The 57671-nt window shown below is 73.8% G+C and carries 40 protein-coding genes and 2 pseudogenes (1 of these 42 cut by a window edge); 24 read left to right on the forward strand and 18 right to left on the reverse strand.

Translation table 11 applies throughout. The annotated features are described in order from the left end of the window. The 3 genes in view from narJ to DDQ41_RS29520 are tightly spaced (at most 1 nt apart) and all read right to left on the reverse strand, a layout consistent with a single transcriptional unit that may run on beyond the window. Positions 1-86, reverse strand: the beginning of a protein-coding gene (gene narJ / locus DDQ41_RS29510) for a nitrate reductase molybdenum cofactor assembly chaperone (RefSeq protein WP_109297204.1). It extends 736 nt beyond the left edge of the window; the window shows 86 of its 822 coding nt (coding positions 1-86); the start codon lies at positions 84-86; its stop codon lies beyond the left edge, outside the window. Next, positions 83-1609 carry a nitrate reductase subunit beta gene (gene narH / locus DDQ41_RS29515; protein ID WP_162602766.1) on the reverse strand — a complete coding sequence of 509 codons (1527 nt, stop codon included), beginning with the start codon at positions 1607-1609 and terminating at the stop codon, positions 83-85. The genes narJ and narH overlap by 4 nt, the downstream gene beginning before the upstream one ends. Before the next feature lies 1 nt (position 1610). Next, on the reverse strand, positions 1611-5381 hold the full coding sequence (locus tag DDQ41_RS29520) for a nitrate reductase subunit alpha (protein WP_109297206.1): 3771 nt from the start codon (positions 5379-5381) through the stop codon (positions 1611-1613). A gap of 528 nt (positions 5382-5909) precedes the next feature. Here DDQ41_RS29520 and DDQ41_RS29525 point away from each other — a divergent pair. After that, complete coding sequence (locus DDQ41_RS29525) at positions 5910-7196, forward strand: MFS transporter (protein WP_109297207.1); 1287 nt, start codon at positions 5910-5912, stop codon at positions 7194-7196. Positions 7197-7462: 266 nt separating this feature from the next. Then, a complete protein-coding gene (locus DDQ41_RS29530; RefSeq protein WP_262508613.1) occupies positions 7463-8521 on the forward strand; it encodes a universal stress protein in 1059 nt (352 codons plus the stop codon). Between the two features lie 7 nt (positions 8522-8528). On the opposite strand, the gene ppk2 is transcribed toward DDQ41_RS29530, so the two are convergent. The 3 genes from ppk2 to DDQ41_RS29545 form a co-directional block, all read right to left on the reverse strand. Beyond that, positions 8529-9332, reverse strand: a complete 804-nt coding sequence (gene ppk2 / locus DDQ41_RS29535; RefSeq protein WP_109297208.1) for a polyphosphate kinase 2 — start codon at positions 9330-9332, stop codon at positions 8529-8531. 46 nt (positions 9333-9378) lie between these two features. Then, positions 9379-9627, reverse strand: a complete 249-nt coding sequence (locus tag DDQ41_RS32080) for a hypothetical protein (protein WP_217364453.1) — start codon at positions 9625-9627, stop codon at positions 9379-9381. A 716-nt stretch (positions 9628-10343) separates the two neighbouring features. Next, the gene (locus DDQ41_RS29545; RefSeq protein WP_109297209.1) at positions 10344-10814 is read right to left on the reverse strand and encodes a Crp/Fnr family transcriptional regulator; all 471 of its coding nucleotides are present in this window, start codon (positions 10812-10814) and stop codon (positions 10344-10346) included. 296 nt (positions 10815-11110) lie between these two features. Between DDQ41_RS29545 and DDQ41_RS29550 the strand changes: the two genes are divergently transcribed. Beyond that, the gene (locus DDQ41_RS29550; RefSeq protein WP_109297210.1) at positions 11111-13492 is read left to right on the forward strand and encodes a phosphoketolase family protein; all 2382 of its coding nucleotides are present in this window, start codon (positions 11111-11113) and stop codon (positions 13490-13492) included. Between the two features lie 440 nt (positions 13493-13932). Here the strand turns inward: DDQ41_RS29550 and DDQ41_RS29555 are convergent, their stop codons facing one another. After that, positions 13933-14658: a CBS domain-containing protein gene (locus DDQ41_RS29555; RefSeq protein WP_172607794.1), complete on the reverse strand. Its 726-nt coding sequence runs from the start codon at positions 14656-14658 to the stop codon at positions 13933-13935. A gap of 487 nt (positions 14659-15145) precedes the next feature. Between DDQ41_RS29555 and DDQ41_RS29560 the strand changes: the two genes are divergently transcribed. From DDQ41_RS29560 to DDQ41_RS29570, 3 genes are all read left to right on the forward strand, one after another. Continuing rightward, positions 15146-16033, forward strand: coding sequence for a universal stress protein (locus DDQ41_RS29560; RefSeq protein WP_109297211.1), 888 nt, complete (start codon positions 15146-15148; stop codon positions 16031-16033). A gap of 286 nt (positions 16034-16319) precedes the next feature. Continuing rightward, the gene (locus tag DDQ41_RS29565) at positions 16320-17192 is read left to right on the forward strand and encodes a universal stress protein (protein ID WP_109297212.1); all 873 of its coding nucleotides are present in this window, start codon (positions 16320-16322) and stop codon (positions 17190-17192) included. Between the two features lie 639 nt (positions 17193-17831). Continuing rightward, the gene (locus DDQ41_RS29570; protein ID WP_109297213.1) at positions 17832-18524 is read left to right on the forward strand and encodes a response regulator; all 693 of its coding nucleotides are present in this window, start codon (positions 17832-17834) and stop codon (positions 18522-18524) included. Positions 18525-18770: 246 nt separating this feature from the next. On the opposite strand, the gene DDQ41_RS29575 is transcribed toward DDQ41_RS29570, so the two are convergent. From DDQ41_RS29575 to DDQ41_RS29595, 5 genes are all read right to left on the reverse strand, one after another. Continuing rightward, positions 18771-19193, reverse strand: coding sequence for a pyridoxamine 5'-phosphate oxidase family protein (locus tag DDQ41_RS29575; protein ID WP_109297214.1), 423 nt, complete (start codon positions 19191-19193; stop codon positions 18771-18773). Positions 19194-19384: 191 nt separating this feature from the next. After that, a complete protein-coding gene (locus tag DDQ41_RS29580) occupies positions 19385-21124 on the reverse strand; it encodes a sensor histidine kinase (protein ID WP_109297215.1) in 1740 nt (579 codons plus the stop codon). Positions 21125-21678: 554 nt separating this feature from the next. After that, complete coding sequence (locus tag DDQ41_RS29585; RefSeq protein ID WP_109297216.1) at positions 21679-23751, reverse strand: iron ABC transporter permease; 2073 nt, start codon at positions 23749-23751, stop codon at positions 21679-21681. Positions 23752-23756: 5 nt separating this feature from the next. After that, positions 23757-24737: an iron-siderophore ABC transporter substrate-binding protein gene (locus DDQ41_RS29590; RefSeq protein WP_109297217.1), complete on the reverse strand. Its 981-nt coding sequence runs from the start codon at positions 24735-24737 to the stop codon at positions 23757-23759. Further along, entirely contained in the window at positions 24734-25591 is an 858-nt protein-coding gene (locus DDQ41_RS29595) for an ABC transporter ATP-binding protein (protein WP_109297218.1), read from the reverse strand. Before DDQ41_RS29595 ends, DDQ41_RS29590 begins: the two co-directional genes overlap by 4 nt. Positions 25592-26556: 965 nt before the next feature. Between DDQ41_RS29595 and ctaD the strand changes: the two genes are divergently transcribed. From ctaD to DDQ41_RS29610, 3 genes are all read left to right on the forward strand, one after another. Next, on the forward strand, positions 26557-28305 hold the full coding sequence (gene ctaD / locus DDQ41_RS29600; protein ID WP_109297219.1) for an aa3-type cytochrome oxidase subunit I: 1749 nt from the start codon (positions 26557-26559) through the stop codon (positions 28303-28305). Continuing rightward, complete coding sequence (locus DDQ41_RS29605; protein WP_109297220.1) at positions 28302-28670, forward strand: hypothetical protein; 369 nt, start codon at positions 28302-28304, stop codon at positions 28668-28670. The genes ctaD and DDQ41_RS29605 overlap by 4 nt, the downstream gene beginning before the upstream one ends. Positions 28671-28749: 79 nt before the next feature. Next, complete coding sequence (locus DDQ41_RS29610; RefSeq protein WP_167450292.1) at positions 28750-29085, forward strand: STAS domain-containing protein; 336 nt, start codon at positions 28750-28752, stop codon at positions 29083-29085. A 346-nt stretch (positions 29086-29431) separates the two neighbouring features. On the opposite strand, the gene DDQ41_RS29620 is transcribed toward DDQ41_RS29610, so the two are convergent. Both DDQ41_RS29620 and DDQ41_RS29625 read right to left on the reverse strand, forming a co-directional pair. After that, the gene (locus tag DDQ41_RS29620; RefSeq protein ID WP_245991427.1) at positions 29432-29893 is read right to left on the reverse strand and encodes a hypothetical protein; all 462 of its coding nucleotides are present in this window, start codon (positions 29891-29893) and stop codon (positions 29432-29434) included. A 97-nt stretch (positions 29894-29990) separates the two neighbouring features. Continuing rightward, the gene (locus DDQ41_RS29625) at positions 29991-30353 is read right to left on the reverse strand and encodes a hypothetical protein (RefSeq protein ID WP_262508614.1); all 363 of its coding nucleotides are present in this window, start codon (positions 30351-30353) and stop codon (positions 29991-29993) included. A 382-nt stretch (positions 30354-30735) separates the two neighbouring features. Here DDQ41_RS29625 and DDQ41_RS29630 point away from each other — a divergent pair, with 382 nt between their 5' ends. After that, entirely contained in the window at positions 30736-31011 is a 276-nt protein-coding gene (locus tag DDQ41_RS29630) for a WhiB family transcriptional regulator (protein WP_109297223.1), read from the forward strand. A gap of 457 nt (positions 31012-31468) precedes the next feature. Here the strand turns inward: DDQ41_RS29630 and DDQ41_RS29635 are convergent, their stop codons facing one another. Beyond that, positions 31469-32164: a DUF1275 family protein gene (locus DDQ41_RS29635; RefSeq protein WP_109297224.1), complete on the reverse strand. Its 696-nt coding sequence runs from the start codon at positions 32162-32164 to the stop codon at positions 31469-31471. Positions 32165-32749: 585 nt separating this feature from the next. Between DDQ41_RS29635 and DDQ41_RS29640 the strand changes: the two genes are divergently transcribed. From DDQ41_RS29640 to DDQ41_RS29695, 11 genes and pseudogenes are all read left to right on the forward strand, one after another. Beyond that, positions 32750-33055 (forward strand): hypothetical protein, encoded by a 306-nt coding sequence (locus tag DDQ41_RS29640; RefSeq protein WP_109297225.1) that lies wholly within the window; start codon positions 32750-32752, stop codon positions 33053-33055. A 14-nt stretch (positions 33056-33069) separates the two neighbouring features. After that, positions 33070-34002, forward strand: a pseudogene (locus tag DDQ41_RS33275) (AfsR/SARP family transcriptional regulator); the annotation flags it as partial. 1637 nt (positions 34003-35639) lie between these two features. Beyond that, the gene (locus tag DDQ41_RS29650; RefSeq protein ID WP_109297226.1) at positions 35640-38117 is read left to right on the forward strand and encodes a TOMM precursor leader peptide-binding protein; all 2478 of its coding nucleotides are present in this window, start codon (positions 35640-35642) and stop codon (positions 38115-38117) included. A 403-nt stretch (positions 38118-38520) separates the two neighbouring features. Next, entirely contained in the window at positions 38521-40542 is a 2022-nt protein-coding gene (locus DDQ41_RS29655) for a TOMM precursor leader peptide-binding protein (RefSeq protein WP_394342199.1), read from the forward strand. Between the two features lie 57 nt (positions 40543-40599). Then, positions 40600-42198 (forward strand): SagB family peptide dehydrogenase, encoded by a 1599-nt coding sequence (locus DDQ41_RS29660; protein ID WP_109297227.1) that lies wholly within the window; start codon positions 40600-40602, stop codon positions 42196-42198. A gap of 39 nt (positions 42199-42237) precedes the next feature. Then, entirely contained in the window at positions 42238-45120 is a 2883-nt protein-coding gene (locus tag DDQ41_RS29665; RefSeq protein ID WP_394342168.1) for a lantibiotic dehydratase, read from the forward strand. A gap of 281 nt (positions 45121-45401) precedes the next feature. Then, positions 45402-46505 (forward strand): lantibiotic dehydratase C-terminal domain-containing protein, encoded by a 1104-nt coding sequence (locus DDQ41_RS29675; protein WP_394342200.1) that lies wholly within the window; start codon positions 45402-45404, stop codon positions 46503-46505. Next, on the forward strand, positions 46502-47716 hold the full coding sequence (locus DDQ41_RS29680) for a zinc metalloprotease (protein ID WP_109297229.1): 1215 nt from the start codon (positions 46502-46504) through the stop codon (positions 47714-47716). Before DDQ41_RS29675 ends, DDQ41_RS29680 begins: the two co-directional genes overlap by 4 nt. Positions 47717-47757: 41 nt before the next feature. Then, positions 47758-48696 carry an ABC transporter ATP-binding protein gene (locus tag DDQ41_RS29685; protein ID WP_109297230.1) on the forward strand — a complete coding sequence of 313 codons (939 nt, stop codon included), beginning with the start codon at positions 47758-47760 and terminating at the stop codon, positions 48694-48696. A gap of 474 nt (positions 48697-49170) precedes the next feature. Then, the gene (locus DDQ41_RS29690; protein ID WP_109297231.1) at positions 49171-49923 is read left to right on the forward strand and encodes an ABC transporter permease; all 753 of its coding nucleotides are present in this window, start codon (positions 49171-49173) and stop codon (positions 49921-49923) included. After that, positions 49920-51965 (forward strand): TOMM precursor leader peptide-binding protein, encoded by a 2046-nt coding sequence (locus DDQ41_RS29695; protein WP_109297232.1) that lies wholly within the window; start codon positions 49920-49922, stop codon positions 51963-51965. Before DDQ41_RS29690 ends, DDQ41_RS29695 begins: the two co-directional genes overlap by 4 nt. Positions 51966-52373: 408 nt before the next feature. Here the strand turns inward: DDQ41_RS29695 and DDQ41_RS29700 are convergent, their stop codons facing one another. Next, complete coding sequence (locus DDQ41_RS29700) at positions 52374-52550, reverse strand: thiazolylpeptide-type bacteriocin (RefSeq protein ID WP_017948544.1); 177 nt, start codon at positions 52548-52550, stop codon at positions 52374-52376. Positions 52551-52772: 222 nt separating this feature from the next. Here DDQ41_RS29700 and DDQ41_RS29705 point away from each other — a divergent pair, with 222 nt between their 5' ends. After that, positions 52773-54002, forward strand: a complete 1230-nt coding sequence (locus tag DDQ41_RS29705; RefSeq protein WP_109297233.1) for an amidohydrolase — start codon at positions 52773-52775, stop codon at positions 54000-54002. Then, a complete protein-coding gene (locus DDQ41_RS29710) occupies positions 53999-54256 on the forward strand; it encodes a hypothetical protein (RefSeq protein ID WP_109297234.1) in 258 nt (85 codons plus the stop codon). The genes DDQ41_RS29705 and DDQ41_RS29710 overlap by 4 nt, the downstream gene beginning before the upstream one ends. A 287-nt stretch (positions 54257-54543) precedes the next feature. Here DDQ41_RS29710 and DDQ41_RS29715 read toward each other — a convergent pair whose 3' ends face one another. After that, the gene (locus DDQ41_RS29715) at positions 54544-55530 is read right to left on the reverse strand and encodes a LuxR C-terminal-related transcriptional regulator (RefSeq protein WP_109297235.1); all 987 of its coding nucleotides are present in this window, start codon (positions 55528-55530) and stop codon (positions 54544-54546) included. A 545-nt stretch (positions 55531-56075) separates the two neighbouring features. Between DDQ41_RS29715 and DDQ41_RS29720 the strand changes: the two are divergent. Next, positions 56076-56566: pseudogene (locus DDQ41_RS29720) on the forward strand (flavodoxin family protein); the annotation flags it as partial. A gap of 334 nt (positions 56567-56900) precedes the next feature. On the opposite strand, the gene DDQ41_RS29725 reads toward DDQ41_RS29720, so the two are convergent. After that, positions 56901-57659, reverse strand: coding sequence for a DUF4142 domain-containing protein (locus tag DDQ41_RS29725; RefSeq protein ID WP_262508618.1), 759 nt, complete (start codon positions 57657-57659; stop codon positions 56901-56903). Positions 57660-57671: the final 12 nt, after the last annotated feature.

The following is a 57671-nucleotide window of genomic DNA, read 5'->3' on the forward strand; positions in this document are numbered from 1 at the left end:
GCTGCCCGGACGCGGGTGCGGATGAGGGCGGGAATCGACGGGGGTCCTTCCGGGTGTTCGGTACCGGGGGCGGGCGGCGGGTTCACGGACGTCCTCCGGCAGTGGTGTCGCGGCGCAGGGTGGGGATGCCGAGCATGACCTGGCGGGGCTCGGCCTCGCCGGACGCCCCGACGGGGCAGCGGCCCTCCAGGGCGGTCAGTGCGGCGGCGTCCTCCTTGTGGGCGGCTGGGACGACGTAGCGGTCGGCGTACTTGGCGACGGCGAGCAGCCGGTGCAGGTCCTCCGCCTCGCGTGCGGTGAGGCCGACGGCCTTCAGTACCGCCTCGTCGCCCGGCTCACCCAGGGTGCGTTCGCGCATGTACGAGCGGAGCGCGGTGAGCTTCATCAGCACACCGGCGACCACATCGGTGTCCCCGGCGGTGAACAGCTCCGCCAGGTACTCCAGCGGGATGCGCAGCCGGGTGACGGCGGCGAACACGTGGTCGGGGTCGTCCTGGTCGCCCCCGGCCGCGTCGACGGCGTCCAGCACGGGCGACAGGGGCGGTACGTACCAGACCATCGGCAGGGTGCGGTACTCCGGGTGGAGCGGCAGCGCCACCCGGTAGCGGGAGACCAGGTCGTGCACGGGGGAGCGGCGGGCGGCGTCGAGCCAGTCCTCGGGTATGCCCGACTCCCGTGCCGCAGCCAGGACTTCGGGGTCGCGGGGGTCCAGGAAGACGCCGCGCTGGGCGTCGAGGAGGTCCTTCTCGTCGGGGGTGGCCGCGGCCGCGCCCACGCGATCCGCGTCGTACAGCAGCAGGCCGAGGTACCGCAGGCGTCCGACGCAGGTCTCGGAGCAGACGGTGGGCTGGCCCGCCTCGACGCGGGGGAAGCAGAAGGTGCACTTCTCGGCCTTGCCGGTGGCGTGGTTGACGTACACCTTCTTGTACGGGCACGCGGTGACGCACATGCGCCAGCCGCGGCAGCGGTCCTGGTCGACCAGGACGATGCCGTCCTCGACCCGCTTGTACATCGCACCGGACGGGCAGGCAGAGACGCAGGCGGGGTTGAGGCAGTGCTCGCACAGGCGGGGCAGGTGGAAGAGGAAGGTCTGCTCGAACTCGAACCTGACCTTCCGGGCCCACTCTCCGGTGAGGTTGGGGTCGCCTCCGGCGTGCTCGGGTGCGCCGCCGAGGCCGTCCTCCCAGTTGGCGCCCCAGGTGATGGCGGTGGGTTTGCCGGTGAGGACGGAGCGGGGACGCGCGACGGGGATGTCCCTGCCGGCGGGGGCGCCCACGAGGTTGTCGTAGTCGTAGGTGACCGGCTCGTAGTAGTCCTCGATGGACGGCAGGTCGGGGTTGGAGAACAGGGACAGCAGGCGCTTGACCCGGCCACCCGAGCGCAGGACGAGGCGCCCGCGTTTGTCGAGCATCCAGCCGCCCTTCCACCGCTCCTGGTCCTCGTAGCGGCGCGGGTAGCCGACGCCGGGTTTGGTCTCGACGTTGTTGAACCAGGCGTACTCGACACCGGTGCGGTTGGTCCACGTCTGCTTGCAGGTGACCGAGCAGGTATGGCAGCCGATGCACTTGTCGAGGTTCATCACCATCGCGACCTGGGCCATGACGCGCATGTCAGTACTCCACATCCTGGCTGCGGCGGCGGATGACGGTGACCTCGTCGCGCTGGTTGCCGGTCGGGCCGTAGTAGTTGAAGGCGTAGGTGAACTGGGCGTAGCCGCCCGCGAGATGGGTGGGCTTGAGCAGCAGCCTCGTCAGGGAGTTGTGGATGCCGCCGCGCCTGCCGCTGACCTCGGTCCTGGGGACGTTCACGTTGCGGTCCTGGGCGTGGTACATGTACACCGTGCCCTCGGGCATGCGGTGCGTGACCACGGCACGGGCGGCGACGACGCCGTTGCGGTTGTAGGCCTCGATCCACTCGTTGTCCTTGACGCCGATCCTCCCGGCGTCGGCGGTGGACATCCAGATCGTGGGTCCGCCGCGGGACAGGTCGAGCATGTACTTGTTGTCCTGGTAGTTGGAGTGGATGGACCACTTCGAGTGCGGGGTCAGATAGCGGACGGTGACCTCGGCCCGGCCGGGGTCGCCCAGGTGCTCGTCACCGAAGTGCCGGGACGTGTTCAACGGGGGCCGGTAGACGGGCAGTTGTTCACCGAGTTCGGCCATCCAGTCGTGCTGGACGAAGAAGTGCTGGCGGCCGGTCAGGGTGTGCCACGGCTTCCTGTGCTCGGTGTTGATCACGAACGGGGAGTAGCGCCGTCCGCCGGTCTCCGAGCCCGACCACTCGTACGACGTCATCACGGAGCGGGGCTGGGTGCGGGTGTCGGCGAACGTGATCCGCTCGGCCTCGCGCTCGGAGGCCAGCTCGACCAGCCCCCGGCTGCCGGTCCTCCGCTGGAGCTCCCGGAAGCCCTCGGTGGCCAGACGCCCGTTGGTGGTGCCGGACAGCGCGAGGATCGCCTCGCACATGTGGGACGCGGTGGCGAGCGAGGGCCGCCCGGCGGCCACACCGTCCCGGACGGTGCCGTTGCGGCGACGGAGGTCGTCGATCTCCTGGTCCGGGTGGACGGTGACGCCCTTGGTGGTGGTGCCCAGCGTGTCCAGCAGCGGACCGACGGCCCGCATCTTCTGCCCGATCACGGCGTAGTCCCGTTCGACCACGGCCAGCTTCGGCATGGTGCGTCCGGGGACCGGTTCGCACTCGCCCGCCTTCCAGTCCCGTACGACCCCGCCGGGCTGGGCGAGTTCGTCCGGGGTGTCGTGCAGAAGCGGCACCGCGAGGACGTCGGTGCGGGTGCCGAGGTGCTCGGCGGCCAGCTCGCTGAACCGGTCGGCGATGGTCAGGAAGGCGTCGTAGTCGGTGCGGGCCTGCCAGGGCGGGGCGATGGCCGGGGTGAAGGCGTGTACGAAGGGGTGCATGTCCGTGCTGGACAGGTCGTCCTTCTCGTACCAGGTCGCGGCCGGAAGCACGACGTCGGCCAGCAGGCCGGTGGAGGTCATCCGGAAGTCCATGCAGACCAGCAGGTCCAGTTTGCCCTCGGGAGCCTCCTTCCGCCACACCACGTCCTTCGGCCGGTGCTCGGGCGGGGTCTCCTCGGAGCGGACCGCCGCGTCGGTGCCCAGCAGATGGCGCAGGAGGTACTCGTTTCCCTTGCCGGAGGAGCCCAGCAGGTTCGCCCGCCACACGGTCAGTACACGCGGGAAGTTGGCCGGGTCGTCGGGGTCCTCGGCGGCGAACCGCAGCCGCCCCGACTTGAGCGAGTCGACGATGTGCTCGGCCACCGGCCGGCCCGCACGCGCCGCCTCGTCCGCCAGATCGAGCGGGTTGCGGTTGAAGCCGGGATGGCCGGGCGTCCAGCCCAGCCGTACGGCCTGCGCCAGGCAGTCGGCGAACCCCTTGCCGTCGAACCGCCCCTTGCCGAGCGGTGAAGCCAGCTCATCGGGCCCGAACGCCTCGTAGCGCCACTGGTCGGAGTTCAGATACCAGTACGAGGTTCCCGCCATGTGCCGGGTGGGCCGCTGCCAGTCGAAGGCGAACGACAGGTGCTGCTGTCCGGTGACCGGGCGGACCTTCTCCTGCCCGACGTAGTGCGCCCAGCCGCCCCCGTTGACGCCCTGGCAGCCGGTCATCGTCAGCAGTGCCAGGAACGCGCGGTAGATGGTGTCGGAGTGGAACCAGTGATTCGTACCGGCGCCCAGCGCGATCATCGACCGGCCGTTGGTGCGCTCGGCGTTGCGGGCGAACTCCCGCGCGATACGGGCCGCCTGCCCGGCAGGCACGGAGGTGATCGTCTCCTGCCAGGCCGGCGTGCACGGCTCGGACGCGTCCTCGTACGACGAAGGCCAGCTGCCGGGAAGACCGGGCCGCCGTACCCCGTACTGCGCGAGCATGAGGTCGAAGACGGTGGTGACGAGCCGTCCGCCGATCCGGCGCACGGGCACGCCGCGCATCAGGACCGAGCCGCCCTCCGTGGCGCCCTCGTCGAACCGGGGCAGCGCGATCTCGACGGTGGCCTCCGCCCGCTCCAGCAGGCTCAACTCGGGTACGACATCGCCCAGTTCAAGGTTCCAGCGGCCTTGCCCGGTATCCCCCCACCGGAAGCCGAGCGAGCCGCCGGGGACCACCGGCTCGCCGGTGGTCCGGTCCAGAAGGACGGTCTTGAACGCAGCGTTCTCCTCGGCCTCCTCGCCCTTCCCGTTCTCCTCGGCCTTCCCGTTCTCCTCGTTCTCTTCGGCCTTCTCGGCCTTCTCGTCGGCGCCGAGGTCGGCTGCGGTCAGGAACCCGTCGGGGACGAGACCGCGGTCGTGCTCGCGCAGGGTGACCAGGAACGGGGCGTCGGTGAACTTGCGCAGGTAGTCCTGGAAGTACGGCACTTCGCGGTCGACCAGGAACTCGCGCAGAATCACGTGTCCCATCGCCATGGCCAGCGCGCCATCCGTGCCCGGGTGCGGTGCCAGCCACTCGTCGGCGTGCTTGACGTTGTCGGCGTAGTCGGGGCTGACCGCGACGACCTTGGTGCCGTTGTAGCGGGTCTCGGTCAGGAAGTGCGCGTCCGGCGTGCGGGTGACGGGGATGTTGGAGCCCCACATGATCAGATAGCCGGCGTTCCACCAGTCGGCGGCTTCCGGGACGTCGGTCTGGTCGCCGAAGACCTGCGGCGAGGCGATCGGCAGGTCGGCGTACCAGTCGTAGAACGACAGCAGGGTGCCGCCGATCAGCGAGTGGAAGCGGGCACCGGCCGCGAAGGACGCCATCGACATCGCCGGAATCGGGGAGAAGCCGGCGACACGATCAGGGCCGTACGCCTTGATGGTGTGCACCTGGGCGGCGGCGATCAGCTCGCTGACCTCGTCCCAGTCCGCGCGCACCAGACCGCCCTTGCCGCGCGCCCGCTTGTAGGCGCGGGCCTTCGCCGGGTCGGAGGTGATCTCGGCCCACGCGGACACCGGGTCGCCGAGCCGCTCGCGGGCCTCGCGCCACAGCTCCAGCAGCGCGCCGCGCACATAGGGGTAGCGGACCCGGCTCGGCGAGTAGGTGTACCAGGAGAACGAGGCGCCACGGGGGCAGCCGCGCGGTTCGTACTCGGGGCAGTCCGCGCCGATCGACGGGTAGTCGGTGGCCTGGTGTTCCCAGGTGATGATGCCGTCCTTGACGTACACCATCCATGAGCAGGACCCGGTGCAGTTGACGCCGTGGGTGGAGCGCACCACCTTGTCGTGCGCCCAGCGGTCCCGGTAGAAACCCTCCCACCTGCCGTCGACCGCGCCGAACACGGCGCGTCCGTCGGCCGACACCTCGCTGCGCGTGAGCAGCCTGCGGGCCGCCAGCGGCCAGCCGCCACCGGCGCGCGACTCCCGCTGCCCTGCGTTCTGATCGTTCTCCATGGCCAGGACGCTAAGCGGCGCACGGCTTCGGGCACCTGGGGCCTGCGGTCCCCGGCGGATGGCCCACCGGGCCCGTGTTTCCGGCGGCAGCAGGGACCAACGGCCCCGCCACCGGGGCCGGTCGGCCGGGGAGGCGGGCGTGCCGGGCCTTGCATGCTGGCTGCGATCGATCCGCAGACGCTCAGCCGCCTGTACGACCGCATCATGTGTCCGCTGTGGCGACCCTCCCCCGTCCCGTCCGCCGCAGGCGCAGCGGGTACGGCGCCTGTCGTCCGGTTCGGTCGTGCGTCCGGCCGCTCACCGCGGCCGGACGCGGCACTCCTCACACGGCACCCCTCACACGGCCGTGTTCGACCGTCCGGGGCAACCGAGGCCCGTCGGGCCCCGGCCAGGGACCGACGGCCCATGCCGCCTGCGAGAGCGGATACGGACAGTGGTCACGGGACGCCGCCGGGCGGGCAAGGGGCCAGCCGTGCGCAGGCGATCCGGTGGCTCCGTACCACCATGCAGACGAAAGGGACGGACAACATGGTCCAGCCGTTCAGGTCGGAGAGTGACAGCTCACCGTCGGGTGCTCCGGTGGCCCGCCAGGCGTGGCTGATGCTGGCTCTGACCACCGTCGGTTTCGCCGTGAACTTCTGGGCGTGGGCGCTGCTGAGCCCCCTCGGCCCGCGGTTCAAGGACAGCCTCGACCTGTCGTCGTTCGAGCAGTCGCTGCTGGTGGCGGTGCCGGTCGTGGTCGGCTCCATGGGCCGCATCCCGGTGGGGGCTCTGACGGACCGGTTCGGTGGGCGGGTGATGTTGCCGATCGTGTCGGCGACCACCATCGTGCCGGTGCTCTACCTGGGCCTGGCGGGCCACTCCTCCCTTCCCGCCCTGTTGGTCGGCGGCTTCTTCCTCGGCATCGGCGGCACCGCGTTCGCGGTCGGCGTACCCTTCGTCAACGCCTGGTTTCCCCCTGAGCGGCGGGGCCTCGCCATCGGCGTCTTCGGCGCCGGAATGGGCGGCACCGCACTCAGCGCCCTGACCACCGTGAAGCTGGTCGACGCGAACAGCATGGCCACCCCGTTCCTCATCACCGCCGCGGTGCTCGCCGCCTACGCCGTGGCGGCCGCGCTGCTGCTGCGCGACGCCCCCGGACGCACCGTGCCCACCGAGCCGCTGGCCCGCCGGCTGGCCGCGACCGCGCGGCTGGGTATCACCTGGCAGGCGTCCGCGCTGTACGCGGTCGCGTTCGGCGGCTATGTGGCGTTCTCCGTCTACCTGCCCACCTATCTCAAGACCGGCTACGGGCTCACCCAGGCCGACGCCGCGAACCGGATGGCCGGATTCGTGATCCTCGCGGTGGCGATGCGCCCGGTCGGCGGCTGGCTGTCCGACCGGCTGGGCCCGGTCCGGCTCCTCGCCGGCTCGCTGGCCGTGGTCGTCGCCGGAGCGGTCGTGCAGTCGTTCACCCCGCCCCTGGCCGCGGTCGGCACCATCGCCTTCCTCGCCATGGCCGCGGCGCTCGGTGCGGGCAGCGGAGCGACGTTCGCGTTGGTGGCCCTGCTGACCCCGGCCAGCCAGGTCGGTTCGGTCACCGGCGTGGTCGGCGCTGCGGGCGGCCTGGGCGGCTTCCTGCCGCCGCTGGTCATGGGCTCGCTGTACGGCGAGTACGGGACCTACGCGGCAGGCCTCGCTCTGCTCGCAGTCGTCGCCGCTGCGGCCCTGACCTACACCCTCACCGGTGTCCGCTCCGCCGTCCGTGGCGACGAACGGACGCCCCCGCTCGCGCACCCGAACGGGATGTCCGGTTCCGGCTCGCTTCAGGCCTAGGGTCTCGTCAGGCGGGGGCTTCCCGTCGGCGGCGGCGCGGAGCGGCGTCCGGTGCGGTGCGGTGCGGTGCGTGGCAGGGCGTCGGATCGGCCTCGTAGGGGGCCTGCCCGGTTGGTTCGGCGACGCGGCGAGTCGCCGTGCCGGGCGTCGCGACGGGGCGAACGCTGCCCGACGCGGCACAGGCCGCGCAGTTCGCGGTGACGATCGGGACCGGACTCGACACTCGGGGCACCCCACTGACAGCTCGCTCGGAAGGAGTGAAGATCATGAACGCGGCGAACGGGAACGAGGCGGACGGAAACGAGGCGGACGGGAACGCGGCGGACGGGAACGCGGCGGACGGAAACGCAGTGGACGGGAACGCAGTGGACGGAAGGGCGGCGGACGGAAACGTGGCAGACGGAAACGCTGTGGTCGGAAGCGCGGCCGGCGCGGAAGCCCACGGCGGGCCGCTGGTCGTCGGCGTCGACGGTTCCGAGCCGAGCCTGCGCGCCGCGGACTGGGCGGCCGACGAGAGCGCCCTGCGCGGAGTGCCGCTGAGGGTGGTGTACGCCTGCCTCTGGGACCGGTACGAGGGCGTCGCGCTCGCCCTGGACGTCGGCAGACCGACCGAACCGCCCCTGCCCCGGGAGGTGGTGGGCGCCGCCGCCGAACGAGCCCGCGCCCGGCACCCCGGCCTGCGGGTCACGACCGACGTGGTGTTCGAGGAGCCGGGGTCCGCCCTGATCCGCGCGGCCCGGAGCGCCTCCGCGCTGGTCGTGGGCAGCCGCGGCCGCAGCGGCGTCGCCGGGATGGTGCTCGGCTCGGTCAGTCTGACCGTCGCCGCCCACGCCGACTGCCCGGTGATCGTGCTGCGCGGCAGCCACGACAACCAGGCGACGCCGCCCGTCCACGGACTCGTCGTCGTGGGGGTCGGCGAGGACGAGAGGGAGTCCTCGGTGGTGCGCTTCGCCGCCGAGGAGGCGCGGCGCCGCGGCGTGCCGCTGGAGGCCGTGCGGGCATGGCGCTGCCCCGTGCACGAGCCCGGCGGCCATCCCCTGACGGCCGGCGTGCCGACCCGTCAGTACGAGGAGCGGGCCGGGCAGGTGCTCGAAGCCGCGCTGGCGGACCTCCCGGCGGACGTCGAGGTGCGTCGGCGCACCGCCGAGGGCCACGCCCGCCGGGCGCTGGTGGACGCCTCGCACCGCGCCGACCTCCTGGTCGTCGGGGCGAGACGCCGCGAGGGGCACCTCGGGCTCCAGCTCGGCCGCACCGCACACGCGGTGCTGCACCACTCCGCCTGCCCCGTCGCGATCGTGCCGCACCGGGGGCACGACGCCCGATGACCGGCCCTCAGAGGCTCGCCGCGTGATCGGGGACATAGGTCCGCAGATCACGCGGCGGGCGCTCGTAGCCGGTTGACGGGGGCCGCTCCGGAAGTTCCAGCACCGGGGGCGGCACCTCGTGGTAGGGCACGGAGGCGAGCAGGTGGGCGATCATGTTCAGCCTGGCACGGCGCTTGTCGTCGCTCTCGACCACGTACCAGGGCGCCTCGGCGGTGTCGGTGTGCACCATCATCTCGTCCTTGGCCCGCGAGTACGCCTCCCAGCGGGTGATCGACTCCAGGTCCATCGGCGACAGCTTCCAGCGCCGCACCGGATCCTCCAGCCGGCGCCGGAACCGCTCCTGCTGCTCGGCGTCGCTCACGGAGAACCAGTACTTGCGCAGCAGGATCCCGTCCTCCAGCAGCATCCGCTCGAAGACCGGGCACTGGCGAAGGAAGAGCTGGTACTCCTTCTCGGTGCAGAAGCCCATCACGTGCTCGACCCCCGCCCGGTTGTACCAGGAGCGGTCGAACAGCACGATCTCCCCGGCGGCCGGCAGGTGTTCGACATACCGCTGGAAGTACCACTGGGTGCGCTCGCGCTCGGTCGGGGTGGGCAGCGCCGCGATCCGGGCGACGCGCGGGTTGAGGTGCTCGGTGACCCGCTTGATGGTGCCGCCCTTTCCCGCCGCGTCCCGTCCCTCGAAGACCACGACCAGCCGGGCGCCCTCGGAGCGTACCCACTCCTGGAGCCTCACCAGCTCCGTCTGCTGGCGGAGCAGTTCCCGCTCGTAGTCGTCGCGCGACACCTTCGCCGGCTTCTTGCCCGCCATTTCCGCCTCCATCGCCTGATGACCCGTGTCGACGACCTCAACGTAGTCACCGGTCCCCCCGCGAGCGGGCGCCTCCGGCGCCCGGGTCGGGCACCCGGGGCGCACTCCCGGGCAGGCCGTCGTCCGAACCGTCCCCCGAACGGGGCGGATCCGGCGGTACGGCGGCATCGACGCCGCCCTCGTGGCCCTCGTGGCCCTCGTGGCTCTCGTGGCTCTCGTGGCTCTCGTGGTCCTCGTGGTCCTCGTCCCCGCGACTGTGGCCGTCGCGACCGGCGACGGCTCGACCGGGCCCCACACCCGCCCCTGTACCGCGGAGCCCGCCGGTTCCCGGACAGGCACCGCCATGCTCCGGCCCGACCTCCGGCGTGGCTGACGGGCAGCGGCCCGCTCGGCGCATCGGACCCGTCCGGCGCCCGCCCGCCGGTTCGGGCGCGGTGGACCGCCCCGGACCGCGTTCCCGGCGGGAGACCGCCTCCGCCGGTTTGTGCCGCGTCGGGTGACGTTCGCCCCGTCGCGACGCCCGGCACGGCGACTCGCCGCGTCGCCGAACCAACCGGGTAGGCCCCCCTACGAGGCCGATCCGGCGCCTCGCTCCGCGCCGGACTCCGCTCCGCGCCGGACTCCGCTCCGCGCCGGACTCCGCTCCGCGCCGGACTCCGCTCCGCGCCGGACTCCGCTCCGCGCCGCCGCCGACGGGCAGGCCCCGCCTGACGCGGCATTAGGCCCGTCCTCCGCACGTCGCTCGGACGAGTGAAGATCGAATGCACCACCCGCCCAGCTGTGGGCTGGTTCTACCCTCCGGCTTGGCGTCCATATCGTGAGATATTGTCCTCGCCGCCAGCCGGCAATCGACCTCTTCCTCCATGTGCGGAGGATGGGACTAGGGCAGGCGACGCGGACGGGTGGGCCGGTCGCCGCCGCCGTCGCGGAACTCCGTGCGTAGACGCGTCGCTGACGAGGTACGGGTGCCCCGCACCCGGTGCCCCGCCGCGCTGCCGTCCGCCCACGTCGTCACAGACGCCGGCCGCCGCCGCTGCCGCAGGGAGCGTACAGGTCGAGCAGCCGGGTGCGGGTCGAACGCAGCCGGTGCGCGAGGACGCCGCCCACCCACTCGGCGACGCTCGCGCCGAGGGCGGGGTCGTCCCGGCACATCGAGCGGATGGCGACGGCGTCGAACTCGTACGCGCGCACGGGGCTGGTCGCCTCGGCGCCCAGATGCCAGGCGTGTGGGGCGTACAACCACGACCAGCCGACGAGTTCGTTGTGCCGGAGGGTCTCGATGACCGCGGCACGTGGGCCGGGCACGCACATGTCGAGATCGACCGAGCCGGTGCGGATGACCCAGAACCGGTCGGCGCGTCCGCCCTCCTCGAAGAGGCGGGTGCCCTGGGGGAAGGACACCTCCCGAGCGCAGTGCATCAGCCGCTGCCTGTGCTCGGCGGGGAGCGCCCGCAGCATTCCGGCCGTGGCGGGAGCGTTCAAGGTGTGCCTCCAGTCAGGGGCGTACGGACCTGCCACGTCCAGCGTGCGCACGCCCCCGGTGCCGGGCCATGGGCCATCCGGCCCCATGTCCGGGCCGCCCGGTACCGCGTTCGGGCCCTCCGGCTCCCGCGGCTCGCGCGGCCCTCCACGGCTCCCGTGGCTCGCGCGGCTCCCGCGGCATCCCGGTACGCGAATGGCCCGGTCGGCCCTGTCGGGCGCCCCACGCGGTGGGGGAGTGTGATGGAAGGCACCGGACCGCATGGCCTTCGACGGCTCCGACCCGGAAGGGAACCCAGATGCCCGACGACGCACGACAGGCGTCCGCCCGGCTCACCGACGACGAGCTGCGGAGGCTGGACGCCCACTGGCGCGCCGCGAACTACCTGTCCGTCGGCCAGATCTACCTCATGGCGAACCCTCTGCTCACCGAGCCGCTGCGCCCCGAGCACGTCAAGCCGCGGCTGCTCGGCCACTGGGGCACCTCACCCGGGCTGAACCTGGTCTACACGCATCTCAACCGTGTCGTCAGGGCCCGCGGCCAGGACGCCCTGTGCATCTGGGGGCCCGGTCACGGCGGCCCGGCAGTGCTCGCCAACTCATGGCTGGAGGGCAGCTACACCGAGACCTATCCCGACATCACCCGGGACGCGTCCGGCATGGAGAGGCTGTTCCGGCAGTTCTCCTTCCCCGGCGGCGTACCCAGCCACGTGGCCCCCGAGACACCCGGGTCGATCCACGAGGGAGGCGAACTCGGCTACGCGCTCTCCCACGCCTACGGAGCCGCCTTCGACAATCCGGACCTGCTCGTCGCCTGCGTGATCGGCGACGGTGAGGCCGAGACCGGTCCGCTGGCCGCCTCCTGGCACTCCGACAAGTTCCTCGACCCCGTCCACGACGGAGCCGTCCTGCCGGTCCTCCACCTCAACGGTTACAAGATCGCCAACCCGACGGTGCTGTCCCGGCTGCCCGAGGCCGAACTCGACGCCCTGCTGAGGGGATACGGCCACATCCCGATCCACGTCGGCGGCGACGACCCGATGACGGTGCACCGGGCGATGGCCGCCGCGATGGACGAAGCGCTGGACCGCATCGCGCTCCTGCAGCGCGGCGCGCGCGAGGACGGCTCGTCCGAGCGGCCGCACTGGCCGATGATCGTGCTGCGCACGCCGAAGGGCTGGACCGGCCCGAAGGAGGTCGACGGGCTGCCGGTGGAGGGCACCTGGCGCTCCCACCAGGTGCCGCTCGCGGCCGTACGCGACAACCCGCGGCATCTGCGGCAGCTGGAGACATGGCTGCGCTCGTACCGGCCGGAGGAACTCTTCGACGCGCAGGGCAGCCCCCGCGAGCATGTGCTGTCCTGCGTCCCGGACGGTTCCCGGCGCCTGGGCGCCACCCCCCACGCCAACGGCGGCCTGCTGCTCCGCGAACTGCCGCTGCCCCCGTTGGAGCGCTACGCCGTGCCCGTCGACAAGCCCGGCGCGACGCTGCACGAACCCACCCGTGTCCTCGGAGACCTGCTCGAGGACGTCATGCGCGCCACCGCCGACCGGCGTGACTTCCGCCTCGTGGGACCGGACGAGACGGCCTCCAACCGCCTCCAGGCCGTCTACGCGGCCAGCGGCAAGGCCTGGCAGGCACGGACCCTTCCCGTGGACGAGCATCTCGACCGGCACGGCCGGGTGATGGAGATCCTGTCGGAGCACACCTGCCAGGGCTGGCTGGAGGGATACCTCCTGACCGGCCGGCACGGGCTGTTCTCCTGCTACGAGGCGTTCGCGCACATCGTCGACTCCATGGTCAACCAGCACGTCAAGTGGTTGCGCGTCACCCGCCGGCTGCCCTGGCGCGCGCCCATCGCCTCCCTCAACTACCTGCTCACCTCGCATGTCTGGCGCCAGGACCACAACGGCTTCTCCCACCAGGACCCGGGCTTCGTCGACCACATCCTCAACAAGAGCCCGGAAGCGGTACGCGTCTATCTCCCGCCCGACGCCAACACGCTGCTGTCGGTGGCCGATCACGCGCTGCGCAGCAAGGACTACGTCAACGTGATCGTGGCCGGCAAACAGCCCAGCTTCGACTGGCTGTCGATGGAGCAGGCGAAGGCGCACTGCGCCCGTGGCGCGGGGATCTGGGAGTGGGCGGGGACGGAGAACGGCCGTGAGCCGGACGTGGTGCTCGCCTGCGCGGGCGACGTTCCCACCCTGGAGGTGCTGGCCGCCGCGCAGCTGCTGCGAAGGCATCTGCCCGATCTCGCCGTCCGCGTGGTGAACGTCGTCGACATCGCCCGGTTGACGACCGGCGAGGAGCACCCGCACGGCATGAGCGACTTCGAGTTCGACGGCCTGTTCACGACCGACACGCCGGTGATCTTCGCCTACCACGGCTACCCGTGGCTCATCCACCGCCTCGCCTACCGCCGCACCGGGCACAAGAACCTCCATGTGCGCGGCTACAAGGAGATCGGGACGACCACCACGCCGTTCGACATGGTCGTCGGCAACGACCTCGACCGGTACCGGCTGGTCATGGACGTCGTCGACCGGGTGCCCGGCCTGGCGGTGCGCGGTGCTGCCGTACGCCAGCGGATGGCGGAGGTCCGGCTGCGCCACCACGAGTGGATCCGCGTCCACGGAACCGACCTGCCGGAGGTCGCCGACTGGTCCTGGGACGGCTGAACCCGCTGCCGGCGGGACCCCGGGTGCGGGACCCCGGATGCCGGGACGCTCGGCCGCTGCCCGGGGCCTCGCAGCCCCTCCGGCGGGTACGGGTGACACGCCGGCGGGTAGCGGGTGACGCGGCAGCCGGAGGCCGGGGCGGGGGCTCACCTCGCGGTCCGAAGCCGTCAGCGTTGCCGCGACCGGCTCGGAGCCGACCGGGACCGCTTCACGACCGGTTCGGAGCCGGCTCGGAATTGCTTCACGGCTGGCTCGGAGCCCGACCGGGACCGGCTCGGGACCGCTTCACGACCGGTTCGGCGCCCGACCGGGACCGGATCCCACTTCGTCGGTGGGCGACCCCCGAAGGATGCCGACGAAGGCGCTGACGCAGGCCGCGTCGCCATCGGGTCGCGTCGCCATCGGGCTGCGGGCTGCGGGCTGCGGGGTGCGCCGGGAGGTCACCACTCGGGAAGCGAAGGGTGGGTGATCCCGCGAGCGGGGTCCTTCCCGGGCGGGCGGGTGTCGTCGACGCGGAACGTGAGACTGCTCATCACCCCCACCACGCCGTCCACCCGCCAGCTCAGCCGGACGGCCACCGGGATGTCGCTGCGGCGCTCCACCCGCCCCGCCAACGTGGCCGTCCCGTTGCGGACCGAGACGACGGCGCTGTGCGGTGGCAGGCGCAGGGCACCGGCCAGCACCTCTTCGACGATCTCCCGGCGGATCTCCTCGTCGGTGCGCAGGAAGACCCGCAGCAGGTCGCGGCGAGTGGCGATGCCGATCAGGCGGTCCTCCTCGTCCACCACGGGCAGTCGCTTGATGTGGTGACGCTCCATCACACGCGCCGCGTCCGCGACGGGTTGCTCCGGGTGCACGGTGATCGCCGGTGTGGACATCAGCCGCCCCGCGGTCATGGCACGGGCCTCGGCGGCGGCGACACGGGCCTGCCGGCGCAGCGCCGGCAGCCGCAGACGGCCGCCCCCGGCTCGCCGCGCCGGCGCCGCCCGCCGGCCGAGCAGGTCGGTCTCGGAGACCACGCCGAGGACCTTGTCATCGGCGTCCACCACCGGCAGGCCGCTGATCCGGTGCCGGGCAAGCAGCCCCGCCACGTCCCCGGACGGCGTCTCCCGGCACGTCCGGACGACCTCGGGGGTCATGACCTCGCCGACCTTGGATGTCTTCACGGCAGTTCCCTTCTCCGCTGGTCACTGTGGGAGGGCCACCCGGGCCACCCGGGCCGCCCGCCGTGGCCCCGCGTGCGGCCGGACCGGGCCGTACGAACCCCCGGATGCGCTCCGGCGCGGGCATGCGGCCGGAGCCGTCGGGCGTGGGCGGTGGGCGTGGGCGGTGGGCCCGGCCGCTGCCGCCCCATGGGGCTGTCCGGGGTGGCCGGCGCCTCGATGCCTCCCCCAGCCTCCCGCGCACCCGGCCGGACGGGGCAGGGCCGACCGGCCCCGGGCTCCTCGGCGAACTTCCCTCCCCTCGCCCGGAGCTGTCCGGTGACGAGACCGCCACGGTGCGCGAGCCGGCGGCGGCTTGACCGGACGGTGCGCCGCCGCTGCGGGAGTGCCGGTCGGCCCCGGCGCCGGCGCCGTCAGGCCCATGCACACGGTGGGCGGCCGGGGGATTCTGGTGGGTGAGAGCAGTGGCGTACCGGATGCGGGAGGCACGATGAGCGGTGTGGTGGTAGTCGGTGTGGACGGGTCGGCGTCGAGTCTCGCCGCGGTCGAGGCCGCGGCACGGGAAGCGCGTTTGCGTGGGGCGGGGTTGCGGGTGGTGCACGCGTTCATCTGGCCCGCGATGGGCGTGCCCCTGGGCCCGTCGCCGATGGGGCCGGCCGAGGGCGGACTGCGGAACATGGCCGAGCGGTACGTGGCCGAGGCCGTCGAGCGGGCGCGCGCCGCGGAACCGGGGGTCGAGGTCAGCGACGCCGTGGTGACGGGCGAGCCGCTGACGGTCCTGGAGGCGCAGTCGCGAGCGGCCGAGCTGGTGGTGGTCGGGTCCCGCGGCATGGGCGGGTTCGTCGGGCTGCTGGTCGGGTCGACCGCCGTACATCTGGCGGCACACGGCCGGTGCCCGGTGCTGGTCGTGCGTGAGCAGCCGGCTGCGGAGGGCCCCATCGTGCTGGGTGCCGACGGCTCGACGGCGGGCGAGGCGGCGGTGGACTTCGCGTTCGCGGAGGCCGAGCTGCGGAAGGCGCCTCTGGTGGCGCTGCACGCCTGGACCACGTGGAACGCGCTGATGCCCGCACCGAAGGACCCGTCGATGCCGTATGCGAACCCGCAGGGCGCCCTCGCCGGGGAGGAGGAGCGCCTGCTGTCCGAGGCGCTCGCCGGCCACCAGGAGCGCTACCCGGGCGTGGTGGTGGAACACAGGGCGGTGCACGGAGCGACCCGGACGGCGCTGATCGAGGCGAGCCGGTCCGCCCAGCTGGTGGTCACCGGTGCCCGTGGCCGGGGCGGCTTCACCGGGCTGCTGCTCGGCTCGGTCAGCCAGGCGCTGCTGCACCACGCCCACTGCCCGGTCGCGGTGGTACGCGCAGCGGTCGCGCGGCACTGACCCTGCCGCGGTAGGCGCCGGGCCGTGGGCTCGGCCCGCCGGTGCACCGGACCGGCAGGGGTCGCGGGGTGCCCGAGACGTCGTGCGGAAGGCTTCCGAGCGGCGCGGCGGGTGATCGGTGTCCTCGGCACCCGGAGGGACCCGACAGGGCCGACCGGCCCCCCGGGACGGACTGAAGGCCCCTGGGCACACCGGACCGGCTGCACCGAGTCTGGAAGCCGAAGGACCACACGTCGGCGATGGTCCGGAACGGGAGTATCCAGTGAGTGACCCAGTCGTTGACCCGGTGATCGTGGGCGTGGACGGCTCCCCCTCCAGCACGGGCGCGGTCGAGGTCGCGGCCCGCGAGGCTCAGCTGCGCGGTGCGGGGCTGCGGATCGTGCACGCGTTCGACAGGGTGCCCGAACCCCTGCCGGTCGTCGGCGCACCACCGTGGAACCCCGCCGATCACGGCCTGGAGCCGATGGCGTGGGAGGCACTGGCGGGCACCGAGGAGCGGGCGCGCGCGATCGCGCCGGACATCCGGATCACCCGCTCGATGGTGGCCGGAGACGCGCTCGAGGTGCTGGAGACCGAGTCTCGGTCCGCGTCGCTGGCGGTGGTCGGCAGCCGGGGCACGGGCAGGTTCGCCGGTCTGCTGGTGGGTTCGACGGCGGTGCATCTTGCCGCCCACGGCCGGTGCCCGCTGATGGTGGTCCGGGGCCGCCCCGATCCGGCCGGTGCGGTGGTACTCGCCGTGGACGGCTCCGAAGCCGGCGAGGCGGCGGTGGAGTTCGCGTTCACCGAGGCGGCGTTGCGCGGGGCGCCGCTTGTCGCCGTGCATGTGTGGAACACCTGGAGCGAGGGCGCCTACGAGGGCCCCGGCGACCCCCTGACCGCGGTGGTGACGGACGTCGAGCGTATCCGCGAGGCCGAACAGCGGCTGCTGGACGAGACGGTGGCCAGCTGGCAGAAGGCCCATCCGCGGGTCGTGGTGGAGCGGCGCCTGGTGCGCTCCCGGATTCGCCCGGCCCTGATCGACGCCAGTCGCGGCGCGCAGCTGGTGGTGACCGGTGCCCGTGGCCGGGGCGGCTTCACCGGGCTGCTGCTCGGCTCGGTCAGCCAGGCGCTGCTGCACCACGCCCACTGCCCCGTCGCCATCGTCCGCGGCAAGGAGTGACCGTGCCCGAGCGGCGGTACGCGGCCGGGGGAGCCCACCCTGCCGGCGCGGAAGTCCGCGCGGAAGTCCGCTCGGAAGTCCGCGCGGCCGGACGCCCGGCCGGACGCCAGGGTGCCTCGCCCGTGGAGCCGCCCGTGCGGCCGCCCGGCCCCGAGACGGCTGGACCGAGACGGCGGGCCCGGGCCGCCGGGGCCGGGCCGCCGGGGCCGAACGGGCTTCCGCGACGGGATCCCCCCTCCGCGCGGACCCTCCGGCGCGTGCGCGGGTATTGCTCCCCGTCGACGCGGGGATGGCCCCAGCCCTCCGGGCGCGGGCGCGGGGGTGGCCGGGAGCCGGGAGAAGGCCGGGCGAGGGGGCGGCCGGCGACGGCGGGGCCACAGGCCGGACCGCGCATCGCGGCACCACCGGCCCAGCGCTTCCGTGCCCGGCGGGCGACCGGGTCCGGTACGGCCGTCCGGTACGGGCGTCCGGCACGGGCGTCCGGTACGAGCGGGAACGCGGGCCCGCCGGAGCGAAAGGGGCCGGTCGGCCCTGGCCGTTCGGCCCCGGAACCACGCAAGATCTGTGACAGGCGAGAACCGGCCCCGCGGACAGGGGTCTCCGGTTCCCGAGACAGACGACACAGGACTGGAGCCGTCGATGGCGGACAGCGAGCACCCCGGTAGCGACAACCCCATCCGCGTCTTCCTCATGGACGACCACGAGGTGGTGCGGCGCGGTGTGCGCGACCTGCTGGACGACGAGCCGGACATCACCGTGGTCGGCGAGGCGGGCACGGCGGAGCAGGCCCTCGCGCGGGTTCCCGCGCTGCGCCCGCAGGTGGCCGTGCTCGACGTGCGCCTGCCCGACGGCGACGGGGTGACCGTCTGCCGCGAGCTGCGCTCACGCATGCCGGAACTGTCCTGCCTGATGCTGACCTCGTTCGACGACGAGGAAGCCCTGCTCGACTCGATCATGGCCGGCGCCTCCGGATACGTGCTGAAGCAGATCCAGGGCACGGGTCTGGTCTCGGCCGTCCGCACCGTGGCCGCCGGCCAGTCCCTGCTCGACCCGAGCGCCACCGCCAGGCTGATGACCCGGCTGCGTCAGGGCCAGGAGCCCGAGCCCGAGCCGGACGCCCTGCCGGGGCTGACCGAGCGGGAGCGGGAGATCCTGGCCCTGATCGGTGAGGGGCTGACCAACCGCCAGATCGGCCGGCGGCTCTACCTCGCCGAGAAGACGGTCAAGAACCACATCTCCCGCCTGCTGGCCAAGCTTGGTGTGGAGCGGCGTGTCCAGGCCGCGGTCATCGCCACCCAGGCGCAGGAAAGGCAGAAGCACGACGTCCACTGATCCGTACGGAGACGTCAGGAGTCCCGACGACGGGCTGAGTACCCGGCGAAGGGACGACCATCAGCACCACGGCGGCACCGCAGCCACTCCGACGGGTTCCGCGATCGCGCGATCGGAACGGCCGCGCCGGCCGTCCGATCGCGCCGGCCGTCCGATCGTGCACGTACGATGCCGGGCAGCCGCGGAGAGGCCCCGCCCGGCAGGTTCCGCCCGGCAGGTTCCGCCGAACCCGCACCCGGGGCCACCTCACTGCGCGCCGGGTGCTCTCCCGAGTTCGCGCCCGGTGACCATCTCCGACTCGATCCGTACGAACACCCCGTCCCGCAACGGCATCCAGGACCTGGGACCGGTCCGTGAAAGCCGCTCGTGCTCGGCGGGATCGGTCACCAGGGTGGCCAGCCCGGTGACGACCACGCTCCAGCCGGACCGGGTGGCGGCGTCGAACTCGTCGGCCTCGAAGGCGACCACGGCGCCGTCGACGGCCCTTACGAGATCCGAGGCGGGCGAGGTGCACATCAGCACGGAGGCGTCCGCGTCCAGGCGGAAGTTGACGGGGAGGACCGCGGGAAGTGCCTGCCGGGTGTACACCACACGGCCCACCGGCACCTCGGCCAGCAGCCGCAGGCACTCCCGCCGGTCGAGTACGCGAAAGCCGTCCGTATGGAACATCGGTCCATCGTCCCCCCGGGTGCCGTGAGGGGGCTAGGGCCGACCGGCCCTAGCCCCCTCGTGAACGGCGTTGCCGTGTCGGGCAGTCCGGACCTTCGGGCCCGCTGGACCACTCGCGCCCGGCGAGGGGTCCCTGCGCAATGCCGGGCACTCACCGGCGAGGTGCATGCGCCTCGCCTGGGCGCGGGGCGTCAGGCTGGTGTCCGCGCGGGCAGCGGCACCGTCCATTCCGCGACGGCGCCGGTGGGCCGGTTCGCGGTGAGGGCGAAGCTGCCGCCGAGACCGGTGGCGCGCCGGACGAGGTTGTCCAGGCCGCTGCGACGGGTGACGGCCGGGTCGATTCCCCTGCCGTTGTCGGCGACGCGCAGCCGCAGCCGTGAGCCGTCGGTCTCGGCGGTCACCTCGACGGCGGTCGCCCGGGCATGCCGGGCGGTGTTCGAGAGGGCCTCGCGCAGCACCGCCAGCAACTGCTCGGCATGACCGTCGGGGACGTCCGTGTCCAGCAGGCCGGTCATGCGCAGGGCGGGGGCGAAGCCGAGCACGGTGGCGGCCCGGTCGGTCTCGGCCAGCAGCTTCCCGCGCAGTCCGCCGCGGCCGTCGGCACGGTCACGCTCGCGCAGTGCGTAGATCGTGCCGCGCACGGTCTTGATGGTGTCGTCGAGGTCGTCGACCACGCGCTGCACCCGCTCGGCCACCTGCGGCCGGTCGGCGACCCGGCCCAGGACCGAGTTCAGCGTCAGCCCGGACGCGAACAGCCGCTGGATGGCCAGGTCGTGCAGGTCGCGGGCGATGCGGTCCCGGTCGCTCAGGACCATGAGGTGCTCGGCCTCGCGCCGGTGCTCGGCGATCTCCAGGGCGAGCGCGGCCTGGTCGGCGAAACCGCTGATCATGGTCACGGTGGCGTCGGTGAACTCCGTGCCGCCCGGCAGGTTCGCGACCTGCAGGACGCCGCGCACGTGCTCGGCCCCGCCCAGGGGGAGCAGGAATCCGGGGCCCAGGCCGATTCGTGACGCGGAGCCGCCCCCGCCCTGGGGCTCCTCCGACAGGGCGCTGCTCATGAACCGCCGGTTGGAGTGGTAGACCTGCGCGGCCAGTGTGGCGGCCGGCAGCACGAGCCCGTGTACGTGCTCGGCGAGTTCGCCCTCGGCGGCCTCGACCACCAGTTCGCCGCCGCCGTCGAACGGGACCGCCAGTGTCACCAGATCGGCACCGGACAGCGCTCTGACCGTGGCGGCGATCTGGTGCAGGACCTGTTCCGTGCCGGTGCCCGACAGCAGGTTGCGGGTCAGCTCGCTGCTCGCCGCCAGCCGCAGCTCGCGGTGCCGGGATTCCTCGTACAGGCGGGCATTGCCGATCGCGACGCCGGCCGCGGCGGCCAGGGTGCGCAGCACCGCCTCGTCGTCGTCGTCGAACTCCGCCCCGCCCCGCTTGTCGGTCAGGTACAGGTTGCCGAAGACCTGATCACGCACGCGCACCGGCGCACCGAGGAACGTCGTCATCGGCGGGTGCCCCTCGGGGAAGCCGACGGAGCCGGGATGCCGGCCCAGGTCGGCCAGGCGCAGCGGCTCCGGCTCCTTGATCAGCAGTCCCAGGATGCCCTGGCCCTCGGGGTAGTGGCCGATCGCCTCGATCGTGTCCTCGTCCATGCCGACCGTGATGAACCGCCGGATCCTCCCCTCCTCGCCCAGCACGCCGAGGGCCCCGTACCGGGCGTCCACCAGGGTCACGGCGGACTCGGTGATGCGGCGCAGCACGACGTCGAGATCCAGATCGGTGCCGATGGAGAGGACCGCGTCCAGCAGCGTATGCACCCGGTCCCGTGTCGCGCGGACCTGCTCCACCTGTGCCTGAAGGCCCTCCAGCAGCTCATCCAGCCGTAGCTGGGGTGCCGTGGGAACGTCCTTCCGCCCCGGCACCGGACTCTCCGCCATCCCCGCCCCTTCCGCACACGCCGCCGACCCATCATGCCCGAACGGCCCTGCCGCCGCCCGGGCGCATCCGGTCGGCAGCCTCGGAGCCGATGCCCGAGGCTTCCGGCGGGAGATCGCTGACGCGGCCGTCGCGGCGGCGGGATCCCGCGCGTCGAGGCTCACCGACCCGTCGGCGGGGTGAGGCGGCTCATCGGTCCGTCGGCCGGGAGGGGGCGGCTCACCGGTCCCTCGGCCGGGAGGGGGCGGCTCACCGGTCCGTCGGCCGGGTGAGGAGGACTCCTCGGGGACCGCCTCCGGCCGGTGCCGAGCCCGGGCGCCGACCGTACCCGCCCGCGGGGCCGCGGGTGCGCACGGGCCCGAACCGGCCCGCACATCCGCGGGGCCGCGGTCGAGTGCGGTGACCGTAAGGCGGTCGGGGCGGCCCGCTCCCGTACCGGCGGTGTGTGCGCACCGCGAGGGCCGGGGCAGCAGGGCCTCCGGTGTCGGCCTCGGCCGACGGCACGACGAGACCGGGCCGATCGCCGACGGCGCCTTGGGCCGGAGCACGGCCGCGGCTACCGGCGGGTGCGGATCAGCAGGTACAGGAAGTACGGCGTCCCGATCACCGCGGTCATCAGGCCGGCGCCGAGCTGCGCCGGGGCGATCACGGTGCGGCCCAGCAGGTCCGCGACGCACACCAGCGAGGCCCCGAGAAGCACGGCCACCGGCACCACCCGCACATGCCGCCGGCCCACCAGCGCCCGCGCCGCGTGCGGGGCCACGAGCCCCACGAAGCCGATCGTGCCGGCGGCGGCGACGGCGGCGGCCGCGAGCAGCACGCTCAGTACGAGGAATCCCAGCCGCCCCCGCGCCGGATCGAGCCCGAGCAGCCTCGGGGTGTCCTCGTCCAGCGACACCAGGTCCAGTTCGGTGCGCCGGACCACCGCGACCGACCCGGCCACGGCCAGTACGGCCGCCAGCGGGACCACGTCGACCGGGTTCCGCCCGTACGTCGAACCCGACAGCCAGGTGAGCGCCTTCGTCGCGTTGAACGGGTCGGTGAGGACGATCAGGAGACTGATGACCGCGGCACTGCCGGTGGCGACACCGAAGCCGACGAGTACGAGCCGGTTCTGCCGGAAGCCGCCCCGCGCGGCGAGTCCGAAGACGACGACGGAACTGGCCGCGGCGCCGGCGAACGCCGCCCCGGCCACGCTCCACGATCCGGCCGAGGCCACCGTCGTCACCAGGAGCACGGCACCGAGCGCCGCCCCTCCGGAGACGCCCAGGATGGCGGGTTCGGCCAGCGGATTGCGGGTCACGGCCTGCACCAGCGTCCCGGCGAGGGCGAGCGCGGCGCCCGCGCACAGGGCCGCGAGGACCCGGGGCACCCGGGTGTCCAGGACGAACCCGACCGTGCGACCGGCCCTGCCCTGGGCCCAGTTCACCACGTCGCCGAGCAGCAGTTTGCTGTCGCCCAGCAGTACCGCGGCGATCGCCACGCCCGCGAGCACGGCGACCAGCACGGCCGTGGTGGTCAGGAAGACGGCCCGGCTCCGGATGCGCAGCCGGTCGGCGGCAGCGGCCCCCGCACCGCCCGCATCCCTGACCCGGGCGGCCATCACGACCAGGAACAGTGCGCCGACGAGGCTGGTGGCCACGCCCGTCGGCACGGCGACCGCCACGTCGGCGGGCACCACGGCACGCAGCAGCACATCCGACCCGAGGACCAGCACCGCACCGGCCAGACCGGCGACGGGTATGCCCGCACGCGCCCGGGAGTACGCCCGGAACCGGCGCGCGAGCGGCCGTACCAGGGCCGGGGCGCACAGTCCCACGAACCCGATCGGCCCGGCGAGGGTGACCGCCGCCGCCGAGAGCAGCGCGGCGAGCACGACCACCGTGACCCGGGTCGCCCGGACGGGGACGCCGAGCCCGCGCGCCGCGTCCTCGCCGAGCGCCAGGGCGTCCAGCCTGCGCGCCACGAGCAGCAGCCCGACGAGGCCGATCACGCCGAGTGGCGCCATCTGAAGCACGCCGTCGAAGCCGTTCTGCGAGATGCTGCCCTGGTTCCAGCGGTAGAGCCCCTCCGTCTGCTGCGGGAAGAGCAGCAGCAGGCTCTCGGTGACGGCGGTCAGCCCCAGCATCAGGGCGCTGCCGGCGAGGACGAGCCGCACGGTGCCGGTGCCCAGGCCCGACAGCCCGAGCACCACGGCCGCCGCCGCCAGACCGCCGGCGAACGCCACGCCTGAGGAGGCGACGAGCGGCAGCGAGACCCCGGTGACGGTGGCCAGGCCCAGGGCCAGATAGGAGCCGGCGTTCACCGCCAGGGTGTCGGGGGAGGCGAGCACGTTGCGGCTCACCGCCTGGAGCGCGGCGCCCGCCATGCCGAGCACGGCCCCGACGAGCAGCCCCGCGGCCATGCGGGGGAGCCGGGAGGCGATGACCACGGACGCGTCGCCCGGCTCGGCGCGACCGGTGAGCGCCTTCCACACCTCGGGCGCGCCGACGGCGGCCGTGCCCTGGGTGATGTCGACGACCGCGAGGACCGCGACGAGGAGGACCAGTGCGGCCGTCACCGCGGCCGCGCCCGTCCGGGACGGGGCGGCCGGCGGACGGGTGGCGGGCGGGGAAGCGGTGACGGCCATCGGTGCTACTTCGTCAGCGCCTGGACCGCGGCGTCGACGTACTTCCCCATCGACTCGGGGCCGCCGAACATCCAGATGCCGTCGGGCAGCCGGTGGACGTCGCCCTTCTTCACGAAGGGCAGCGACTTCCACACCGGGTCCTCGGCGAGCACGCCGTTGAAGGGAGTGCTCGCCTTGTCGCCGTCGCTGCCGATGTAGGCGAACTGCACGTCGCCGAGCTTGGTGAGGCCCTCGACGTCGGTCGCGGCCAGCCCGTATCCCGGGTCGCCCTCGACCGTCCAGGCGTTCTTCAGGCCGATCCTCTCGTTGACGGCGCCGATGAGCGAGCCGCTCGTGTACGGCCTGATCGAGACCTGGTTGGAGACGACATAGCCGTCGGCGAAGGCGTACGGGGTGCCGGCAAGTCCGGCGTCGGCGAGGGTCTTCCTGCCCTCGGCGAGCTTCGCCTCGAAGTCCTTCTTGAGCGTCTCCGCCTGCTCCGTGGTGCCGGTGGCCTTCGCGATCAGGTCGAGGTTCCCGGTCATCCGCCCGATGGGGTCCGCCGCGTCCGCCGCGCGCACCTCCAGTACCGGCGCGACCTTGCGCAGCTGCTTCACCGCGGCCGGCGGCAGATCGCTGGTGGCGACGATCAGGTCCGGCGACAGGGACGCGATCGTGTCCATGCTCGGCTCGCCGCGGGTGCCGATGTCCCTGGGCTCGTTCTTCAACGGTACGGCGGTGTCCCAGGTCGTGTAGCCCTTGACGTCCGCGACGCCGACGGGGTCGACGCCCAGCGACACCAGGCTCTCGACGACGTTCCACTCCGTTCCGGCGACCTTCTCGGCGGGGCCGTCGAGCGTCACCTTCGCGCCGGTGGCGTCGGTGAGGGTGATCGGCTCCGCGGCCTTCTTCGCGTCGCCGTCGGCGGCGGGCTCCGTCGTCCCGCAGGCGGTCAGGGCGAGGGCCGCCGCGGTCGCGACCGCGGCGGTGGGGATGATGCGTCTCATGAGGTGGTACTGAGCCTTTCGGTTCGCGAGTGGTGCCGGCCGATGGCGCGGGTGCGCAGCCGGCCCGTCAGGGGATCGGTGTCGACCTCGACGCGGATGCCGTACGCGTCGGTCAGCCGCTGCGCCGTGAGGACCTCCTCGGGGAGGCCTTCGGCGACGACCCGGCCCTCGTGGAGCAGCACGATCCGGTCGGCGACGGCCGCGGCCTGGTCGAGGTCGTGGAGCACCGCGCCGACGGCGATCCCGTGGACGTCAGCGAGGTCGCGGACGAGGTCGAGGAGTTCGACCTGGTAGCGCAGGTCGAGGTAGGTGGTCGGTTCGTCGAGCAGCACCACCCCGGTGTCCTGGGCGAGGCAGCAGGCGAGCCACACCCGCTGCAACTGCCCTCCGGAGAGATGCTCCGCTCCCCGGTGGGCGAGTTCGGCGACGCCGCTCAGGGCGAGCGCGCGGTCCACCGCGGCCCGGCCGCCCGGGTCCGACGTACCCCAGCGGCTCCGGTACGGGTACCGGCCGAACTCGACGACGTCGCGCACGGTGAGCCCACCTGGTGTGGGACGCCCCTGCGTCAGCAGCGCGACGTGGCGGGAGAACTGCCGCGGGGTCAGGGCGAGCCCGTCCGTGTCGGCGTCGATGACGATGTCCGCCGTCCTGGGTCGTTGCAGCCGCGCCAGGGTGCGCAGCAGCGTCGACTTCCCGCTGCCGTTCGGCCCCACCAGCACGGTCACCTCGCCGGGCCGCAGCGTCAGGGACGCGTCGTGCACGACGTCGACACGTTCGTATGCCACGGTGACACCCGTGGCCGACAGCTCATGACCGCGGGACCCTGGGGCCGTGTTCTCCTCACCGACTCTCACGACGCAAGGTTAGCCTAACCTAATGATCGCCCCCAAGGGGGGTGAGTGTGGGGGCACAAGAGGGAGACCGGCCATATCTGCCCGAAAGCGTGATGCGGGGTGGGCGGGCGCCGGATCCGCACAGCGGCCTGATCGGCCGAGTTCACCGGACGCGGCCGGGCGACGCGCGACCGTCGGGGCAGGGAGGCTGTCTGGACGGGGAGGCTGTTTGGACGGGGAGGCTGTTTGGACGGGGAGGCTGTCTGGACGGGGAGGAGGGCAGCCGGGGGCCGATCGCGGGGAGCGGCGGCCGGGCAGGCGGGCCGGCGGACCCGCTCGCGGACGGGGCGGCCGCCGGCCGTCCGGCGCCTTCCTGCCCGGTGCGCTCTGCGGTGGAGACGGCTGCCCATCCGGGCGCGGGGCGTACTCACCCTGGCCGCGTCCGGTCCCGAACTCCCCTGCAGGGTGCGCAGGTTCGCGCTTCGCCGTGGCGAGGCGGGCTGACCCGCCGGGCGCCCACCGGCCGGCCGGCCGCCGGTCGGCTCGCCCGCGCTCGCCCGAGGCGCCCGGCCGGTACGCCGCCAGCCCGTACCGGGCGATACGCCGTGCCGGTACGCCGTCAACCCGTGCCGGGCGATACGCCGTGCCGGTACGCCGCCAGCCCGTATCGGCCGATACGCCGTGCCGGTACGCCGCCAGCCCGTACCGGGCGATACGCCGTGCCGGTACGCCGCCAGCCCGTACCGGGCGATACGCCGTGCCGGTACGCCGCCAGCCCGTACCGGGCGATACGCCGTGCCGGTACGCCGTCAACCCGTACCGGGCGATACGCCGTCAACCCGTACCGGCCGCGACCGGCACCGGCGACCTCCGCCCGCGATTCGCCGATTCGCCGACTCGCCGAGAAGCCGGTTCGGGCCCGGTCCCATCTCGTCACGGCATGCTTCTCCTGCAACCCCCTCTTCCGAGAGAGCGACAACGTGGCCATGCACAAGTCGTCCGAGGCACTCGGCGCGGACATCTACGAAGACGAACTCCCCGTCCGGCGCAGGCGGCCCGGCAACGTGGTCGTGAAGTGGATCACCACCACCGACCACAAGACGATCGGCACGCTCTACATGTCGACGTCGTTCTTCTTCTTCTGCATCGGCGGGCTCATGGCGCTGTACATGCGCGCCGAGCTGGCCCGCCCCGGTGTGCAGATCATGTCGAACGAGCAGTACAACCAGGCGTTCACGATGCACGGCACCGTGATGCTCCTCATCTTCGCGACACCGCTGTTCGCCGGGTTCGCCAACTGGATCATGCCGCTGCAGATCGGCGCTCCCGACGTGGCGTTCCCGCGGCTGAACATGTTCGCCTACTGGCTGTACCTCTTCGGCTCGCTCATCGCGATGGGCGGCTTCCTCACCCCCAACGGCGCCCCGGACTTCGGCTGGTTCGCCTACTCCCCGCTGTCGAGCGCCGTTCACAGCCCGAACGTCGGCGCCGACCTGTGGATCACGGGTCTGGCCTTCTCCGGCCTGGGAACGATCCTCGGCTCGGTCAACTTCATCACCACCATCATCTGCATGCGCGCCCCGGGCATGACGATGTTCCGCATGCCCGTCTTCTGCTGGACCGTGCTGCTGACCGGTGTGCTGGTCCTGCTGGCCTTCCCGGTGCTGGCCGCGGCCCTGTTCGCGCTGGAGGCCGACCGCAAGTTCGGCAGCCACATCTTCGACCCGGCCAACGGCGGCGCGCTGCTGTGGCAGCACCTCTTCTGGTTCTTCGGCCACCCCGAGGTGTACATCATCGCGCTGCCGTTCTTCGGCATCATCTCGGAGGTCATCCCGGTCTTCAGCCGCAAGCCGATCTTCGGCTACATCGGCCTGGTGGCCGCGACCATCGCGATCGCGGGCCTGTCGGTGACGGTGTGGGCGCACCACATGTACGTCACCGGGGCGGTGCTGCTGCCGTTCTTCTCCTTCATGACCTTCCTCATCGCCATCCCCACCGGCGTGAAGATCTTCAACTGGATCGGCACCATGTGGCAGGGCTCGCTGTCCTTCGAGACCCCGATGCTCTGGGCGATCGGCTTCCTGATCACCTTCACCTTCGGCGGTCTGACCGGTGTCATCCTGGCCTCGCCCCCGATGGACTTCCACGTCTCCGACTCCTACTTCGTCGTGGCGCACTTCCACTACGTCGTCTTCGGCACCGTGGTCTTCGCGATGTTCGCCGGATTCCACTTCTGGTGGCCCAAGTTCACCGGCAAGATGCTCGACGAACGACTCGGCAAGATCACCTTCTGGACGCTGTTCATCGGCTTCCAGGCCACCTTCCTGGTCCAGCACTGGCTGGGCGCCGAGGGCATGCCCCGCCGCTACGCCGACTACCTGGCCGCCGACGGCTTCACCGCGCTGAACACCGTCTCCACGATTGGCTCGTTCCTGCTCGGCCTGTCGATCCTCCCCTTCCTCTACAACGTCTGGAAGACCGAGAAGTACGGCGAGAAGATCGAGGTCGACGACCCGTGGGGCTACGGCCGCTCGCTCGAATGGGCGACGTCCTGCCCGCCGCCGCGGCACAACTTCCACACCCTGCCGCGAATCCGCTCCGAATCCCCGGCCTTCGATCTGCACCACCCGGACGTCGCATCGAGCGACCAGGCGAGCCTCACCGGCCACCGGGACGTGTTCGAGCCCGGCCGGGGCGCCGCTCCGCCCCTGGGCGACGACGGCGGCACCCGGTGAACGGCGCGGAGGGCGGCGCAGGCGACAGCGTCGACACGGCGGCGGGCCTCGCCCGGCTGGAGGGCTATCTGATGGCCAACGCCCATGTCCTCGCGGCCCGTACGGCGGCCGAGGGACTCGCCGACCGGATGCCCTGGCTCACGGCCGACGAACGCACCGAACTCGTTCGCCTCGCCACGGCAGACCGCATCCGGGTGTCCCGGGAGCAGTTCGAGGCGGTGGCGGTACGCGCCCGCGAACTGGAGGCCCAGTACGCGGCCCGCTACGACGAACTGCGACGCCGCGTCATGTGCCGCGGGGTCGCCTGCGCGGCCGTCTGCCTCACCCTCTGCACGACCACCGTGGTGCTCGCCGCCCACCGGTGACGGCGCGTGTGCCGGACCCGGCCGTCGGCGCGACGATGGAAGGGAAACGCCGGTGCCGCCGTCCGTGAAGGAGTTCACCGTGGCAGCCGAACACACCACCCCGCACGTCGAGCCGGTCATCTCGCTCTCCACCGCCGGCCGGCGGGCGGAACTGGTCCTGAGCGGGGAGATCGGAGCCGCGGCCCTGCCGGAACTGGAGCAACGCGTCGACGCACCCGCGCTCGCCGGGACCACCGAGTGGGTCGTGGACATGAGCGGCGTCACCCGCCTCGACCTCGCGTGCGCGTACGCGCTCCTGAGGGTGGCCACCCGGACCGAGAGACCCCCGGCCGTGACCGTCCGGGGCGCGCGGCGAGCCGTCCGGCGGACGCTGCACCACGCCGGGCTCACCGCGGTCGCCACGATCACCGAGTGACGGCGGCCGCCGGGTGCCTGCCCCACGGCGGCCTCGCCGGTGCGCCGGCTCGTGGTCCCGTACCGGGTCCCGTACCGGGTCCCGTACCGGGTCCCGTACCGGACGGGCCGTCGTCCCGCACCGGTGCGGGACCACGGCCCGTGTCGACGGGGAGCGGATCAGGGCCGCGGGACCGCCCGGCCACGAGCCTCACGCTGCGCTGTCCCGTGGCGTTGCGGCGGGGCGGTTCAGCTCGGTGCTCACGCTGTCCCGTGGCCTTGCGGCAGGACGGCTCGGCCGGGCTTGGCGTTCCTCCGGAGGGGCCGTGCGCACACCGCGAGAGCCGTGGCCGCGGGACCGTCAGCGGTCACCTGTCCGGCGCGGGGTACGGGTCCCGCCGCCCGGCCGCCGGACCGCGTCCGGCCGCGGCCAGCAGGTGGTGGCGTGTCACACGGGCGCATTCGTGCCAGAAGGGCACAGCGGTCAGGTACGCGCCGAGTGCCGACAGGATTCCGAGGGAGACGTCCACACTGAGCCGTCCCTGCCTGGCCCAGTACACGTCCCGCAGATCGAGGAGCAGGGCGAACTCGTCGGCGATGAGAGCGGTTCCCGAACCGTAGGCGGCGGCGAGGGCCGGATGGCCGACCGCGCGCTCGTCGCCGCGCACGGCGACGAGGCCGACGCACGCCAGGGTCCCGATCCCGAGGTTGTAGTGGTGGAAGTGGCGCCCGGCGGTGGTGATGTTCCCCCAGGGCAGCCATCCCCCGCGGATTCCATGGGTGATCAGCCGGACGGCACCCCATGTGGTGCCGAAGGAGATCCATGTCACGATCAGCGACCTCTTGGTCGGAGTCAGATGCCGGTCCGCCGATTCCCGCCAGCGTGCGGCGAGCCCCTGCCGCGGCCGTTTCCCCCGGCTGGAGGCGTCACCGCCCACGGGTTCGGCGTTCCGGGTTCGGCGGTGCGGGGTCGGACTGCCCCTCCGTGGCCCCGGCCCCTCCTCCGGCACCCAGAGGGGCACCCAGTCCGGCGCCCGGTCCGGCACCCAGGCCGGCGCGGGCGCCGACGGGCCCACCGGCGCCGTCGGGCCCGTGTCGGAACGCCGACGCGACGGCGTTCATGCAGTCGCCGCAGTACTCGTCGCGGTCGTCGGCGGTCGTCGGCTGCCACCCGGCCGTCCGCCCGGCCGTCCCCCCGGCCATCCGGGCGCACAGGGCGTCGCCGTTGCGGTCGAGGGCGTGCCACAGGAGTGTGTTGCCGCTCTCCGCCTCTATTCGTTCAGCGCACATGCTGTACATGGGCCACCTCCGCCCCGGACTCCACCGGGGTCCGGGCTTCCATGAGAGTCCCGGGCCGTTCCGGCCGCCACTCAAACGCCATCGAACGGGTGAAGCGCACGCCCCGGCTGGTGCGGGGCTCCCGGCGGCGGCAGCAACTCACCCGGCCGGCGGCCGGTTCGGCCTGCCGGGGCGGGAGCGCGCCGCGGGCGCGGCGCCCGCGCGGGTGGGGCGCCGCTCGGGCGGGGTGAACCGGCGGACTCCGCGGCGGCAGGTCCCGCGGTCTCCGCCCCGCCCGATCGGAGACCGCCCCCGCGACGGGCGTTTCAGCCGCCGATCGTCGGCGACCCGTCTGGGGACGGACGAACATCCGCGAACGGAGGAGGCGTTCCACGTGGAGTACGAGAACTGGCGTCATGACGCGGCGTGCCGCGACGCGGACCCCGATCTCTTCTTCCCCATCGGCAACAGCGGGCCCGCCCTGCTTCAGGTGGCCGAGGCCAAGGCCGTCTGCCGTCGGTGCCCGGTCCGCGAGCGGTGCCTCGAGTGGGCCATGGCCCACGGCCAGGACTCCGGGGTGTGGGGCGGCCTCGGCGAGGACGAACGGCGCGCCCTGAAGCGCCGGACGGCACGTCGCGGCCGGGGTGCCGGGCACGGCTCCCCCTCGTAGCCGTGCCCGGCACCCCGGGCCCCGCCCGGTACGGACGCGGCCGCAGAAGGCGGTACGGCCGTGGTCATGAGGTCCGCCGGCGTCCGGACGGCACATGGCTCGTGCCGCGTGGTCGTGTCCCGCGTCGTGCAACACCGTTGCGTTCGGCGGGACGCCATCTGCCGCGTCAGGCGGCGTCCGCCCGGTCGCGCCGCCCGGCACGGCCGGCCCGGTGAATCGCCGCGTTGCCGGAGCCATCCGAGTACGTCCGGTACGAGGGTGATCCGCCGCCTCGCGATCGCGCGCACCGGACGCCGCAGGCCCCGCCCTGCGGGCGGCCGGCCCGGCGGTCGCACGATTCCCGCCAAGCCGTCGTCGATCATCACGTACGGTGCGGTCACGAGGGCGTTCAGATGCGTCGTCACGAACGATCATGGATATCCCCGCTTCGTGCCCGCGGGCATCCGGTAGGACTCTGCTAGGTCTCCGGGTGGCCGGGCGGGTCGAGCCGGGCGGTCGGGAGGACGAGCACGGCCGCCAGCAGGACGACGGGCAGCAGGGGTGCCGCCGTTCTCGCCGTGCCGACGGCGAGCGCGCCGAGCGCGGCGCCTGCCGGGATCGCGAGGAGCAGGGCGGCCCTGCTCCAGTCCGGCCTTCGGCGCGCCAGGACATCGGTCAGCACGGCCGTGAGCAGTCCCGTCATGTACGTGGTGGAGACGCCCGGCGGCGCGGTGGCGCGGATCGTCGCGCTCTGGCATCCCATCGCCAGGGCGGCGGCCCCCAGAAGGACGGTCCGCAGCGCTGCGGGAGGGCTGCCGTCCGCCGCGAACCAGCCAGCCAGCACACCGCACAGCAGCAGCATCTCGCCGCCGAGCAGACCTCGCAGGGCGGGCCGGCTCTCCCGTTCACGGCGCTCGCGGTACCGGGCGCCGAGCAGTACGCCCGCGATGTAACCGGTGAGGGCGACGACGGAGTTCGCCGCCAGCCAGGGGTCGGAACCGCCTACCGCGATCCCGACGAGGGCGAGATTGGCCGTCATCACACTGACGAACACTCCGCCGAGGGCCAGGAAGCTGATCGCGTTCAGGGACCCCGCCAGCAGCGTCAGCAGCAGAAAGGGGGCCCGGGGCCGCGGACCTCCACGACCGGCCCGCGACGGCGCGGACGCCTCCATCAGGGCACCTCCCTGGGCATCACCCGGTGGCGTGCGGACGCGGACCGGGCGCCGGCCCGCCCGCGGCCGGCCCGACGAGCCTAAGGGTTGTACCGCCGTCCCCAGTGGATCAGCGCGCGACCGACGGCAGCTGCTCGTAGCCGGTCGTCTGCCGTTTGCCGTTTGCCGCAGGTCGTCGGGCGTCGGGCGTCGGGCGTCGGACATCGGGTGCCGGGTGTCTGCCGCAGGTCGTCGGGCATCGGTTGCGGCGCGCACGCCGCCGTGGATGCTCGGCGTCCACCGGGGCGCGGCCCGCCCGCGTGGCGCATCCGCCGGAGGGCGGCCGATCGGCGCACCTCCGCGCCGGGGAGCGCAGGGCCCTCCGGTGGCCTCCGCGCCCCCGGCGGGTCGCCCGGCCAACACCGCACGTCGGTAACCGCCTTGCCGGGCCGGGCCGCACTTTACGCGCGTCCTGCTGCGTTGACACAAAGCTGTCGGCGTCGCTGCATCAAGCTGACAGCCATCCGCCCGATGTGGGTGCCCCCGCCCTGGCAGGGTCGCACATGGCGAACATCCCCCACTGGTAAGCCACAACAGGGAGCACACATGGACCTGACGTCACTTGCGAAGAGACCGCTCCGCGCCGCCCGGGCCGGCGTCGTCGCCGGACTCGCGACCGTCGCGCTGATGACGACCGCCGGTACCGCCGCCGCCGCGCCCGCCGCGCCCGCCTCGCACACCACCGACGCCGCCGCCACGATCGGAGCGGGCGCCGGGCGGCTTCCGGCGGGACTCCCCACCCCGCAGCAGGCCCCCGGGATCCTCTGCGGCCAGGTCGAGACCGCGGCCCGCGGCGGTGCCGTTCCCGCGGAGGTCCTCGCGCTCTGCAAGCGCGTCAACGGCTGGGACTAGGCGGGCGTGCCGCGATGCGGTTTCAGCTGCTGGGACCGTTGAGCATCACCGACGGTGCCGACAGCGTGGTCCTCCCGCCCTCAAAACCGACCGTTCTCCTCGCCTCCCTGCTGCTGCACGCCAACAGCGTCGTCTCCGTCGAGTACCTCCAGCGCACCATGTGGGGCGAGGAGCAGCCCGCGACCGCCAGAGCGGCACTCCAGACCTGTGTGCTGCGGCTGCGGCGGCTGTTCGTGAAGCACGGCGTGACCGGCGCGCCGATCGAGGCCGTACCCGGCGGCTACCGCATATGCGCGGGGGCGGACTCCCTCGACCTGATCGGCTTCCGGGAGCGGCTGCGCCTTGCCGCGACGTACCCGCACGAACCGGAGAAGGAACTGCACACCCTGGAGGACGCACTGTCGCTGTGGCAGGGGCCGCTGCTGGCGAACGTCCGCTCCGACGTGCTGCTGCGCGACGAGGTGCCCCGGCTCGCGGAGGAGCGGCTGCGCACCGTCGAGAAGGTCTGCGATCTGCAACTCGCCCTGGGACGCTGCGGCGAGGCCCTGGTCACCCTCTGGGGTGCCACCCGCGCCCATCCGGGCCACGAGCGCTTCCGCGAGCAGCTGATCGAGGCGCTGTACCGGAGTGGACGGCAGGCGGAGGCGCTGGCGGAGTACCGGAGGGTCAAGGCGTACCTACGGGCCGAGCTGGGTGTCGACCCGTCCTTGGCGCTGCGGGAACTTGAACTGGCCATCCTGCGCGGCGACGACCTCGGTCGCGCCGCTCCCGCCGGCACCGCGGCTGCCCCGTCGCGGCCGCGGCTCGCGGTGGCGTCCGGCCGAGCGGAGGAGCGGCCGTCACTCACGGCGGGTGCGGTGGGTGCGGTGGGTGCGGTGGGTGCGGCGGGCTCGGCGGCGGTGGGGCCGGTGCCGGATGCCCTCGCGGAGCGGCCGATCGCGGGCCCGCCGCCCGAAGCGGTGCCGGGCCGGCGACCGGCCTGCGCCCCGGCCGACCCCGTACGGCACGCGGCCGCGCCGGTGCCGCTCAGGGATCCCGTCGGTCCGGGGGCGCCCGCCGGTGGAACCCCCGGTGCCGGGGAGCCCGTCCGGGAGGCCCCGCAGGCCCCGCAGGCCCCGCAGGCCCCGGTGCCCGGCACACCGGCCGCCGACCTCCCGGCCGGCGGCGGCGAGGACTTCCCCGCCACCGGCGGCCTCGAAGTGCCCGGCGCCGACGGGCCGTTGGGTCTCGAGGCCGGGGCAGGTGCCGTGGCCTTCGCCGGGCCGGTGGCCGGCCCATCCACCACCCCCGCCGGTGCGCCCGCCACCTCCGCCGGTACGCCCCCGCCCGCGGGGGCCCTGGACGGTACGCGCCCGGTGGCGGTTCCGGCAGGTGCCGGGGCGGCCTCGCCTGCGCAGGCCCGGGGCGCGTCCGCGGCCGGTGGACCCGTGGCGCACGGCAGCGGTGCCGGGCTCGTCGTCCCCGTCCCCCTCGTACCGGGGTTCTCCGGCCGGGCCTCCGAGACCGCCGCCCTGACCCGGCGACTCACCGCCCGGGAGGGGCACGACGCCGCGACCGTGGTGGTGTCCGGGGCGCCCGGGACGGGCAAGACCGCGCTCGCCCGCCAGGCGGCCCACCTGGCGGCGGACGGTTTCCCCGGCGGCCGGTACCTCGTCCGGATGGTCCGCCCCGACGGGCGGCCCCTCACCGCGGGCGAGGTCGCGGCGGCCGTGACGGCGGCGCTGGGAGAGCCGGACGCCCGCGGCCGGGTCCTGCTCGTCCTCGACGACGTGCTCGACGCCGACCAGGTCCTGCCCCTGCTGCACACGCGCCCCGACGCCTCCGCCCTCGTCACCAGCAGGAGGGGCCTGGCCGGGCTGATCGCCGCGCATGGCGGCTGGGTCCAGCGCCTCGGCCCGCTCGCCGAGCGCGAGTCGTACGACCTGCTGCACACGGCACTCGGCGCCGAACGGGTCGGCGCGGAGCCCGGCGCCGCCCGGACGCTGGCCGAGGTCTGCTGCCACCATCCGCTCGCGCTGCGGATCGTGACGGCGCGTCTGCTCACCCGCCCGGCGCTGCGACTCGCCGACTGCGCCGGGTGGCTGGCCGAGGACCCGCTGGCCCGGCTCTCCCTGCCCGGCTCGCCGCACATGTCCCTCCGCCGGGTGCTGGACGAGGCCCTCGGCCGCCTCGACCGAGCATCGGCACAAGCCTTCCTGCGCGTCGCCGCGGGGACGCCGGGGGTGCTGCACACCTCCGACGGCGCCGCCCTGCTCGGTCTGCCGCCGCCCGAGACCGAGGACCTCCTCGAACGACTGGCGGACGCGGGGCTGCTCGAAGAGGGCCCGCCGGGCCCGTACCGCATGCACGACTTCCTGCGCCTCTACGCACGAGGCGGCCACTCCCCGCCCGACTCCCCGTCGACCCTCCCGACCGCCCCGACCGCCCCGACTGGCCCCCCGCCGACCCCGCCGACCCCGTCGACCCCGTCGACCCCGTCGACCGTCGTCCCGCCCACCTCCCCGGCGAACTCCGCATCGAGTTCCGCGACGACCTCCTCGACCGTCATCCCGCCCGACCGTCCCGAACAGAAGGTGTGACCGCCATGCCCACCGACGTCATCGAAGCAGACGACGCCAGAGAAGCCGGTTCCACGACGCCGGGCGGGGGTCCGGCGGCGAACGCGGCATCCCCGGACGGGACGGGGGCCCCGGCGGCCGCGGGCACCCCCGGGGAGTCCGGCACGGGCCGGACGCCCTTCGACACCCTCGCCGAGACCCGCCCCCGCATCCGCCGCGACGTGCTGTACACCGAGACCCCGGGCGGCGTCCTCTTCCACAACGCCGACGGAGGCTTCCATCTGACGGGCCGTACCGCGTACCGGTTCGCCTCGCTGATGGTGCCCCACCTCACCGGCCACCACAGCCTCGCCGAACTCTGCACGGGTTTCGGCGTCCCGCAACGCCGGATGGCGGCCGAACTGGTCCGGACCCTCTACGAGCGCGACTTCGCAAGGGACGTGCCGGCCGGCGAGGACGACCCGGCGAGCGGCCCTGGCGAGGCCCCCGCACGCCGCTACGCCACCCAGATCGCCTATGTCGACCACTACACCGACCGTGCGCCCGAGCGCTTCCGACGCTTCCGGGACACCGCCGTCGCGGTGCTCGGCGACGACGACGTGGCCCGCTGGTGCGCCCTGAGCCTGGTCCGCAACGGCTGTGCCGGGATCGCCCTGGGCGCCGACTTCCCCGAGGTGACCGAGGAAGCGGCAGCGGCCGCCGAGGACGGCTGCCCCGTACGGATCGACACGCTCCCCGCCGAACCCGACTGGCCGGAACTGGACGGCTACGACATGGTCGTGGTGACCGGGGCCGGCGCCGCGCGGCGCGTCCATCGGCTGCTGGCCGAGGGCGTCCCCGAGGGCAAGACCCTGATACCCGTGTGGACCCTCGGCGAACTGGCCGTCACCGGCCCGCTCGCCACCGCCGGCTCCGCCGGCTGCTGGTCCTGCGCGCTGCTGCGACTGGGAGCCAACCACGACGCCGGCGCCGCCGCCGCACTGTGGAGCGAGGTGGCGGGCGCCGCCGCCGAACCCGGCCGGCCCGCCGGCGCGGGCCCGCTCGGGGGACCGGTGGCCGCCATGACGGGCAATCTGCTCGCCTACGAGATCTTCCGCATCGCCACCGGAGCCCTGCCGGCCGAGACGCACCGGCAGGTGCTGCTCCAGAACCTCCAGTCCCTCGACGTCGTCGCCGAGCCGCTGCTGCCCCACCCGCGCTGCTCGCTGTGCGGTCCCGCGACCGCACGGGCCGGTGCGGGTGCCGGTGTCCGTGGCGGTGGGGAGGCCGGCGAGGGTGCCGACGTCCGCGCCGACGGGGAGAACCCGCCCGCGGCCCTTCCCGGCAGTGGCACGGAGGCGGCGCCCGCCCTGCCGGGCCCGCTCGCCGTACCCGCCACCGCAGGCGTGGAGACCGCGCGCGACGCCGAGGACACCGTAGACGCGCTCAACCGCACCACCACCGCCCTCGTGGGCGCCTTCGCCGGGGTCTTCGTCCGTTTCGACGACGAGAGCCTCACCCAGTCCCCGCTGAAGGCCACCCGGCTCGAGGTGGCCCTCGCGCCGGGCACGCTCCGTACGATCTCCGCCTTCGACGTGCACCATCTCGCCGGCGCCCGCACCCGGGCGCTGCACCTGGCGTCGGAGACATATGTCGAACACGTCGTCCCGGTACCGGTCCTGGCCGGCGCGGGGACGGAGCTGCCCGCCGTGGCGCCGGCCGCGCTCACCACCGGCGCCGGCACCGCGACGGCCGCCGAGGTCGCCGCCTGGGTCCCGGCCGCGTCGCTGCTCACCGGGGAGCGCCTGAGGGTCCCGGCCGCCGCCGTTCGGCCGTTCGGCCCGTACAACCGCGAGCGGATCGTCCTCGCCACCTCCGCCGGCGCGGGCTCCGGCGGCACCGACGCCGAGGCCGCCGGAAGCGGCCTGCTGTCGGCCCTCGCCCACGACGCCCTGCTGCGCGCCCTGAGCGGAGCGGCGCGGACCGCGCCGGTCGCACCCGACGACGACCCCGAACTCGTCTTCCTGCTCAAGTCCGCGGTCAACCTGGGCATCGAGGCCGACCTGCTCGACCTCGGTGAGGACGCGCGCACCGGCGCCTTCGCCGTGCTTGCCCGGGAGGCCGGCGGGCCGGACGCACGCTGGGCCGTCGCCGCCGCCCTCTCCCGGGGGAAGGCGTGCTGCGCCGCCCTGCGGGATCTGCTGGGCGCGGTCCAGCTGGCAGCGGACACCGCCGGGTCCGCGGCCGGGTCCGCGGCCGGGGGCGGCGCACGCGGGCCGGCCGCCGACATCGGCGACCCGCTCGTAGCCGATCTGGCGGCGGGTACCGTCACCGCCACGGACGGTCCCGTGCCGGCAGACGCGCCCGGCACCACGTTCGACGCCGTCCTCGAACGGCTGCGTGCGAGCGGCCGGGAAGCGCTGTACGTCCGCACGACGCCGGCCGATCTGCTCTCCGGGGGTATCGCCACCGCCCGTGTCCTGCTCACTCGGGAAGGCCGGGGGAGCGGCACCGATGCCCGCTGAAACGAACACGCGCCGAACCGGCAGCGCGACGACGACCACCACCGCGATCTCCACGACGACGGCGACGACGACGGCCACGGCGACGGCCGCGGCCACGGCGACGACGACGGCCACTGCCTCCGCCGCCACCACCGCCGCCACCGCCACCGCCACGGTCACCGGCACCGGCACCGGTACGGTCACCGCCACGGCCCGGGACCGGTCCTGTGAGGAACTGGCCCGCCTTCTGCGCCCCGCTCTCACCCGGCACGGGATCCGCCCCCGGTTCGACATCGCGGCCCTCGGCATACGCGACGCCTTCGCCCCGCCCTCGGCGGGCGAGGCCGGACGGTATGCGTCCGGCCCTGCTTCCCGACCGGGTGACGGTCGTCCGGCCGCAGATCCGGACGGCCCCGGCGACTCCATGGCCGGACCGGTGGACCATCGTGACCCAGCGGCCGGTCAGGCCGGTCAGGCCGGTCAGGCCGGTCCGGGCGGTCCTGCCGGTCCGGGCGGCCCCGGCGACTTCGCGCTCGTACCCGGGGTCGCGTCCGTGGAGCCTCTCGCGTCCGTGGAGCCCCTCGCGTCCATGGAACCCCTCGCGTCCATGGAACCCCTCGCGTCCATGGAACCCCTCGCGTCCGTCGAACCCCCCGTGCCCCTAGAAGCCCCCGTGCCCGTCCGGCTCTACGGCCACCATGCCGTCGTCGGCCCCCTCGCCCCCGGCACGGGCGGCGCGCCCCGCCCCTGCGCACACTGCCTGGAGCGGCGCTGGCAGGCCGTGCGGTCGGTGGCGCTGCGGGAGGCGCTGGAGCTGGGTTCCGGCACCCGGTCCGCGGGCCGGCTCCCCTATGTCACGCCGTTCACCGCGGACGCGCTCGCCGCCCTGATCGCCGCCCTCGCCGCCGGTGCCGGCCCCCGCACCGGGGCGTTCCCACCCGTGCACCTGGTGGACCTGCGATCACTGACGGTGCGTCACTATCCGTTGGTGCCCGACCCGGAGTGCCCGCGCTGCGCCGTCCCCGAGGAGGACACCCCCCAGGCCGCGGCGCTCACCCTACGGCCCGCGCCCAAGGTCCGGCCGGGCAGTTTCCGGGTGCGCGACATCGGCGACTACGGCCTCGCCGTCGAGCCGTTCGCCAACCCGCTGTGCGGCGCGCTCGGGCCGTCCGTCGTCCACGACGTGTCGTCCACATCCACCTCGGCCGCCATCGGCTGCTTCTCCATGCGGTCCGGCGACTACCTCCGCGAGACCTTCTGGGGCGGCCACGCCGACAGCTTCGGGCACAGCGTCCGCATCGGCGTACTGGAAGGGCTGGAGCGCTACGCGGGGATGCGCCCGCGTGCCAAGCGCGCGCGGGTGACGGACTCGCTCGACGCGCTCCGGGCCCGCGGCGCCCACACCGTCGACCCGCGCGTGTGCGGGCTCTACTCCGACGACTTCCACCGGGCCAACCCCAGGGTCAGGCCGTTCACCCCCGACCGCGAGATCCCCTGGGTGTGGGGCTGGTCGCTGCGCGACGAGCGCCCCGTACTGGTGCCCGAGGTGCTGACGTACTACCACGCCCCCGGCCTGGAGAACCGGTTCGTGCAGGAGAGCTCCAACGGCTGTGCGTCGGGCGGCTGCCTGGAGGAGGCCGTCTACTTCGGGCTGATGGAGGTCGTCGAGCGGGACGCGTTCCTCCTCGCCTGGTACGGACGGGCCCGCCTCCCCGAACTCGACCCCCGCACCAGCACCCGGCCCGCCACCCGCCACATGGTGGAACGGCTGGAGATGTACGGCTACGAGGCCCGCTTCTTCGACACCCGCATCTCCTTCCCCGTCCCCGTCGTGACCGGCGTCGCCGTACGGTACGACGGCGGTCCGGGCCGGATGTGCTTCGGCGCGGGCGCCGGTCTCGACCCCGAGGCCGCGCTCGCCGGAGCGCTGTGCGAGATCGCCACCGACGCGGTCAACCTCCAGGGCCGCACCGAGCGCGACGAGCCCCGGCTGCGCGCCATGACCGAGGACTTCCACCGGGTCACCGCCCTGCACGACCATCCGCTCGCCTACGGCATCCCGGAGATGGGCCGCCACGCCCACTTCCTCCTCGGCGAGCCCGGCGAACCCCGGCCGCCCCTCGTCCCCATGGCCGAGCGGTACGGAGACGGCACGGTGCCCCCCGTCTCCGGCGACCTCCGCGACGACCTCGTCCGCTGCCTCGACGCCGTCACCGGCGCCGGCTTCGACGTGGTCGTCGTGGACCAGACGATGCCCGAGCAGCGCGGGCTCGGGCTGCGCACCGTCAGCGTGCTCGTCCCCGGCCTGCTGCCCATCGACTTCGGCTGGAGCAGGCAGCGCGCCCTCGGCATGCCCAGGCTGCGCACCGCCCTGCGGGAGGCCGGTCTGCGCGAGCGCGACCTGACCCCCGCCGACCTCAACCCCGCGCCGCACCCCTTCCCCTGACCGCGCCCGCCCCCTCTGACCGGGCCCGGCCCGGCACCCCACGGAAAGGAGCACCCCATGGGGTACGCCCATGACTACGCCGCCGCGATCATGCAGCGGGGCAGGGTCCCGATGCCGCCGGCCGACTTCGTCCCGAACTGGGCCGACGGCCCGCGGAAGACCAAGCTCTACCCGGGCGCCGACACCGTGCCGCTGCCCGGCCACACCGTGCCGCCCGGGGCGACGGTCGGCCGCGGACTGGCGCCCGACGACGACGGCCCCGAGCGGCCCTTCGACCTGCCCGCCCTGTCCGGCATGCTGCGGGACTCCTACGGGCTCACGGGCCGACGGCTCGGCGTCCAGGCCAACACCGACCTCGACGCGCTGCCGTTCCACCCGCTCGCCAACTGGTCCCGCGGCACCGCGTCCGGCGGGGGCCTCTACCCGGTCAGCGTCTACTGGGTGTCCGGGCCCAGCGGCCCCCTGCCGCCCGGAGTGCACTACTACGCGACCCGGCACCACGCCATGCAGCGCCTGCTCTCCGGCGACGTCTCCGGAGAGGTGCGCGAGGCCCTCGGCGACCCTGCCTCCGCCGGCGAACGAGCCGCCGGCACCGACCAGTTCCTCGTTCTCGGGGTCAAGTACTGGCAGAACGCGTTCAAGTACAACTCCTTCTCCTTCCACGCCGTCACCATGGACGTCGGCACCGTGGTGCAGACCTGGCGGATCTGGGCCAGGTCGCAGGGCCTCGGCATCGAGCCCCTGATGTGGTTCGACGAGCGCAGGATCGCCCGGCTGCTGGGGGTCCGCACCGAGGACGAGGGCGTGTTCGCCGTCGTGCCGCTGCGCTGGCGGGGCGCGCGGGCCAGGCCCGCGCCGCCGGCGGGCACCGCGACCGTCCGCCGCCGAGACGTCGAACGCTCGCGCACCGTCCTCACCTTCGACGCGGTGCGCGGGATGCAGGAGGCCACGGAGGAGCACGCCGCACGGCGGCCCGCCGCGGCGGCGCTCGCCCCGGCCGCCGCTCCCGTCCCCGACCGCGCGCTGCCGGCCGTCCCGCTCCCCGCACCGCTGCCGCTGGACACCGATGTGCGCACCGCGCTGCGCGACCGCCGCAGCAGCTTCGGCCGGTTCGACGCCCGGCGGCCCCTGAGCGCCGAGCACCTGGCGTCCTGCCTGGCCGCCGCGGCCACCGGCGCGTCCCTCGGCGGCGACACCGGCACCGGCACCACCCGGATCGCGGGCCTGTACGCCTTCGTCGGCCACACCGAGGGCATCGCACCCGGCACCTACGCCTACGACCCGGCGGCACACACCCTGCGGCTGGTGAAGGCAGGACCGCCCGGCACCTTCCTCCAGAAGAACTACTTCCTGGCCAACTACAACCTGGAGCAGACCGGCGCGGTCCTCGTGCCGACCGTCCGCACCGGCGCCGTGCTCGACACCGTCGGCGACCGCGGCTACCGGATCGCCAACGCCGTGGTCGGCGCGATCTCGCAGAGCGTCTACACCGCCGCCTCCGCCCTCGGTATCGGCTGCGGCGTCGCGCTCGGCTTCGACAACGTCTCGTACTCCGAGGAACTCGGTCTCGAACGGACCGGGGAGTCACCCCTGCTGATCATGATGCTGGGCAGCGAACGGCCCGCGCCCGCCGACTTCCGCCACGAGATCGCCTGAACCATGAGAACCGGAAGGGTGGGGACCACGATGCCGTTCATGCTCCGCGTCGCCGGGCTTCCCGTCGACAGCGTCCGCGAACTGCGCTGCCCGGACAGCCGCCGCTGGGCCGACGACGTGCTCGCCGAGACCGAGCGGCTGGCCGCCGAGGGCACCCGCCTCGGGGACCTGCTGCACGGGCTGATCGGCCACAACGAGGACGATTCATCCCGGCGGAGGCTGCTCGCCCTGCGCCGCGCGGTGTTCAACAACCGGCTGCCCGGCGAGGCGAGCACCGCTCTCGGGCACGTCCGCGCGCAAGCCCCGCACACCGCGGCGATGCTGGAACGCTGGCTCACCGACCGCCGCGCCCTCGACGCCCGCCGCGCGGAAGGCGCCGCGCTGGTGGCCCGTGAGACCGGCCGCGCCCGGGCCGCCCTCGGCCGGCTGGCGGGGGAGCCTCGGCTGCGCGGCGGCCTGCTGCTGGCTTCCCCCACACTCGACGCCCGGCTCGACGAGTGGCGTGGGCGGCTGGCCGCCGACCCGGACCGTACGCCCGGCAAGCGGGACCGCAAGATCGAGCGCTCCCTGCTCGCCTACCTGTACCGCACTGCGTGCAAGACGAGCCCGTTCAGCACGTTCACCGGTGTGGTGCCGGGGGAGTTCACGGTGGGGGAGGCCGGGTCGGAGGAGTGCGCGGCGGGGGAGTGCGCGGCGGGGGAGGCCGCCGATACGGGCGGGACGGCGCACGGCGGGACCGCGACCGGCGCCCGCGAGCCCCGCGACGCCCGCGACGCCCGCGAGGCCCTGGCCGTCCGCGTCGACGACGAGTGGACCGGCCGCGCCCGGCTCAACGTGGCCGCGCTCGGCCGGCTCGCCGAGGCGGTCACCGGTGACGCCGCCCGGCGCGCGGATCTCCCTCTCGCCCTCGCACCGGGCTGGGGCCGCGTCGACGACCGGGTGCGCTATGTGCGCCGCTGGGTCACCTCGGGCGACGAGGACACCGCCGTCACCTTCGACGCCGTCCGGGACCGGTTGTTCTTCCTGCGCAGCAGCGGCACCCTGGAGCGGCTGATCTCCCTCCTGGAGGACCGCGGCAGCCTCCGCCACGCGGATCTCGCCGCATGGCTCGCCGCCGACCGCGGAGCCACCGAGGCCGAGGCGGAGCAGTACCTGACCGCCCTGCTCGACATCGGCATGGTCCAGGTCCCGGGACTGCGCACCGCGGTCCACGACACCGATCCGCTACGCGCCTTCCAGGACTCGCTCCGTGCCCTCGGCAGCGACTGGGCCTCCGGACTCGCCGATCGCCTCGACGCACCGCTGTCCCGTGTGGACCGCTTCGCCGCCGCGGCGCCCCGCGACCGCCGCGAACTGCTCGACGGCCTGCGGGAGGACCTGCACGGTGTGCAGAGGGAACTGGGCGCCGGGCGGGGCAGGGTGCCGCAGACGGTGCTGTACGAGGACGTCGCCGCCGGCCGGGAAGTGCGGCTGCCGCTGGACGCCTGGACGCGCTCGGTGGCCGGATCGCTGAGCGCGGTCGAACGCGTCCTGCCCGCCTTCGACCTCACCCTGCCGCAGCGCATCACCTTCAAGGGGTTCTTCCTCGCCCGCCACGGCCGCGGCGGACGCTGCGACGACCTGCTGAAACTCGTCCACGACTTCCACGAGGACTTCTTCGACCAGTACCTCTCGTTCACCTCCCGGCGAACCCCGTTCGATTCCGAGGGCCGGTATGTGCCGGAGGAGAACTGGCTGGGTCTGCCCCAGCTCAAGGCCCTCGACACCGCCCGCCAGACGTTCGCCGAGGGGATGCGCGCCCTGTGGGAGACCCGCGGGAACGGCGGGGACGGCGGGGATTCCGGGGATTCCGGCGGTACTCGGCGCGGCGGGGATTCCGGGGGCGCTGGGGGCACTGGGAACAGCGGCGACGGCGGCGGGGACGGCGGGGAACTCGTCGTCGGCGAGTCCCTGCTCGCCGAGGTCGCCGCCGAACTGGAGTCGGTCGCGCCGTCGTTCGCCCCGCTGAGCCATCATGTCCAGCTGGCCGTCTCCCGCGGTGGCGAGCCGCTGGCGGTCCTCAACCGCTCCTACGGCGGGGTCTCGTTCCCGTTCAGCCGCTTCGCCGACTGCTTCGAGGGCCTGGAGGAACGGCTGCTGCACCGCTCCGCCGGACTCTGCCCGGACGGAGCGGTCCTCGCCGAGGTCACCGGCGGACCGGTCACCAGCAACCTCAACCTCCATGGGCGGCTGACCGAGTACGAGATCGTCTGCCCCGGTGAGAGCGCCACCCTGCCCGAGCCGTACAGCCTCCACCTGGACGATCTGCATCTGGTGCACGAGGAGGACGGCGACCGGCTCGCCCTGCGGTCGGCCCGGCTCGGCCGCGAGGTCGTGCCCGTCTACCTGGGCTACCTCGTGCCGCTCGCCCTGCCGGAACTCCCCCGGACCCTGCTGCTGCTGTCGCCGAGTTCCATGTCCCCGCTGAACGTGTGGGGCGGCGTGCCCGAGAGCGACCCGGTCGGCGGGGTCACCCGCAGACCCAGGGTCCGGCACGGCGGTGTGGTGCTGAGCCGGCGGAGCTGGAGCGCGCCGGCCTCCGTCCTGCCGCCGCACGGCAGGGACCGGACGCAGGAGGACTGGTTCCTGGGCTGGCACTCCTTCCGGCGCGCACACGGGCTCCCCGACCGGGTCTTCGCCACCGTGACGGACAGCGGGGCGCGCGGAGCGACCGGCGCCAAACCGCAGTACGTCGACTTCGACAGCCCGCTGTCCCTCGCGGCGTTCGAGGCGACCCTCGGAACGGCGGCGGCCCGCGTGGTCTTCCGCGAGATGCTGCCGGACGAGAGCGGACTGCATGTGTCGTCCGCGCGGGGCCGCCATGTCGCCGAACTGGCCGTGGAGACCACGGCCGTCCCCACCCGACCGAAGGGACGACGTTGACCACGACCGCCGCTGACAGCGCCCAGCCCGCCCGCGGTTCCCGGACCGCCTCCGCCCCCGGGTCCGGGTCCGTTTCCGGCTCCGCCCCCGGCTCCGCTCCCGGCTCCGGCACCGGCTCCGCTTCCGGCTCCGCTCCCGGGTCCGGCACCGGCTCCGCTCCCGGGTCCGGCACCGGCACCGGCTCCGGCCCCGGTTACGGTGCCGGGTCCGTCTCCGCCGACGCCCGGGAGGCCGGACCCGGCCCGGAACCGTTCGACGGCCCGGAACCGGGCAACGACAGTGTGCCCGCCGCCCGGCCGGGATCAGCCCCGGCCGTGGCCCACGACTGGCAGGCCACCCATGTCTTCTACGCCGCCAACCCCCGGCCCATGCTCCTCCAGTGCATCAGGCCCCTGGTGGCCGCTCTGGAGGAGGACGGGCTGATCTCCGGCTGGTTCTTCATCAACTACTGGCTGGAGGGGCCGCACGTCCGGCTGCGGCTGAAGCCCTCCTCCCCGCAGACGGCGGCGGAGGTGCGGCGCCGCACCGAGGAGGCCGTCGACGCGTTCCTCGCCGAACGCCCCGCCCTCTACGAGGTCGACTCGGGCTTCCTCAACGACTTCTACAACACGCTGTTCGACATCGAGTTCCCCGGCGCGGAGCGCGGCCACTACACCGACGCCCAGGGCCGGATGCGGCTGCGCCCGAACAACTCCCGCAGCGCGGAACCGTACGAGCCCGAGTACGGCAAGTACGGAGGCCCTGCGGGAGTAGCCCTCGCCGAATGGCACTTCCGCCACTCCAGTGACCTGGTCGTCGAGGCCTTCCGCACCAAGAACCTCCATCTGCGCACGGTGCTGCTCGGCACGTCGGCGCAGCTGATGATGGTCATGTCCGGCACCTTCCTGCACGGGGACACCGAACTCGCCGACTACCTGGACAGCTACTACACCTTCTGGCACCGGGCCTTCCCCGGGACGGGCTTCATCGGCAGCGAGGAGTACGACCGCAACTACGCGGCCATGGCGCCCTCGCTCGCGGGCCACTTCACCCGCGTCCGTGCCGCCACCCGCGACGGAGCACCGGGCCGGCTGCCCTCCTTCCTGGCCGGCTGGGCCGAGCACTGCGCCGAACTGCGCCACCGCGCCGAGAAGCTGGCCACCGACGGGGACCTGGTGTTCCGTTCCTGGGACGGCGCGCGCGACGAACGGGTCACCGACCCGGCGGCCGCACTGCCGCTGCTGCTCTCCCCGTACATGCACATGACCAACAACCGGCTGCACGTCACCATCAGGGACGAGGCCTACCTCGCGCACGTTCTGAGCCGCGCCCTGCGCGAACCCGAGCGCGAACCCGAACCCGGACCCGGGCGTGAATCCGCAACCGGACCAGAGGAGGCGAGGTGACCACCCCGGCCGTACCGGCGCGCTACCGTCCCGCGCTCCGCCCCGGGGTGCTCCTCAGCGACGAACTGCTGCACGGGCCGGACCTCGTCCACCTGATCAGGAACACCGGGAGCGGGAAGTCGTTCAGGGTCGGCCCGCGGGAGCACTTCCTGATCTCCCGGATGGACGGAACCCGGACCCTGGAGGAGATCGGAGCCGACTACGCGGGGCAGTTCGGGCGGCGCCTCGGGGACTCCCACTGGCGGTCCCTGCTGGCGCTGCTCGGCTCCCGCGACCTCCTCGCGGGCCGCCCGGCTCCCACGGCCGCACCGGAGGGCGAGGCTGCCGGAACCCCGGCCGGGACCGCGGCCGGGACCGCGGCCGGGACCGCCTCCCGCCCGGCGCCCGTGTCCGGGGGCGAGCCGCCCGTGTCCGGGGCCGAGCCGCCCGCGGCAGGGCGGCTGCTGCGCGGCAGCGTCCGCCTCGTCGCGGACGCGGACGCGACCGCGACGAGGCTCCACCGCCTCGCCCGGCACCTGCTCTCCCCCGCCGCGCTGCTGCCGCTGCTGGTGCTGACCGTGGTCATGGAGACCACCCTGCTGCTGCGCCTGGGTGAACTCCTCACCGACACGGCCGCGTTGTTCAGCGCGCCGGCACTGCTTCTCGCGGTCGCCACGCTGCTGTGGCTGAGCACGGCACTGCACGAACTCGCCCACGGAGTCCTCGCACACCACCACGGCGGACGGGTGTCCGAGATAGGGCTGCGCTGGCGCCTCCCCGTGGTCATCATGTACTGCACCGTGGACGACTTCCTCCATCTGCCCGGACGGCGAGGCAGAATCGCCACCGCCGCCGCGGGCGCCGCCATGAATCTGCTGTTCCTGCTGCCGTTCTTCGCCGTCTGGACGCTCGCCCCGCTCGACCACACCACCCGCCAGGCGCTCGGGGCGCTCCTCCTGCTGGGCAGCGTGCAGGCGTTCGCGATGCTGCTCCCGCTGCCGCCCCTCGACGGGTACCGGATCGCCGCCCAGCTCCTGGGCGCCACCGGACTCGCCGCCTCCACGGCCGCGTACCTGAAACTGGTGCTACGGCGCGACCGGGCCGCCGCCCGATACCCCCGGCGCGCCCGGCGGGCCTACACCGCCTACGGAGCGGCGGTCGCACTGACCCTCGCCCTGCTCGCGGCCGCCGCGGCGGCCGTGTTCCACCACTACCTCACCACCGCGCCATGACGGCCCTCCGGCCGCGATCCGCACCCACGAAGGAGAGTTCCATGCCCCCCACCGCCGGCCCGCAGGACGGCCCGGCCGTCGCCCTCGACACCGTGCACAAGCGCTACGGCGCCGTGCAGGCCGTCGACGGCGTATCCCTGACCGTCCCCCGTGGTGAGTTCTTCGGGCTGCTCGGGCCCAACGGCGCCGGGAAGACCACCCTCGTGGAGATCATGGAGGGCCAGCGGCGCGCGGACTCGGGCGCCGTCACCGTCCTCGGCCACAGCCCCTGGCCCCGGAACCCGGCGCTCCTGGCACGCATCGGCGTCCAGACCCAGTCGTCCGCCTTCTTCGTCCGGCTCACCGCCCGGGAGCATCTCCGTACGGTGGCCGCCCTGTACCGGGTGGACGACACCGCCGCCGAGAGCGCGCTGGCCTCCGTCGGCCTCACCGAGCACGGCGGCACCCGGGTCGACGACCTCTCCGGAGGGCAGCGGCAGCGGCTCGCCATCGCCTCCGCCCTCGTCCACCAGCCCGAGCTGATCTTCCTCGACGAGCCGACCGCGGCCCTCGACCCGCAGGCCCGCAGGACGCTGTGGCAGGTGCTGCGCGACCTCAAGGGAGAGGGCCGCACCATCGTCTACACCACCCACCACCTCGACGAGGCGGAGGAACTGTGCGACCGGGTGGCGATCCTCGTCGGCGGCCGGGTCGTCGCGCTGGACAGCCCGGGCCGGCTCATCGAGCAGGGCAGTCCCACCACGCGGCTGCTCGTGCCCGCCGCGCGGCTGGACCTGGAGACGGCCCGGGGTATCCCGGGTGTCGAACACGCCACCCTCGACGGCGACTCGGTCGTCCTGGAGACCCTCGACGCCGGCAGCGTGCTCGCCGCCGTCGACGCCCTCGCCGGACTCCGCGGTGTCCGCACCCGCACCGCCGGACTGGAAGACGTCTACCTCCAGCTGACCGGCGCGCCGGAGGACCACCGCAGCCAGGGCTAGGGCGTGCGGCGAGAGTCCCTCCTGGCCCGCGGCGCCCGGCACGCCCTCTCCGGTCGCCCTTCGGACACGGGAGGTGCCTCCGCGCTGTGTTGCCGGAGCCGTCCGGGTACGCCCGGTACCTCCGGTACGTCGAGTACCTCCGGCGCGGGGACGGTCCTCCGCCTTGTCACCGGATGCACCGCACGCACCGGACGCCGCGGGCCCCGCGCTGCGGGCGGACGGAGCTACTTTCGCGACACGCCCCAGCCGGGCCCCGTCCCACCAGCCGGGCCCGGTACCGAGCCGCCGCCCCCACGGGCGCCGCCGGCACCGGCCCTGCCCCGGCCGCCGCCTCCCACCACTCCGCCTCCACCGCCCAAGTCCCAACCGCTGCCGCTGCCATCCCCACCGCCCACCACCTACCGCCTACCGCCCACCACCTACCGCCTACCGCCGGCGCCGAACGCCGGCCGACGAACCACGGAGACCTCCGCCATGAGCGCCTACGCCGCGCTGACCACGGCCGGATACCGGGCCTACACCCGGGACCGGACCACGCTCTTCTTCACCTTCGCCTTCCCTCTGCTGTTCCTCGTCGTCTTCGGCCTGATCTTCAGCGGGCAGGACGTCGAGCAGAGCGGCCGGCCGTACATCGACCACATCGCCCCCGGCGTCCTCGCCTGGGGCGTCGGCAACGCCGCCGTGTTCGGCGTCGCGTTCGTCCTGATGCAGTGGCGCCGCGACGACATCCTGCGCCTCATCCGGATGACGCCGACGCCCGTCTCCGCCGTCATCGCCTCCCGCTATGTGCTGGCGGTCGCCGTCGGCGTCGTCCAGTCCGTGCTGTTCGTCGCCGTGGCCATGCTGCCGTTCTTCGGGCTGGGCGTGTCCGGGAGCTGGCCGCTGGCGCTGCCCGTGCTCGTCCTCGGCATCACGGCCTTCCTGATGCTGGGGGTGATCGTCGGCTCGTACACCAGGACCCCGGAGGCCGTCGCCGCGGTCGCCAACTGCCTGATGATCCCCATGGCGTTCCTGTCCGGCTCGTTCCTCCCGCTGGACATGATGCCCGACTGGATGCAGACCCTGTCGCGGGTCCTCCCGCTGCGCTATCTCAACGACGGCGTCTCGGACGCGCTCACGGGCGGGAGCACCGGCGGAGTGCTCCTCGACTGCGGAGTGCTCGCCGGCTTCGCCGTGGTGCTCGGCGCCGTCGCCGTCAGGACGTTCCGCTGGAGCGACTCGTCATGACCACCACCGCCGCTACCGCCGCCGCTGCCGGCACCTCCGCCTCCTCCGAGGCTGCCTCCTCCTCCGCTGCCGACACCGTCGCCGGGGCCGCGCCACCGCTGGGGCGGGCCACCGCCATCCTCCAGGACGCCCTCTCCGCCCGGCGCACCGTACTCGGGGGCGCCGCACCCGGCGACGCCGCCGTCCCCGCACCGCTCGTGGTGCCCCTCGGCGCCGCGGACGTGCTCGGCACCGGCGCCCCCGACCCGTACGCCGCCACCCGGCCCCGGGCGAACGTCCAACTGACCGCCCGAGCCGTCCTCATCGGCCCCTGGGGCGGGACAGGCGAAGCGGCGTGCGGGCAGTGCCTCGCCATGCGCTGGCAGCGACTGCGCAGCCGCTCCGAACGCGAGGCACTCGAACGGGGCCGCCCGCCGCACGGGGCCACGGCCTGGCCGGTGATCACCCCCTACGCGGTCGACGCGGTGTGGGCCGCCTACCGGGCCGCCCTGGGCGGACGGCTGTCCCCACCGGCCGAGGCCCCGGCAGACCGCGCACTTCCCCAGGTGACCCGCGTCGACCTGGGGACCCTCGCGACGGTGACCTTCCCCCTGCTCCCCGAACCCCTCTGCCCGTCCTGCGTCACGGCCGTCCCCGAGACCGCGGACGCCGCCCCGGCCCGGCTGCGACCCGCCCCCAAACCGGACCCCGGCCGCTACCGGCTGCGCCCGGCCTCCTCGTACGACCTCCCCGAGCAGGCGCTCGCCAACCCCGTGTGCGGGGCGCTCGGCGCCCGTACCTGGATCAACCCCGCCTCGACCACCACCGCCCCCGTCGCCGGGACCAACTTCGTGCGCGGATACGCCGGCCTGAACGACGTCACCTGGAGCGGGCAGGCCAACAGCTACGCCGCCAGCCGCACGCTGGCCCGGCTGGAGGGTCTGGAACGCTACGCGGGCACCCACCGCCGCCGCGGCACCACGCCCGTGACGGCCTCGTACGACGACCTCGTCGCGGCGGGGACCCCCGTCGTGGACCCCGCGGCGCGCGGCCTCTACGCCCCGCAGACCTATGCGCGCGACCCGCTCGTCAGCCCCTTCGACCCGGCCCGGGAGATCCCCTGGGTCTGGGGCCGTTCGCTGCGCGACGACCGCCCGGTGCTCGTCCCCGCCCGCCTCGCCCACTACAGCGCGGGAACCGACGCGGACAACTTCGTCTTCGAGTGCTCCAACGGCTGTGCGACCGGCGGTAGTCCGGAGGAGGCGATCCTCTTCGCCCTGCTGGAGATCATCGAGCGCGACGCCTTCCTGCTGGCCTGGTACGGGCGCGCCCCGCTCACCGCGATCGACCTCCGCAGCTGCCGGCGCGCCTCGATCCGCGCCATGGCCGACCGGGCGGCGCTGCACGGCTACGACGTCCTCGCCCACGACACCACCATGGACCTCGCCGTGCCGGTGGTCACCGCCCTCGCCGTCCGCCGCGACGGCGGCCCCGGCACCCTGTCCTTCGCGGCCGCGGCCGGATTCGACCCCGAGGAGACCGTCGAGTCCGCGCTCTCGGAGGTGCTCACCTACATCCCGCACCTGCCGCACCAGGTGGCGGCGCGCCGTGGTGAACTCCTCGACATGGCCCGGGACTACTCCAGGGTGCTCCATCTGAAGGACCACGCCCAGCTGTTCGGCCTGCCCGAGATGGCCGTCCACGCGCGGGAGTTCCTGGAGCCGGTGGACGTGCTGCCGCTGGACGCCGTGTTCCGCGGCTGGACGGACTCCCTGCGGCCGCGGACCGGCGACCTCCGCGACGATGTGCGCTTCCTGGTCCGGCGGATCGCCGCCGCCGGCCTCGACGCCGTCGTCGTGGACCAGACGACCCCGGAGCAGCGTCGGTCGGGGCTGCACACGGTCGCCATGGTCGTCCCCGGCATCCTGCCGCTGGACTTCGGCTGGTCACGCCAGCGGGCCCTGCTGATGCCGCGGCTGCGGAGCGGGTTGCGCGACGCGGGACGGCGCCCGGACCTCCTGCCCGGACCGGAGGTCAGGGCCGTGCCGCATCCGTTCCCGTGACGGCCGGACCCGGGCGGGCGGTTCGAGTGCCGCGTACGGAGACGTCCGAGTCGTCCGTGCCGTCCGAGCCCGTGCCGTCCGAGCCGGTGTGGTCCGAGTCGTCCGTGCCGTCCGAGCCGGTGTCGTCCGAGTGCGGCGGCGTCCGAGCCCGTGCCGTCCGAGCCGGTCTTGTCCGAGTGCGGCGTCATGCGAGCGTCGCCTCGTCCGAGTGCGGCGCCATGCGAAGTCGCGCCGCCCGAAGCGGAGTCCTGTGCGGAGTGGACTCGTACGCGAAGCGGAGCCGTATGCGAGGTGGGGTCGTCGGAAGTCCTGCCGTCCGCCCGCATGCCGACGGCCCCCCGCCCCGCGGAATCGCCCGCCGGGGTGGGAGGCCGTGGCCCGTCCGGCGGACGGCCCGCGCGCCCGCGATCAGGCGCTGCAGGAGGTCGTGCTGGTGGTGCTGGAGCAGGTCGACGTGGAGGAGCACGACGTCGAACCGGCCAGGACGACCTCGGCGGCGTCCGAATAGTCCGAGATCTCGAAGGTCTCGGACTCCAGCTCCAGGATCTCGTCGGCGAGCGTGGCGAGTTCGGGCTTCGGGGTCATCTGCGTCTCCCTTGGGTGTGCGGGGCCGGCCGGCGGGTCCGGCGGTCTCCTCGCTCGGGACCATTGCAGCCGAACGGCCTTTCACCTCACCTCGGCTCTCGCTGACACTTCGCTGACACCCCTTGTCAGCGGAACGCCGGGCGTCTGTCGTGCGGGCCGGGGACGCTGGCGGATGAGCCGCCTTCCGGTCCGCCACCGCCGCACCGAAGGCAAGGAGACGCGTTGAACGCAGCAGAAGTCCCGCGGGACGTCCTGAGGGACGCCACCGCGCTGTATGTCGACCTGCACGCCCATCCCGAGCTGTCGGGCGAGGAGGTCCGCACCGCCGGGGTGCTCGCCGCCCGGCTCGAGCGGGACGGCTGCACCGTCACCCGCCGCGTCGGCGGGCACGGGGTCGTCGGCGTGCTCCGCAACGGACCGGGCCCCACGGTGATGGTCCGGGCCGAACTCGACGCGCTGCCGGTAGCGGAACGCACCGGCCTGACGTACGCCAGCACCGTTCCCGGCGTCATGCACGCCTGCGGACACGATCTGCACACCGCGGCGGCCGCCGGCGCCGTCTCCCTCCTCGTCGGCGACCGCGACTCCTGGCGGGGCACCCTGGTACTCGTCGGGCAGCCCGCGGAGGAGACTCTCAGCGGCGCCCGGGCGATGCTCGACGACGGCCTCTACGACCGGTTCGGAACCCCGGACGCGGTGCTCGCCCAGCACTGCGCACCGCTGCCCGCCGGATGTGTCGCCCACGGGCAGGGCCCGCTGATGGCCGCCGGTGCCACGCTCGACGTGGTCGTCCACGGGCGCGGCGGGCACGCGGGCACGCCGCACCTGGCCGTCGACCCCGTGGTCACCGCCGCCGCCGTGGTGATGCGGCTTCAGACGGTGGTGTCGCGCGAATCCGCGCCCGGCGAGCGGGTCGTGCTCACCGTCGGTTCACTGCACGCCGGGGACCGGGCCAACGTGATCCCCTCCGAAGCCCGGCTGTCCGTGTCCGTCAGGGCGTTCACGGACGCCGCCCTGACCCGGGTGACCGAGGCCGTCCGGCGGGTCGTACGAGCCGAGTGCGCGGCCTCCGGCTGCGACCGCGGACCGGAGATCACGGTCACCGCCTCTTCGCCCGTGCTGGAGTCCCACCCGGAGACGGGCCACCGGGTGCGCAGCGCACACCAGGACGCCTTCGGGCCGCACCGGGTGACCGGCTGGCCCGGATCCACCGCCACCGAGGACTTCCCCCACTACGCCGAGGGCGGGGTGCCGGTCGCCTACTGGATGCTCGGAGTCACCGGCGTCCGGCAGTGGCGGGCGGCCGGCAGCGGTGAACCGGTGCCGGCCAACCACACGGACACCTTCGCGCCCGACGTACGCACCGCCCTCCCGGCCGGCATCACCGCGATGGCCACGGCCGCGCGAAGTCTGCTGGGCACCCCCGGCCGCACGGCGGGCGCGGCGCGATGACCGCCTCCGGGCGGGACTACGTCGACGTCGTCGCCGTGCGCGACGACCGTACGGCACCCGCGGGCGAGACCACCGTCATCCGGCTGCTGGGTCTGCTGCCCGGGCACTGGCCCTGCCTGCCCGAGGTCCGTGCCGACCGCATCCGGCTGCGGATCGCCCTCGATTCGGCCACCGACCCGCGCACGGTCAGCAGCGCCGTCAGCCGGGCGCTGGCGGACTCCGCGCTGCGGGGCTGGTCCCGCCACCGGGACTGACCGCCGGTACCTGAGGGCGCCGCCCGTGGACCGTCCGGGCGTCCCACCGGAGGGGCGCCCGCTCCCCGGTGGCGGTAGCGGGCGCCCGCTCCCGGGTGCCGGAGCGGTGCCGTCGGGACGGGTCCGGGAGTGGTGCCGTCGGGACGGGTGCCCGAGGGGTGCCGTCGGGACGGGTGCCGGAGGGGCGGGTGCCGGAGGGAACGGTGCCGGAGGGAACGGTGCCGGAGGTTCGCCGTCCGCGCGGCCGGCCCCATCCGGACGGGTAACGGGCGGTGGCGGCTCGACCCTCACACCCAGCCGCGTTCCCGTGCCAGCAGCGCCGCATGGGCCCGGTTCACCGCACCGAGTTTCTGCATGATGTCCGCGACATGGCGCCGGTACGTCCGCACCGACACGCCCAGCTCCCGTGCCCCCACCTCGTCCTTGCCGGCCGAGCACATCGACAGCAGCACCCGCTGCTCGGTACCGGTCAACCGCTTCTCCTCACCCTCCGGCCCGGCGACGGCGGTCAGTTGCTCGGCCTGGGACCAGATCTGCTCGAACAGGGCGATGATGTTCGCCACCAACCCGTTGCTGCGGGCCAGCAGCGCGCCGCGTGCCGTGTTGCGCGGATCCACCGGCACCAGGGCCGTATGGCCGTCGTATACGAGGATCCGCTCGGATATGTTCTCCGCCACCCTGATCAGGGCGCCCTCCGCGACCAGTTCCCGCAGGTATCCCGCGGTGGGCGGATGGTCCAGAGCGGCCCGCAGCACGACGTTCCGGATACGCACACCCCGGCGCAGACAGCGCATGTCCAGCGGACGCGACCGGGCGATGTTCTCGGCCGACAGCCTGGTGTACGGCTCCACCGAAAGGATCTCCTCACGGGCGAAGAACGCCAGGTCCTCTATGCGGTTGCGGATGTCGTCCAGACCGTGCAACTGCTCGATGCCCTGCGACGCCATCAACTCGCCCTGCTCGGCCCGCAGACCCTGCACGACGTGCCGGGCCTGAGTCACCCGCTGCAACTCCTGGTGCAGCGCATGGAGCCGGGCGTCCATCAGCCGGGCCACCGCCACCTCGGGATCCGCCGGTGCGATACGGCCGTCCGCCCCCGTGGGATGGATCAGCCCGAGCCGCCGCAGTCGCTCCAGGCAGCGCCCCGGATCCTGTTCGGGGCCCGATCCGATCTTGTCGGCGAGCGCGAGCAGGTCCTCGCTCGTCGTGTCCGGATGGCGCAGACAGTGCCGGTAGAGTTCCTCGTCCGCGGCGGACACGCCGAGCACGGCCATCTCGTTCTCACGCAACGCGCCCTCGGTGTATGAGTTCGGTCCGCCGGGAAGAGGGTGACCCCCGGCTGCGTACCACCGAAGGCTATCCCGCATACCAGGCATTCGGCCCTACTCCTCCCGCACCCGTCGTACCTGCCGTTTCGCAGTGTCGTACGGAACGCTTCCCTCCGGGACGGGTGGGACGAGAGCTGATGCCTTCCGACCCGCGACCTCACCGCGGTGTCGCCTCTCCGGGCGCTCCGCGGACCGCCCCGACGCCCCGCTCCCGCGCGACCGCTCCCGCACGATCTCGCTGCGGTGCCGGGAGCCGGGAGCCGGGAGCCGGGAGCCGCCGGACGCGGGGCGCCCCTGCCCCGCCCCGCGCGATCGCGTCCGGGCCACGGCACCGTGCCCGGGCGGGCGGGCGATCGACGACGATCGCCACCGGGTTGTGACCGGACATGACCGAACACGTCTGGGAGACCGACGCCTGGCCGACGCCCCGAAAGGGTGATGTCCTCGACGTCCTCGACGTCCTCGACGTCCTCGACGTCCTCGACGTCCTCGACGTCCTCGTGCTCGCCGGTCCCGTCCGGCTGCGCGACAACAGCTCCGCGATGACGCGGGTGATCGAGCGGCTCCACGCCTGCGCCGGCCTGACGCCTGCGCCGGCCTGCTCAACGACAAGGGGCGGTACGCCTACTACGGACGCCTCGGCGGCTGCCTGATCAACGGAGACGAGGACGGTGTCAAGCACTGCGCGATGGACGTGCTCTACAGCCTCCAGCACCTCGGCCGGCTACACCGTCCCGCCGCAGGCGGACGCCGGCTGGATCGGCGAAGCCGGCCCGGGACCGTCCTGTCTCGACCCCGGTTCGTGCGGACCCGAGAACGAGTTCACCCGGCGCAACACCACGCTCATGACCTGGAACCCGCTGCCTGGCTGCACCCGGCCGCGATGCTCAAACAGGCAGGCGGCAGACCCGCGCACGGCAACCGGCGCACGGAGTGGGACGCGGGCTGCCGCTCCGACCCACCGAACCCCGAACACCGGTAGCCCCGGCGAGGAGGGCCTCCGTGGACACGCCGGTGCCGAAGGCGGGTGTGCGGCGGGCCGCGCACCGCGCCGGTTCAGCCCCAGCCGCTGACCACACGGTCGCCGGGCCCTCCTCGGCCTGGACCACCGTCCCTGCGCACCCTCTTTGCCCCCTGGCTTCGACCGGCTCGACCGGTTCACCGGGCCTGCGCGGCCCAGGCGGAGCACCGCCCGGCGCGGGCCGGGGTGAATCTGGGTGAACCTGGGTGAATCGCGGTGCCGGGGTGGACCGGGAGCGTGCGGCGAACCGGGAGCGTGGGGCGAGCGGGGCCGGTGTCCGTCCGGAGGCTGTGCCTCACTGACCGGGGGTGACGGACTTCTCGACCTCCGCGAGGGTGGCGCTGTCGACCAGACCGGTGTCCTCCAGGACCTCCAGGTGATCCAGGACCGTCTGGTTGGCCTGCCGTGCATGACGGCGGATCAGGTCGTTCTGGGTGGCCGCCCGTACCTCCGCGATGGTGGCGAAGATCTTTCCGTGCGAGGAGCGCAGAACGTTGGCGAAGAGACGGTCGAACTCGGCCCCGCGGGAGTTCTCCAACTGCCGTACCCATTCCTGCTGTTCATCCGTCGCCTCGTCGGGAATCGGCACCCCCAGGATCTTCGCGTCCTCCCGGACCAGTTGGTCGAGCTTGCTGTGACCGTCAAGCAGATGCAGACCGGCGCGCTTGACGGCCTCGCTCGACGCGTTCGTCTGGGCCAGCCGGCCCGCCGGGATCTCCCACAGTCCGGCCTGGCGCACCTTGACCAGGAACGTCTTGTCGATCTCCGTCACCGGCTGCGGCCCGGCCGGAGCCTGCCCGGCCTCGTCCGCCGCGCCGTCCTTCTGCGCGCCGGTCGCATGGCCGGTGCCGGACGAGTGCCCGTAGCCCTCCCCTGCGCCCTGGCCGTAGCTGCCCTGTGCGGCGATTCCGGCCTGTGCCTGTGCGGCCGGAGCGTCGTCGTCACCTTCCCGGGTCGCGATCAGCACGGTCGCGATGACCGCGCACACGGCGGCGACGGCGGCCAGGGTCCGCAAGGGGGTTCCGGACTCTGCTGCACGTCTGTTCGGACTCATGATGCCTCCGGG

This window comes from Streptomyces spongiicola (genome assembly GCF_003122365.1).
GTDB classification, from domain to species: Bacteria; Actinomycetota; Actinomycetes; order Streptomycetales; family Streptomycetaceae; genus Streptomyces; species Streptomyces spongiicola.

What these genes read in the sequence shown, in the direction of transcription:
- narH (WP_162602766.1), bottom strand. Translation starts at nt 1,609, where the DNA reads ATGCGCGTCATGGCCCAGGTCGCGATGGTGATGAACCTCGACAAGTGC.
- DDQ41_RS29520 (WP_109297206.1), bottom strand. Translation starts at nt 5,381, where the DNA reads ATGGAGAACGATCAGAACGCAGGGCAGCGGGAGTCGCGCGCCGGTGGC.
- DDQ41_RS29525 (WP_109297207.1), top strand. Translation starts at nt 5,910, where the DNA reads ATGGTCCAGCCGTTCAGGTCGGAGAGTGACAGCTCACCGTCGGGTGCT.
- DDQ41_RS29530 (WP_262508613.1), top strand. Translation starts at nt 7,463, where the DNA reads ATGAACGCGGCGAACGGGAACGAGGCGGACGGAAACGAGGCGGACGGG.
- ppk2 (WP_109297208.1), bottom strand. Translation starts at nt 9,332, where the DNA reads ATGGCGGGCAAGAAGCCGGCGAAGGTGTCGCGCGACGACTACGAGCGG.
- DDQ41_RS29550 (WP_109297210.1), top strand. Translation starts at nt 11,111, where the DNA reads ATGCCCGACGACGCACGACAGGCGTCCGCCCGGCTCACCGACGACGAG.
- DDQ41_RS29560 (WP_109297211.1), top strand. Translation starts at nt 15,146, where the DNA reads ATGAGCGGTGTGGTGGTAGTCGGTGTGGACGGGTCGGCGTCGAGTCTC.
- DDQ41_RS29570 (WP_109297213.1), top strand. Translation starts at nt 17,832, where the DNA reads ATGGCGGACAGCGAGCACCCCGGTAGCGACAACCCCATCCGCGTCTTC.
- DDQ41_RS29575 (WP_109297214.1), bottom strand. Translation starts at nt 19,193, where the DNA reads ATGTTCCATACGGACGGCTTTCGCGTACTCGACCGGCGGGAGTGCCTG.
- DDQ41_RS29580 (WP_109297215.1), bottom strand. Translation starts at nt 21,124, where the DNA reads ATGGCGGAGAGTCCGGTGCCGGGGCGGAAGGACGTTCCCACGGCACCC.
- DDQ41_RS29585 (WP_109297216.1), bottom strand. Translation starts at nt 23,751, where the DNA reads ATGGCCGTCACCGCTTCCCCGCCCGCCACCCGTCCGCCGGCCGCCCCG.
- DDQ41_RS29590 (WP_109297217.1), bottom strand. Translation starts at nt 24,737, where the DNA reads ATGAGACGCATCATCCCCACCGCCGCGGTCGCGACCGCGGCGGCCCTC.
- ctaD (WP_109297219.1), top strand. Translation starts at nt 26,557, where the DNA reads ATGCACAAGTCGTCCGAGGCACTCGGCGCGGACATCTACGAAGACGAA.
- DDQ41_RS29625 (WP_262508614.1), bottom strand. Translation starts at nt 30,353, where the DNA reads ATGTGCGCTGAACGAATAGAGGCGGAGAGCGGCAACACACTCCTGTGG.
- DDQ41_RS29635 (WP_109297224.1), bottom strand. Translation starts at nt 32,164, where the DNA reads ATGGAGGCGTCCGCGCCGTCGCGGGCCGGTCGTGGAGGTCCGCGGCCC.
- DDQ41_RS29640 (WP_109297225.1), top strand. Translation starts at nt 32,750, where the DNA reads ATGGACCTGACGTCACTTGCGAAGAGACCGCTCCGCGCCGCCCGGGCC.
- DDQ41_RS29650 (WP_109297226.1), top strand. Translation starts at nt 35,640, where the DNA reads ATGCCCACCGACGTCATCGAAGCAGACGACGCCAGAGAAGCCGGTTCC.
- DDQ41_RS29655 (WP_394342199.1), top strand. Translation starts at nt 38,521, where the DNA reads ATGGCCGGACCGGTGGACCATCGTGACCCAGCGGCCGGTCAGGCCGGT.
- DDQ41_RS29660 (WP_109297227.1), top strand. Translation starts at nt 40,600, where the DNA reads ATGGGGTACGCCCATGACTACGCCGCCGCGATCATGCAGCGGGGCAGG.
- DDQ41_RS29665 (WP_394342168.1), top strand. Translation starts at nt 42,238, where the DNA reads ATGCTCCGCGTCGCCGGGCTTCCCGTCGACAGCGTCCGCGAACTGCGC.
- DDQ41_RS29685 (WP_109297230.1), top strand. Translation starts at nt 47,758, where the DNA reads ATGCCCCCCACCGCCGGCCCGCAGGACGGCCCGGCCGTCGCCCTCGAC.
- DDQ41_RS29690 (WP_109297231.1), top strand. Translation starts at nt 49,171, where the DNA reads ATGAGCGCCTACGCCGCGCTGACCACGGCCGGATACCGGGCCTACACC.
- DDQ41_RS29695 (WP_109297232.1), top strand. Translation starts at nt 49,920, where the DNA reads ATGACCACCACCGCCGCTACCGCCGCCGCTGCCGGCACCTCCGCCTCC.
- DDQ41_RS29700 (WP_017948544.1), bottom strand. Translation starts at nt 52,550, where the DNA reads ATGACCCCGAAGCCCGAACTCGCCACGCTCGCCGACGAGATCCTGGAG.
- DDQ41_RS29710 (WP_109297234.1), top strand. Translation starts at nt 53,999, where the DNA reads ATGACCGCCTCCGGGCGGGACTACGTCGACGTCGTCGCCGTGCGCGAC.
- DDQ41_RS29715 (WP_109297235.1), bottom strand. Translation starts at nt 55,530, where the DNA reads ATGGCCGTGCTCGGCGTGTCCGCCGCGGACGAGGAACTCTACCGGCAC.
- DDQ41_RS29725 (WP_262508618.1), bottom strand. Translation starts at nt 57,659, where the DNA reads ATGAGTCCGAACAGACGTGCAGCAGAGTCCGGAACCCCCTTGCGGACC.